Annotated in this window: 49 protein-coding genes, 1 tRNA gene and 1 riboswitch (2 of these 51 running past the window's edge); of the genes, 23 read left to right on the top strand and 27 right to left on the bottom strand. The window is 40.3% G+C overall.

What is annotated here, in order from left to right; all coding sequences use genetic code 11:
• The 4 genes from EHR06_RS16805 to EHR06_RS16790 form a co-directional block, all read left to right on the top strand.
• On the top strand, positions 1 to 202 hold the 3' portion of the coding sequence (locus EHR06_RS16805; protein ID WP_135758043.1) for an FAD-dependent oxidoreductase. Its footprint begins 1,352 nt before the window's first position; only the last 202 of its 1,554 coding nucleotides appear in the window; the start codon falls outside the window, past its left edge; its stop codon occupies positions 200 to 202.
• Between the two features lie 81 nt (positions 203 to 283).
• A tRNA-Ser gene (locus EHR06_RS16800) sits at positions 284 to 373 on the top strand.
• Between the two features lie 24 nt (positions 374 to 397).
• Positions 398 to 628 (top strand): DUF2905 domain-containing protein, encoded by a 231-nt coding sequence (locus tag EHR06_RS16795; protein WP_135758042.1) that lies wholly within the window; start codon positions 398 to 400, stop codon positions 626 to 628.
• 9 nt (positions 629 to 637) lie between these two features.
• Positions 638 to 1,819, top strand: coding sequence for a pyridoxal phosphate-dependent aminotransferase (locus tag EHR06_RS16790; protein ID WP_135758041.1), 1,182 nt, complete (start codon positions 638 to 640; stop codon positions 1,817 to 1,819).
• Here the strand turns inward: EHR06_RS16790 and EHR06_RS16785 are convergent.
• Complete coding sequence (locus tag EHR06_RS16785) at positions 1,814 to 3,412, bottom strand: 7TM diverse intracellular signaling domain-containing protein (RefSeq protein WP_135758040.1); 1,599 nt, start codon at positions 3,410 to 3,412, stop codon at positions 1,814 to 1,816. The two genes, EHR06_RS16790 and EHR06_RS16785, sit on opposite strands and share 6 nt — an antisense overlap.
• A gap of 340 nt (positions 3,413 to 3,752) precedes the next feature.
• Here EHR06_RS16785 and EHR06_RS16780 point away from each other — a divergent pair, with 340 nt between their 5' ends.
• Entirely contained in the window at positions 3,753 to 4,235 is a 483-nt protein-coding gene (locus tag EHR06_RS16780; protein ID WP_135758039.1) for a nuclear transport factor 2 family protein, read from the top strand.
• Position 4,236: 1 nt separating this feature from the next.
• Positions 4,237 to 5,055 (top strand): RNA polymerase sigma factor, encoded by an 819-nt coding sequence (locus tag EHR06_RS16775; protein ID WP_135758038.1) that lies wholly within the window; start codon positions 4,237 to 4,239, stop codon positions 5,053 to 5,055.
• A 22-nt stretch (positions 5,056 to 5,077) separates the two neighbouring features.
• Here the strand turns inward: EHR06_RS16775 and EHR06_RS16770 are convergent, their stop codons facing one another.
• From EHR06_RS16770 to EHR06_RS16730, 9 genes are all read right to left on the bottom strand, one after another.
• Positions 5,078 to 6,073, bottom strand: a complete 996-nt coding sequence (locus EHR06_RS16770; RefSeq protein ID WP_135758037.1) for a M14 family zinc carboxypeptidase — start codon at positions 6,071 to 6,073, stop codon at positions 5,078 to 5,080.
• 81 nt (positions 6,074 to 6,154) lie between these two features.
• The gene (locus EHR06_RS16765; RefSeq protein ID WP_135758036.1) at positions 6,155 to 6,616 is read right to left on the bottom strand and encodes an LA_2478/LA_2722/LA_4182 family protein; all 462 of its coding nucleotides are present in this window, start codon (positions 6,614 to 6,616) and stop codon (positions 6,155 to 6,157) included.
• Between the two features lie 3 nt (positions 6,617 to 6,619).
• A complete protein-coding gene (locus tag EHR06_RS16760) occupies positions 6,620 to 7,348 on the bottom strand; it encodes a flagellar motor protein MotB (protein ID WP_135758035.1) in 729 nt (242 codons plus the stop codon).
• Positions 7,345 to 8,007, bottom strand: a complete 663-nt coding sequence (locus EHR06_RS16755; protein ID WP_135758034.1) for an FFLEELY motif protein — start codon at positions 8,005 to 8,007, stop codon at positions 7,345 to 7,347. The genes EHR06_RS16760 and EHR06_RS16755 overlap by 4 nt, the downstream gene beginning before the upstream one ends.
• A gap of 15 nt (positions 8,008 to 8,022) precedes the next feature.
• The gene (locus EHR06_RS16750) at positions 8,023 to 9,165 is read right to left on the bottom strand and encodes an LIC13341 family surface-exposed protein (protein ID WP_135758033.1); all 1,143 of its coding nucleotides are present in this window, start codon (positions 9,163 to 9,165) and stop codon (positions 8,023 to 8,025) included.
• A gap of 46 nt (positions 9,166 to 9,211) precedes the next feature.
• Positions 9,212 to 10,060 (bottom strand): DUF455 family protein, encoded by an 849-nt coding sequence (locus EHR06_RS16745; RefSeq protein WP_135758032.1) that lies wholly within the window; start codon positions 10,058 to 10,060, stop codon positions 9,212 to 9,214.
• Between the two features lie 2 nt (positions 10,061 to 10,062).
• Positions 10,063 to 10,644, bottom strand: a complete 582-nt coding sequence (locus EHR06_RS16740) for an ATP-binding protein (RefSeq protein ID WP_208757805.1) — start codon at positions 10,642 to 10,644, stop codon at positions 10,063 to 10,065.
• Between the two features lie 78 nt (positions 10,645 to 10,722).
• Entirely contained in the window at positions 10,723 to 12,285 is a 1,563-nt protein-coding gene (gene gltX, locus EHR06_RS16735) for a glutamate--tRNA ligase (protein ID WP_135758031.1), read from the bottom strand.
• Complete coding sequence (locus EHR06_RS16730; protein WP_135758030.1) at positions 12,272 to 13,222, bottom strand: LIC_13346 family putative lipoprotein; 951 nt, start codon at positions 13,220 to 13,222, stop codon at positions 12,272 to 12,274. Before EHR06_RS16730 ends, gltX begins: the two co-directional genes overlap by 14 nt.
• 227 nt (positions 13,223 to 13,449) lie before the next feature.
• Here EHR06_RS16730 and EHR06_RS16725 point away from each other — a divergent pair, with 227 nt between their 5' ends.
• Together EHR06_RS16725 and EHR06_RS16720 are read left to right on the top strand one after the other, a co-directional pair.
• Positions 13,450 to 14,835 (top strand): DNA gyrase subunit A, encoded by a 1,386-nt coding sequence (locus EHR06_RS16725; protein WP_135758029.1) that lies wholly within the window; start codon positions 13,450 to 13,452, stop codon positions 14,833 to 14,835.
• Positions 14,832 to 16,976 carry a toprim domain-containing protein gene (locus EHR06_RS16720; protein WP_135758028.1) on the top strand — a complete coding sequence of 715 codons (2,145 nt, stop codon included), beginning with the start codon at positions 14,832 to 14,834 and terminating at the stop codon, positions 16,974 to 16,976. Before EHR06_RS16725 ends, EHR06_RS16720 begins: the two co-directional genes overlap by 4 nt.
• A 52-nt stretch (positions 16,977 to 17,028) precedes the next feature.
• On the opposite strand, the gene EHR06_RS16715 is transcribed toward EHR06_RS16720, so the two are convergent.
• On the bottom strand, positions 17,029 to 18,369 hold the full coding sequence (locus EHR06_RS16715; RefSeq protein ID WP_135758027.1) for a flavin monoamine oxidase family protein: 1,341 nt from the start codon (positions 18,367 to 18,369) through the stop codon (positions 17,029 to 17,031).
• Between the two features lie 238 nt (positions 18,370 to 18,607).
• Positions 18,608 to 18,734: riboswitch (adenosylcobalamin (AdoCbl) riboswitch) on the top strand.
• 194 nt (positions 18,735 to 18,928) lie between these two features.
• Between EHR06_RS16715 and EHR06_RS16710 the strand changes: the two genes are divergently transcribed.
• From EHR06_RS16710 to EHR06_RS16685, 6 genes are all read left to right on the top strand, one after another.
• Positions 18,929 to 19,513: an LIC13354 family exoprotein gene (locus EHR06_RS16710; RefSeq protein ID WP_135758026.1), complete on the top strand. Its 585-nt coding sequence runs from the start codon at positions 18,929 to 18,931 to the stop codon at positions 19,511 to 19,513.
• Positions 19,514 to 19,543: 30 nt separating this feature from the next.
• Positions 19,544 to 20,413 carry an LIC_13355 family lipoprotein gene (locus EHR06_RS16705; protein WP_135758025.1) on the top strand — a complete coding sequence of 290 codons (870 nt, stop codon included), beginning with the start codon at positions 19,544 to 19,546 and terminating at the stop codon, positions 20,411 to 20,413.
• 67 nt (positions 20,414 to 20,480) lie between these two features.
• Positions 20,481 to 21,524: a nicotinate-nucleotide--dimethylbenzimidazole phosphoribosyltransferase gene (gene cobT, locus EHR06_RS16700; protein WP_135758024.1), complete on the top strand. Its 1,044-nt coding sequence runs from the start codon at positions 20,481 to 20,483 to the stop codon at positions 21,522 to 21,524.
• A gap of 55 nt (positions 21,525 to 21,579) precedes the next feature.
• Positions 21,580 to 22,392, top strand: a complete 813-nt coding sequence (locus EHR06_RS16695) for an adenosylcobinamide-GDP ribazoletransferase (protein WP_135758023.1) — start codon at positions 21,580 to 21,582, stop codon at positions 22,390 to 22,392.
• Positions 22,377 to 23,018 (top strand): alpha-ribazole phosphatase family protein, encoded by a 642-nt coding sequence (gene cobC / locus EHR06_RS16690; protein WP_135758022.1) that lies wholly within the window; start codon positions 22,377 to 22,379, stop codon positions 23,016 to 23,018. The genes EHR06_RS16695 and cobC overlap by 16 nt, the downstream gene beginning before the upstream one ends.
• Before the next feature lie 92 nt (positions 23,019 to 23,110).
• Positions 23,111 to 24,199, top strand: coding sequence for a vWA domain-containing protein (locus tag EHR06_RS16685; protein ID WP_135758021.1), 1,089 nt, complete (start codon positions 23,111 to 23,113; stop codon positions 24,197 to 24,199).
• A 4-nt stretch (positions 24,200 to 24,203) separates the two neighbouring features.
• Here the strand turns inward: EHR06_RS16685 and EHR06_RS16680 are convergent, their stop codons facing one another.
• The 7 genes from EHR06_RS16680 to EHR06_RS16650 all read right to left on the bottom strand — a co-directional run bounded on the left by EHR06_RS16680 (position 24,204) and on the right by EHR06_RS16650 (position 34,875).
• Positions 24,204 to 25,862 (bottom strand): mucoidy inhibitor MuiA family protein, encoded by a 1,659-nt coding sequence (locus EHR06_RS16680; protein WP_135758020.1) that lies wholly within the window; start codon positions 25,860 to 25,862, stop codon positions 24,204 to 24,206.
• Between the two features lie 8 nt (positions 25,863 to 25,870).
• Positions 25,871 to 27,928 carry a mucoidy inhibitor MuiA family protein gene (locus EHR06_RS16675; RefSeq protein ID WP_244288633.1) on the bottom strand — a complete coding sequence of 686 codons (2,058 nt, stop codon included), beginning with the start codon at positions 27,926 to 27,928 and terminating at the stop codon, positions 25,871 to 25,873.
• A 166-nt stretch (positions 27,929 to 28,094) separates the two neighbouring features.
• Positions 28,095 to 29,387, bottom strand: a complete 1,293-nt coding sequence (locus EHR06_RS16670) for a sterol desaturase family protein (RefSeq protein WP_135758018.1) — start codon at positions 29,385 to 29,387, stop codon at positions 28,095 to 28,097.
• Between the two features lie 137 nt (positions 29,388 to 29,524).
• On the bottom strand, positions 29,525 to 31,090 hold the full coding sequence (locus EHR06_RS16665; protein ID WP_135758017.1) for an OmpP1/FadL family transporter: 1,566 nt from the start codon (positions 31,088 to 31,090) through the stop codon (positions 29,525 to 29,527).
• Positions 31,091 to 31,360: 270 nt separating this feature from the next.
• Entirely contained in the window at positions 31,361 to 33,211 is a 1,851-nt protein-coding gene (locus EHR06_RS16660; protein WP_135758016.1) for a chloride channel protein, read from the bottom strand.
• Between the two features lie 9 nt (positions 33,212 to 33,220).
• Positions 33,221 to 34,015, bottom strand: a complete 795-nt coding sequence (locus tag EHR06_RS16655; RefSeq protein WP_135758015.1) for a hypothetical protein — start codon at positions 34,013 to 34,015, stop codon at positions 33,221 to 33,223.
• Complete coding sequence (locus EHR06_RS16650; protein WP_135758014.1) at positions 34,015 to 34,875, bottom strand: CPBP family intramembrane glutamic endopeptidase; 861 nt, start codon at positions 34,873 to 34,875, stop codon at positions 34,015 to 34,017. The genes EHR06_RS16655 and EHR06_RS16650 overlap by 1 nt, the downstream gene beginning before the upstream one ends.
• A gap of 79 nt (positions 34,876 to 34,954) precedes the next feature.
• On the opposite strand from EHR06_RS16650, the gene EHR06_RS16645 reads away from it, so the two are divergent.
• Together EHR06_RS16645 and EHR06_RS16640 are read left to right on the top strand one after the other, a co-directional pair.
• Positions 34,955 to 35,866, top strand: coding sequence for a LysM peptidoglycan-binding domain-containing M23 family metallopeptidase (locus tag EHR06_RS16645; protein WP_135758013.1), 912 nt, complete (start codon positions 34,955 to 34,957; stop codon positions 35,864 to 35,866).
• Entirely contained in the window at positions 35,866 to 36,966 is a 1,101-nt protein-coding gene (locus tag EHR06_RS16640; protein ID WP_135758012.1) for an SMP-30/gluconolactonase/LRE family protein, read from the top strand. Before EHR06_RS16645 ends, EHR06_RS16640 begins: the two co-directional genes overlap by 1 nt.
• Before the next feature lie 43 nt (positions 36,967 to 37,009).
• Here the strand turns inward: EHR06_RS16640 and EHR06_RS16635 are convergent, their stop codons facing one another.
• From EHR06_RS16635 to EHR06_RS16610, 6 genes are read right to left on the bottom strand one after another with little or no spacing between them, the layout of a single operon-like run.
• Positions 37,010 to 38,695: an NADPH-dependent assimilatory sulfite reductase hemoprotein subunit gene (locus EHR06_RS16635; protein ID WP_135758011.1), complete on the bottom strand. Its 1,686-nt coding sequence runs from the start codon at positions 38,693 to 38,695 to the stop codon at positions 37,010 to 37,012.
• Between the two features lie 30 nt (positions 38,696 to 38,725).
• Positions 38,726 to 39,325: a precorrin-2 dehydrogenase/sirohydrochlorin ferrochelatase family protein gene (locus EHR06_RS16630; RefSeq protein WP_135758010.1), complete on the bottom strand. Its 600-nt coding sequence runs from the start codon at positions 39,323 to 39,325 to the stop codon at positions 38,726 to 38,728.
• On the bottom strand, positions 39,322 to 40,098 hold the full coding sequence (gene cobA / locus EHR06_RS16625; RefSeq protein ID WP_135758080.1) for a uroporphyrinogen-III C-methyltransferase: 777 nt from the start codon (positions 40,096 to 40,098) through the stop codon (positions 39,322 to 39,324). The genes EHR06_RS16630 and cobA overlap by 4 nt, the downstream gene beginning before the upstream one ends.
• 9 nt (positions 40,099 to 40,107) lie before the next feature.
• Positions 40,108 to 41,349: a sulfate adenylyltransferase subunit 1 gene (locus tag EHR06_RS16620; protein ID WP_135758009.1), complete on the bottom strand. Its 1,242-nt coding sequence runs from the start codon at positions 41,347 to 41,349 to the stop codon at positions 40,108 to 40,110.
• Entirely contained in the window at positions 41,349 to 42,257 is a 909-nt protein-coding gene (gene cysD, locus EHR06_RS16615) for a sulfate adenylyltransferase subunit CysD (protein ID WP_100704992.1), read from the bottom strand. The genes EHR06_RS16620 and cysD overlap by 1 nt, the downstream gene beginning before the upstream one ends.
• A complete protein-coding gene (locus tag EHR06_RS16610) occupies positions 42,254 to 42,985 on the bottom strand; it encodes a phosphoadenylyl-sulfate reductase (RefSeq protein ID WP_135758008.1) in 732 nt (243 codons plus the stop codon). Before EHR06_RS16610 ends, cysD begins: the two co-directional genes overlap by 4 nt.
• 603 nt (positions 42,986 to 43,588) lie before the next feature.
• Between EHR06_RS16610 and EHR06_RS16605 the strand changes: the two genes are divergently transcribed.
• The gene (locus tag EHR06_RS16605) at positions 43,589 to 45,556 is read left to right on the top strand and encodes a phosphoethanolamine transferase (RefSeq protein ID WP_135758007.1); all 1,968 of its coding nucleotides are present in this window, start codon (positions 43,589 to 43,591) and stop codon (positions 45,554 to 45,556) included.
• On the opposite strand, the gene EHR06_RS16600 is transcribed toward EHR06_RS16605, so the two are convergent.
• Complete coding sequence (locus EHR06_RS16600; RefSeq protein ID WP_135758006.1) at positions 45,557 to 46,540, bottom strand: lysophospholipid acyltransferase family protein; 984 nt, start codon at positions 46,538 to 46,540, stop codon at positions 45,557 to 45,559. It lies immediately after the preceding gene.
• A 178-nt stretch (positions 46,541 to 46,718) separates the two neighbouring features.
• Between EHR06_RS16600 and EHR06_RS16595 the strand changes: the two genes are divergently transcribed.
• From EHR06_RS16595 to EHR06_RS16570, 6 genes are all read left to right on the top strand, one after another.
• Positions 46,719 to 47,849: a lipocalin-like domain-containing protein gene (locus EHR06_RS16595; protein ID WP_135758005.1), complete on the top strand. Its 1,131-nt coding sequence runs from the start codon at positions 46,719 to 46,721 to the stop codon at positions 47,847 to 47,849.
• Between the two features lie 103 nt (positions 47,850 to 47,952).
• Entirely contained in the window at positions 47,953 to 48,966 is a 1,014-nt protein-coding gene (locus EHR06_RS16590; RefSeq protein WP_135758004.1) for an ABC transporter permease subunit, read from the top strand.
• Positions 48,963 to 50,003 carry an ABC transporter permease subunit gene (locus EHR06_RS16585; protein ID WP_135758003.1) on the top strand — a complete coding sequence of 347 codons (1,041 nt, stop codon included), beginning with the start codon at positions 48,963 to 48,965 and terminating at the stop codon, positions 50,001 to 50,003. Before EHR06_RS16590 ends, EHR06_RS16585 begins: the two co-directional genes overlap by 4 nt.
• Positions 50,000 to 50,992 carry an ABC transporter ATP-binding protein gene (locus tag EHR06_RS16580; RefSeq protein ID WP_135758002.1) on the top strand — a complete coding sequence of 331 codons (993 nt, stop codon included), beginning with the start codon at positions 50,000 to 50,002 and terminating at the stop codon, positions 50,990 to 50,992. The genes EHR06_RS16585 and EHR06_RS16580 overlap by 4 nt, the downstream gene beginning before the upstream one ends.
• Positions 50,989 to 51,951: an ABC transporter ATP-binding protein gene (locus tag EHR06_RS16575; protein ID WP_135758001.1), complete on the top strand. Its 963-nt coding sequence runs from the start codon at positions 50,989 to 50,991 to the stop codon at positions 51,949 to 51,951. Before EHR06_RS16580 ends, EHR06_RS16575 begins: the two co-directional genes overlap by 4 nt.
• A 1-nt stretch (position 51,952) precedes the next feature.
• Positions 51,953 to 54,013 carry an AsmA family protein gene (locus tag EHR06_RS16570; RefSeq protein ID WP_135758000.1) on the top strand — a complete coding sequence of 687 codons (2,061 nt, stop codon included), beginning with the start codon at positions 51,953 to 51,955 and terminating at the stop codon, positions 54,011 to 54,013.
• On the opposite strand, the gene EHR06_RS16565 is transcribed toward EHR06_RS16570, so the two are convergent.
• Together EHR06_RS16565 and EHR06_RS16560 are read right to left on the bottom strand one after the other, a co-directional pair.
• Positions 54,014 to 55,984, bottom strand: a complete 1,971-nt coding sequence (locus EHR06_RS16565; RefSeq protein ID WP_135757999.1) for an LTA synthase family protein — start codon at positions 55,982 to 55,984, stop codon at positions 54,014 to 54,016. It abuts the gene before it with no gap.
• Positions 55,985 to 56,066: 82 nt separating this feature from the next.
• Positions 56,067 to 57,671: the 3' portion of a MutS-related protein gene (locus EHR06_RS16560; protein WP_135757998.1), read on the bottom strand. The gene runs 306 nt beyond the window's last position; the window shows 1,605 of its 1,911 coding nt (coding positions 307–1,911); the start codon falls outside the window, past its right edge; the stop codon is at positions 56,067 to 56,069.

Raw genomic sequence — 57,671 nt, 5'->3', positions numbered from 1 at the left:
TCCTCATCCTGCGGGGGGATGTAGAATGGGACTGGATCCTAAAACTTCAGTCGTGGATTGGAAACATAAGGTTCATGGAATTTCGAATTTATATGTGAGCGATTCCAGCGTATTTCCCACTGCTGTTTCCGTGGATCCAAGCTATACGATTATGGCATTCTCCAAAAGAGCGGCCCAATTTATTTCAGAGAAAAAGTCCTAAGGACTCCGCTCGGAACTTTTGGGTCGAATCTCCTTGACCGGACCGCTCCTTGGAAAAACATCGTAATCGCAACCAAGAACCGGAGAGGTGTCCGAGCGGTTTATGGTACTTGCTTGGAAAGCAAGCGTAGGGTAACACCTACCGGGGGTTCGAATCCCCCCCTCTCCGCCAGTTCTTGTTTCCAGTGGATCTAACATGGAACCGCTAGGTAAAACATTTCTTTGGATCGGGGCATTCTTCCTGATTATCGGAGCCATTATAATCTTCGGCTCCAAACTCCCGTTTATCTCTTCTCTTGGTAATTTACCCGGGGACTTCAAGATAGAAAGAGAAAATTTCAGATTCTATTTTCCTTTCGCAACTTCCATTTTGATCAGCATCGGACTTTCACTTCTTCTGTATCTTTGGAACAGATTGATACATTAAGAAAAACGTATGGATTCGGAAAACTCTCCTCGCTTTAGCGATCGATTCGAATTCATTCCAGGGGAGAATGATCTATATTCTCTTTTAGAGTCTTTTAAGAGATCAGGACAAGACTGGATCGATCTTACAATTTCTAATCCAACAAAAGTAGGACTTGTTTATCCTAGAGAAGCAATATTACATTCTCTGGAAAAACAGGAAAGTATGGAATATGATCCGGATCCTAAAGGTACGCTTGAGGCCAGAAAATCGATCGTAAGTTATTATAAAGAAAAAGGCCATACAATCTCGGAAGAAGATCTGTTTCTGACATCCTCTTCCTCCGAAGCATATTCCTATTTAATAAAGTTATTATGCAACCCGGGGGAAGAAGTTCTTATCCCTTCTCCCGGGTACCCGCTCTTCGAATTTTTATCCTTACTGGATGGTGTAGAATTTAATTCTTATCAACTGGACCAAAGCTCCGGTTGGAAAATAGATTTTGAAAATTTAAACTCTAAGATCACTAATAAAACTAAGATCTTGTTCTTAGTTTCTCCGAATAATCCGACCGGTAACATACTTAGCTTGGAAGAATTCGAAAAACTGAAAACTTTAGCCAAGACTAAAAGGATAGCGTTGGTCTTGGATGAAGTATTCTCAGATTATCTTCATGAAGAAAACCGGGACCAAATCGATTTCTTTCATACGGATTTTCCTGTGTTTGTGGTGAATGGGATCTCTAAGATACTTGCACTTCCCCAAATGAAACTCTCTTGGATCCATGTTGGAGGTCCTACAAGTTGGAAAAAAGAATGTAAGGAAAGATTAGAGATAATCGCAGATACTTACTTGTCTGTCGGAACTCCAATACAGCTGGCTCTTCCTGAATTATTCCAATGGAGAAATATGATCCAAAGCCAGGTGCTTAGAAGAATACGCAGAAATCTTCAGGTCTTGGAAAGTTCCTATTCTTCTCATCCTTCTATCGTTTACGCATCTCCAAAAGGAGGATGGTACGCCGTACTACAATCCGATTCTTTCTTAAACGATGAAGAATTCTGCTTTAGATTATTAGAAAAAGAGAAAGTACTCGTTCACCCGGGTTCCATGTTCGGGTTTGAAGAAGATCAGGGAAATATCGTGATTAGTTTAATCGTTGAAACTGAATCGTTCCAGTCCGGTTTGGAAAAAATCTCAACTTTCCTATAAAACCGCTTTCTGAACGAAACTTTTGTATTGTTTAGGAGTAAGACCCGTCGCCTTCTTAAACTCCACATTAAAAGAAGTTTTAGAACCGAAACCGACTGCAAATGCAATATTCAAAATATTGTCTTCAGTATCGTTTTTCAGGAGAAGTTTAGCTTCTTCTATCCTTTTAGAATTCAAATAAGCGGCAAATCCCATTCCAAGCCTAGAATTCAAGAGTTCCGACAATTGGTGAGTGCTTAATCCGATCTTAGAAGCGAGCATTTGGATCGTAACTTCTTCCTCTGCGAATAATTTCTCTGTGCTCATCAGATGTTCCAAAGCATTCAGGGATTCGTCCACGTCCAAACCGGATATTTTAGAACGAGCATATCTAGGTTTATTTATAAAACCCCTAAGAGTCTCCAAAAGGCTGTTCTTCTCCTCCAGATTTTGAGAATACTTTTGTATAATATTATAGAGAAGAATGAGAAGGTCCGCTGGAAAGAAAAGTGGCACTGAATAAACGGTAAAAAACCCGTATTCCAAAAATCCCATATAGTAAAAAATACTAATATATCCCAGGGTCATATACATACCCCAAGAGACCAAAAACAGGTTTAATTTGCGGTTTCCCCTTCCTCGCAGATAGATCCCTGAGATCAAAATTAAAGGAATAGAAATGGAATATATGATCTCATTGGTCAGAGTCAAATACGCAATGGTTTCCATCGTAAAAATGAGTGGAAGTGTAAGGCCTAGAATAACGGAAAAAAAGAATAAGATCCGATCCACCCAAGGCAGAAATTTCTCCGTTTCCAAAAATTTTCGAATAAACTGGAATCCGAATAACCCTCCTAAATTAAAGAAAAAGTAATTCACTTTTTCGGCCCCAAGAGGGGAATCTTCCCAGAAAAGCTCTATCGCATTTCCGTAATTTACATCGTAAGAAGCTCCCATACAGAAAGCATAGCAGGTATATAGTAGGAATTCCTTATATTCCGTCGCCCTATAGTATAATAAAGCGACCAGGATCAGCATCCCGTATAAGCATGCGGAAAGTGAAAATACTCCAGTTTCAACCGCAAGATTGGCTCTTAGGCCGGCCTCATCCATGATCTCGATCGGAAATGACATAATGGATTCCGATTTGATCCGAACGATAAATTCTTTTTCTTCGCCTGGTTCTCCTTGTAAGAGTAAGGTTGGATAGAGAATATTTTTTACAGGCCAATTACTTTTTGATAATGTATCTCCTACTCTCTGGATTGGAGTTACCCCATTTGGGGTATACAATTCAGCTAAATCGTGAGCCTTCCATCGAATTACGAAGTAAAGATTTTCACGAATTTCTTCGCGAAATTGAATTCTGAATTTTAACCAATACGATCTTTTAGAAAAATTGAAATTTAAGGCGTTTGATCTAGTTTTTTTCCAACCGTCGTTTTGATTTATAGGTGGAGGAATATTTTCAGTATCGGTTTTTTCCCAAAGATAAAGTTCGGGCGTAATGTTTTTATTATGTTCATTTGCTTTTAGAATGAACGGAAGTTCTTTTGCGAAGATGGAACCGAAACTCGAAATAAGAACGAGAAAAAAAAACGAAATTCGGATCATGCGTTAAAAAACATTTTTTCGTAATTCAATTAGGTGCAAACAAAAAACGTTCATGTATATAATTCCGAACGATTTCCGGATCTATTTAGTATATTATTGAAACGTTACTCTCCAGTAGGAGTTATCACTTAACTCATACGTTAACTGGAGTTAACACCAACGCCAACACGGCGTTTTCTATTCGCCTTGCCTCGGACGAGTTTAATCCGCTTGTCCGAATGATTTTCAGGCCCGCATCCGCGGGCCTTTTTTTATCTTTTTCTAAAAATTCTTCCGAAATCCAGTCACACTAAATCCGCAAATTCGATCCTATTATGCGAAATCAAAAAAGGATATTCAAATGCATCCAAACGAAGCCAAAATCAGAGACTTTTATAAAAGTTTTCATTCAAGAAACTCTGCAAGTATTGCAGACTTCTATTCACAAGACGTCGAATTTTCAGATCCTGTATTTCCGAAGTTAAAAGGCGGGGCAGTACCAGGAATGTGGTCCATGCTTTTAGAAAGAATGGACCCGAATGCAACAATAGAACTAGTCGAAGCGAACGCTAGTGCTGAAACAGGGACCGCGTACTGGGTGGCAACTTATCTATTCTCAAAAACAGGAAGGCAAGTCCAGAACCATATCAGATCCGAATTCCAATTTAAAAACGGAAAAGTGATTAAACAAAAGGATAGATTTCCACTCTGGAAATGGACCAGAATGGCTTTAGGCGCTCCCGGAGTTCTTTTGGGATGGTCACCTTTAGTCCAAGGAAAGGTAAGATCGGAAGCCGCCAGAAATTTGGAACATTATCTTAGGAAAAAAGGGATCAAAGCTTAGAATGGAAAAATCCGTAACGATACAAGACGAGTTTACGGATACGATCCGAATCGCTCTAGAGGGAAGACCTAGAGCGATGGAAACCCTTTTGGAAAAGATCCAAGACTATATCTTCAATCTTTCCTTAAGAATGTTATGGGATCCTCAGGAAGCGGAAGATGCCACCCAAGAGATCTTATTCAAAATTTCTAATAAACTTTCCGGATTTAGATTCGAGAGTAAGTTCACTACTTGGGTATATTCTATCGCAAGCAATCATCTTCTCACCGTCAAAAGACCTAAGAATATCGTTTATTTGAGCAGGATCCGCCAAGAATATTTGGCAAAACCTAACTCGATCTCTTTAGAAGACCAAGTAGAAGATAAAATTTTAGAAGAAGAGATCCGATTCGGCTGCGTACATGCAGTTTTATTAAAATTGAATTCGGCGGATAGGATAGTATTCGTTCTGTCCTCGGTTTACGGTATGAGCAGCGAAGAAGGAGCCGAAATTTTAAGTATCAGTTCCGAAAACTTCCGCCAAAAACTTTCTAGATCCAAAAAGAAACTTTCCGAGTTTTTATCCAAAGAATGCGGGATGTGGATCGATAATAATAAGGCTTGCCCTTGTATAGGATTGTCGGGGCATCTTTTAAATCGGAACAGAGACAATGTTTCTTTCTTTACCGAGCTTAAAAAACTAAAAAAGAAAAGCCCGAATTTAGAAGATTCTAAAGTATTAGAACATTTAAAAGAACTGGATCGACTTGCCTGGATCTATAAAAGCCAAGGGATTTACGAAACTCCCAAAGAAATTTTAGAAAAGCTGGGACCTTCTTAATATTCCTTAAACACCGAGAAAATTACTGGGCGTCTGTCCAATCTTTCGGTTTTGTTAAACCCAATCGTACGAAGTCCCTTAAAAATCCTCTGTATCTAGTTAGAACCTCGCTCTTATTATGCTCGGCCGGTCTAAAAATCCCTTTTTTAGAAAACAACTTCATAGGTTCTTCTTTGATATCGGACCAAGTCCCTACTTCCAATGTTAAAGGAAGAAATTTAGAATTCCAATTCTCTTGTTCTGAATACAATTCTTGGTAATGATCGTAAAATTTATCCCAAAGATCTCCATGAGTAGTATAACTCGCACTCTGAGGACCGTAAGCAAAATTGATATGACCGCAATGATCCTTAAAGTGAGAAGCGATCTTTTCGTATAAAACGGTATCCGTGCAAGGTCTATGAGTATAAGCATAAGGCCACCATACATTATCCACCGTTCCAAAGCCGGAATGAAGATCTAAAACAGGCAATATAGAATCCTGTACATGGAAGAATTTTTCGAAAACGGTTCTGGAGAGTGTTCGGGATTCAGGTTCTAATCCATGTCCTCTAAAATAAGGAAGTTTATTGGAGAACTTTTGGCCCCCAAAAAAAGGAAGAGGTTTTTCCGCATCTATGCCTGAGTTTCTCATTAGATCCACTCCTCCGGGATTCGCTCTGGTCTTTCCGGCAACTCCTCCGGGATTCACGATTGGAATAACAACTAATCCTAATTTACCTTTTTTTAATTCAGGAAGAAAGCCCGTGGATTTGGGGCTAATGATATATTCCAAAAAATCGATCAGGATCTGGATCCCTATAGTTTCCAATCCATGAACACCTGCAGTAATTCCCACAGGATGTTTTTCCAGACCTTCTTTGGTCCCTATTTCCAAACTATAGATCGGAAAACGAAAACCCTCATCCGTCCGTCTAGAAAAACCTGCTTGGTTGATTTTTACGAGTTTGCCGCCCAGTTTTGCGATCCTGAGCAATCTTTTCTCGTATCGATTCAGTCTTTTGATACCTCTGAGCAAGGTTCGCCTCCGAAAATTCAGATCGTATCTTTAGTCCACGGTTGGGTTTATAACCCGGGTCTTTTATAGACCTTTATATTTTTACTCTTTAGAGTTTTGAAGAGTTTGTAACCACTTACAATCTTCCGAAAGTTCAGAAACTCCTTTTTTGATCAAAGAGCAGTCCGCTTCCGTTGCCGACTTCAAACAGGAAATAGTCCTATCAATAACCAATTTAGGTTCTTGAGCAGCTAATGTATACACTTTGGATTCTTTAAATTTTTCTAAACAAAAATCCTTTCTTAGTCTTTTCTCTAGAATCGCTTCCGAGTCCGGATTTAAGGTTTTCATGTCGCCATCCGCACATTGTCTGACCTTCTCACAATACTTGGAAACCCATGCAAAGCCGTTGGAATTCTCGACTCCATTCTGATCCGCTTTCCATACCGATTCTACAGCGGCCGGAACTTTCCTTTTTTTGGAACAGCCGAATGAAAAGACCGCTCCTAATAATACGAGGACCAATCCTAAAGGAATTACAGTTTTATTTATTTTAGAGATCATTCCTTATTCTTCCTTACCCCGTTTACGAATGATAATTTCTATTCTTTCTTGGGAAGCTTTTACTTCCGGGCTGGGACCTTCCTCCGGTCCTAACTTTCTAAATCCGTGATATGCTTGGACGGAAAGCCTTTCTCTAGAGATCCCATATTTTTCCGCCAATGTCTCTGCGATCAATCCTGCGCGATGGGCATTATATTCCCAAATATTTCTGAAACCTTGTCCTGCTTGTTCCGCATAAGGCACTTGGACTCTCAACGTGATATCCACATCCATACCTTGTGCTACTTCGGCCACTTTTTTAAAAGTGAAGTCGGTATCCTCATCAGGATGGAATTCACCCTCTCCCAAGGATGGTGCGAACACTTGGATACGGATCTCTTCCGTTTCGTTGATACCGATGAATAATTTCGTTTTCTCTTTCAGTTTCTTTAATGCGTAAGAGATCCTTTCCCAGAAGCGATACATTTGGGTCCTTGGTTGTAATAAAGGATCTTCTTCTAATGTGATATTGGAACCTTCAAAAAAAGATTCCCCTAAACCGAATCCGCCTCTGACCAAATCGGCAACTTGTTTTAGTTTGTTTTGGTCTACTTGGGAAATAGAATATAAAATTATAAAAAGTCCAAGAAGAAGTGTGATCATATCCGCATACGTCAAAAGCCATCTGTCCCGGTTCTCATCTCCGGCTTCGACAGACTTTTTGTATCTGGAAAAACGTGATCTTCCGTTCAAGCAGACGGCTCCTTAGGCTGCTTTCCATTTAAGAAAGCCGACTCTAGATATTCCGACTCTCTTCTCTCCACTTGCTCGATAAAAGAAACAAAAATTTCAGGAGATACAGGTAAAACTGCGTTGTACGCCTTCTCCACTGATTCGAATAAAAGAGAAACTCCTAACAAAGATGCCATAAATCTAGCGGGCCGGATCAGATAAGCAGAGATGGGCTTATGAGCTAGCTCGTAGAATGTCCTAAGGTTATGAAGTACTATCTCTAACTGTTTTTCTCTTTCTTCTTTATGACCGTATGCTTTGTATAGATCGTCGTATTCTTCTCTAGAAAGTTTTTTACCATCCCAATCTCTTTGGATGAGTAGCTGCGCCATTTCGGAATCCAAATGATCTGTTAGATTATTCAATTCGATCAGAGTTTCTAGATTGGCCCTAGTGGTTTCTTTCATCATACCTTTTACTTTTTGGTATGTGTCCAAGGCAAGATGCATCCAAGCTTCCTTGCCGTCTAAATTGTAAATGGTTTCGAAAAAATACTCCACCATAGAGATCGTTTCTTCTAGATGAAAATAGTCCGCATAAAATTTGCGGAATCTTTCCACCTGGGCTCTAACGACCTCTACCTTGGCATGTTTAAGTTTATGTTCTTCGAAACCACTCACGATATTATCCGATTATTATTTGGACTTTCCTCTTGAAACCAAAGGTAGAGGATAACTTTTGAAACCTTGCTGGTCTATCTCCGTTTTTACGGAACTGTAATCAGTCGGAAGATTGATCGTATCCCTATAAGACTTAGAACTAGAACGTACTAGTAAATTAGGAACACCATCAGCCTCGGGAGTGTATTTGAAACGAACTCCGTACTTATGATTTCTTGCCCAGCCTTCTTTCGTAATTTCTAATAGAGGAACCTTAGAGTTTATATATTTTTTTTCGAAAGAATATACGGAAGATCCGGGAGAATAATATCTCAATCCTTCTTTGCCTTGGTCTATCTCTACTTTTCCTCCTTGAGGAAAAGAAAGACTGATATAAGTAGTTCCTGAATAAGATCCTCTGTTCTTGAACCAGATCACGACCTCGGATGTTACGTCCTTTTTCCATTCTGCGGGAGCTTCTACACTTAATAAACCCGGAGCGGCAACACTCGGAACATCAGGGACTAATTCCCATCCGTTGAAGTTAAAATTCTGAGCGTAAGTACGATTATTCGGAAAGATGGTAAGATTTTTCTCTTCTTTATTATAAGAGAAATCGATCCTCTTTGATTTTGCTAAAAACTGATGGTCTTTTAAAGAAGCTAAACCATCTAAAACTTTTTCACCCTTACGAATTACGTATGGAACTGAAAAAAGTCCTAAAGGAGGTTCTTCACTTAAAACTTCTAAAAATAGAGAATTGAAAGAATCTCCGGGAAGTTCTTCCATTAGGATTCTTTTAACTACATAGCCGGATTCTTTCGCATTCTCATCTTCTCCCGCTTTCCAAGAAGAAGTTTTAGGATCATGAATAAAAGGTCCGATGTTCAGAAGATTAAATCCTATCTTGGATTTGAGCGTCCATTCTCCGTTTTGTTTTTTGAAAACTGCAAGGATCTCTTCCGTCCCGTTACGGACCAAGGAAAAGACTTCCAGGTCGGGATCCTCGTCCAGGTTTCCCAATTTTTTCAGGACCACGTCGGGACTTTTTTCTTCGGACTCCGGAATGGTTAAGGAAATGATCTTGGAATCGGATGGTGTTTTTGAATTACAAGCGATGAGTAGAATGAATACTGAAAAAAGGATCAATACTCGGGAAAAAGAAACGAAACGAAACATATTCTGAACTACAGCTTCTTTCCAAGAAAAGCGGATGTCCATCGATTTATGGTAGCAAATTTGCAACCGTACCTAACACATTTTTTACGATCCTGGCATTTGTAGTGCCATCGTATTCGTCCGAATAAGCTCCTAAAGCCTCCGCAAACTCAGGCGATAATCCTGCCTTAGTCCTAAGCTCCGGAAAGTATAAAAATCCCTTTGCTCTTCTGGGAGTGAATGGATGGGTCAAATATTCCAGATACTTTTCCCATTGTTGTTCTTGCAAAACCCCATCGGAGAATACTACCTTGACTCCCCTTTTAACATGACTGATCTCGTCCTCATGAACGATCTGCATGATATCGGCTCGTTTTTGATCCCCGAATTTTTCGAATGCCTTTTGGTAGATCATAGAAAAATCCAAATTGGCTCCTTCGAAAGTTAAGGCCATGATCGCAAAAAACTTTTGGAGAGATTGCATATTAGGAATTTGTTTCCAGAAGATATAATTGAGAGGGCGATCTCCTAGATCCATTCCCCATTCTCTGATGGATCCCAAATAAAGTTTGAGATGTTTTTGTTCTTCCAAAATCGTTTTGTATAAACTTTTACGAACGGAAGAAGGAGCATTCTGAAATTTTAATATAGCCCAGGCAAATATCTCCACAGCCATGAGTTCATGATTCGCAAAATGATGGAGAGAAAGTATCCTATTCTCCTCGGAATTCAAATGTTCCACCCGAGGCATTTTTGATCTTTTATCCGAGAAAAGGATTTTAGAAGATCGTTCCGGTCTGTCCTTAGGAAAAAAGTCCGGCCATAAAATATCTTCCGGCATTTTTTCCGGAGAATATAGTTTATCTTCTAAATTGGGAGAACTTAAAAGAAATTGAGCGTACTCGTTTAAAGTCAAGGTCAGTGTTTTTTAGAATCGAATGCTAATTCGATAATGGACCCGCGGATACTGGAATCGGTAGGGTCCGAGGAAATTCTTCCTTCTTTGCAGTGATACATGATCTTCACCGAATCCATTAAGGATTGCATGATCAGTAAACCTTTACCCAAATTCCTGTGTTGAGTGAGCTTTCCTCTGTTAGGAAGAACTTCACATTTACCTTCTTGGTAAGTTTTTACTCTTTTTAAGAAGTCTTGGAGAGAAGAAGGTTTAGCTTCCGTTATCTGCTCTTCTATCTTTTCTTTTTTAAGACCGGAACCATAGTCCACGATCCATAGAGTAAATTTGGAATTGTTTACGATCCATCTGCAGATGATCGTTTCTTCGGAACTGGAATTATAATTTGCGGAGATTGAGTTGGTGAGTGCCTCGTCTGCAGCGAGCTCAATCTGCTGTATATCTTTAGAGATAAAAGTATTCTCTTCTAAGGATTGACGAAGTGCTCTTCTGAACTCCCGAATGCTAGCTAAGTCAGGAGGTAGGAACATAACGTACGAACCCGAATGATGCCTAACCAAAAGTGAATCGGCCGTATCCCTCATTTCTTGCCTGAGAAGTCCTCTTGTATATTAATACAGACCGAAAGGGGGGTTTTGCAACAAAAATCCCCCGAAAAAATCCTAAGGTAAAGAAATTCCTACTTGTACCGAGATTTTCTCTATTCGTTTGAGTAGCTTTTCCTTCCCTAAGAGGGGAAATAGGATAGGTAACTCCAGTCCGTGAGCTTTTCCTGTAGCGGAGACTCGGATCGGCATAAATAGGGTCTTTCCCTTTTGGCCGGTCTGTTCTCCCGCTTGGGTCATTAAAGCCTTATAATCTTCATCGGTTTTAGGATCCGACTTTTTTAATAATTCGTAAAATGTAGTGACCACTTTTGGAGAAAATTCTTGGGAAAGAATTTCTTTCGCTTCTCCATCCTCTACTTTCAGGTCGGATACGAAAAATTCTGCGATATAGTCGGGTGCCTGGCGCAAATTATCCAAATAAACTCTAACGCTATCCACTAGAGAATGTAATTCCTTGTTTTTCGGATCTCTGTATTCCGCCGGAATATCCGTTCTGTTTTCCAAGAATGGAGCCAGACTATCGGCTACCTTTTGGATAGGAAGTTCTCTGATGTATTTATTAGAAAGCCAATTCAATTTGGACTTAGGATTCATCGCCTCTGCAATTTGATCCAAACTGGAGAAGTTAGTCGCAACTTCCTCATCCCCGCCTTTCGGTTTTTTGAATACGTCAAAGGTAGAAGGTGATTTGGAACAACGATGTACATCGAATGTTTTTGGAAGAATGTCCCCCGGCAGATATTCCTGACCGTCTGGAGAAGTCCAACCGAGTAGAGCCATATAATTCAAGAATGTCTCAGGCAAATATCCTAAATCACGAAATGCTAATATAGAAGTAGCTCCCGCACGTTTGGATAATTTTTTACCGTCCATTCCCACGATCTCGGATGCGTGAGCGAACTCAGGAACCGGAAATCCCAGAGCCTCATAGATCAGGATCTGGCGGGGTGTATTGGAAAGGTGCCCCACTCCTCGGATCACATGAGAAATTTTCATGAGCCCGTCATCCACAACCACAGCGTAGTTATAAGAAGGAAAACCGTCCGATTTTACTATGATGAAGTCACCGATCAATTTTGTTTCGAACTTCACTTTCCCTTGGATGATATCATCGAAGATCAAAGTTTTAGAAGGAGTTTTGAAACGAACGGAATAAGGAGTTCCTGCTTTCAATTTTTCCTGAACTTCCGATTCGCTCATGTTCGCATGAAGTCCGTCGTAAACGTAAGGGACTCCCATCGCCTCGGCCTGTTTTTTTTTGGCTTCTAATTCTTCTTGGGTGCAGAAGCAGCGATAGGCTTTTCCTTCGGAGATCAACTTTTCGGTATATTCTTTATAAATAGAGATCCTTTCGGATTGTACATAAGGACCGTAAGGACCTCCTACATGAGGACCTTCATCCCATTCTATCCCTAACCATTTTAAGGATTCAAGGATGGTTTTAAAAGATTCTTCGGTGGATCTGGCTTGATCCGTATCTTCTACCCTTAATAAAAATTTTCCGCCTTGGGATTTGGCGTATAAGTAATTGAATAAAGCGGTTCTAGCTCCGCCCACATGAAGGAAACCGGTAGGTGATGGTGCGAACCTGGTTCTAACTTCCTTATTTTCTGGCATTGTCGTAATCTTTTAAGAGGATGATTGGATAGTTCTTCAAATCGGCCGAGGCAGTAAACGGAATATTATTGGCAGCATCATAAAAATGTATCGATACGAATTCATCCTTTTTCTTCTGTTTCCATTGGGATACGTTCTTAGAAGATAATAGATCTTCCGGAAGAATTCCCCAGGCCCAACGATATTCACCTTCTTCCCTGAAAGTCCAAACCGGAAGTCTAGCTTCTATCAAATTTACATACTGGAAGATTTGGTTCTTATAATCGTAGTCCGCATAAGGAAAACTTCTGCCGCCAGGGCTTGTATAATCCGTACTCAAACTAGTCCGGCTATTACGAACATTCTCCCAATGTAATTCTACATTCTTACCTAAACTTCTGTATTCTTTGGCGATCCATACTATATTTGATTGGGAAAAATTATATAAAATCCCCCAATCGGAAACATTGAGTTGTTTAGGAGAAGAGATATGAATCCCCGATCTGAAACCTTCTCCTTCCCAATTCCAAGAAAGAACACCTTGCGGATGAAATGAAATAAATTTAGGATTAGAAAATTCGCCTTCTTCTAATCTAGCCGAACCTGAGAATAAGGAAGCCTTAAAACTTAATTTAGGAAAAACGACCCCTTTAGGAAGAGTAGTATGAAAATCTTCTTTGGTTTCCCAAAGATCCACTTCTCCGGTCCAAATTTTTTCCTTAGAAGATTGGGTCTGCAGTACTAAATATCTAAGATGACCGGGTTGGTTCCGGAAAGATTCGGAACTTGCAGGGATCGAACTGATATTAGTATAGATCCGAATACCGGGAAGATCGGAGACTAAAGGTTTTTCTTCCGTCCATTCCGTCAAAAGAGAACAGGACATTAAAAAAAACAAATAGGTCAAACCTAGTGAGAAGAATGTTGCTGTGAGATAAGATCGAGACTTCGGTTCCAAAAAAATACAGCCGGAAAAAGAGGATTTCTTGAAAAACTTCCCGTTTTCATCCGAATCTTCAAGGAAAAACCGGGAAATTTTCTTTCCTTATCGGTGTTTCCCAACGAGAAAGTAAGAATTACTGTAACTTAAGTCGATTTCTTCCTAAAAAGTATGTACGAATTCGGGTAGTACGTTAAAAGGTTGACAGTAAAACCGTCCTAAAATCCTTTGGCAATAAAAGTCCCATGAAAGATTCCAATAAACCAGGCAAAGAAAGCTTCCCAAAAATACCATTTGAGGACCAAGTTAACGACGATCAGAGAAAATATTCTCGATATGTCTGCGATTCCAGGGCAATTCCTCACGAAATCGATGGTTTAAAGCCCGTCCAGAGAAGAATTCTTTGGGCAATGTGGAATTCAGACGCACGTAACCGTTTCACTAAGACCGTAAAAGTAGCGGGACTCGCGATGGGATATCACCCTCACGGAGACAGATCCATCCAAGATGCTCTTTCTCAGATGGCTCAGGACTTTACGTTCGCAAACAATCATCCATTAGTTGCTGGAGAAGGTACTTTCGGAGACGTATTGGATCCGAGCGCGATCGCTTCTCCTCGATACACTGAGGTAAAACTTTCCGACTTCGTAAAAGACCTGGGATTTTTCGAAAGTTTACCCGATATAGATTACGTTAAAAATTACGACGAAACGGAAGACGAACCGATCCACTTCGTAGGAAAAGTTCCGATCGTTCTTCTGAACAATATTATGGGAATTGCAACCGGTTTCCGTTGTTTTATCCCGGGCCATAAACTTTCTGCGATCATCAACTCGCAGATGAATTATCTAAAAACCAAAAAGCCTCTTCCTTTAAAACCTTGGTACAAGGATTACAAGGGAGAAGTGAAAATGGCTAAGACCGAAGCTGGCAATATCACAATGACCACTACATTCGGTTTTACTTGGGAAGGAGACACTCTCTATCTTACGGACGCTCCTATGAACTGGAATAGAGAGAAGGTGATCAATCTTCTAGATGATATTCTGGAAAGAAAAGATTCCTGGCTCAAAGACTATGTGGATCATTCCAGCCAAACGTTCCGTATAGAATTGAATTATAAGAAGGGAGAAAAACCTAGCGCGAAAGAGATCGCTGCGGTAATCTCCAAAGAAGATACGCAAACTTTAGCGAATAACGTGATCACTTACGACGGTCGTCTGAAAAACTTCGGACCGGAAGAGATCATCAAACGTTTCTGCGATTTCAGAAAGACCCACTTGATCCGCAGATTCAAACGTTTGGCAGGTTTGGAACAAGAGAAGATCGAAAGAAACTCGGAGTTGATCCGCTTTATCAAAGAAAAGTGGAACGAAAAAGTGATCGGTATTAAATCCAAAAAGGATTTCGAGGATAAACTCCAAAAAGCGAAATTCGTGTACTATGAATGGTTAGCATCTATTCCAATTTACAGAATGACTTTGGAAGAAGTTCGCAAATGTGAAGAAGCCATCGTAGAAGCAAAAACCGCCCTTTCCAGATACCAAGGGCTTGTGAAAGAAGATAAAAAATTAACAGAATTCATGATCGGAGAATTATCCGAGCTGAAAGATAAATGGGACAAGGAATGAGCACTGCTAAAACCAAAACCGAAAAGAAGCCCGCGACCGGAGGGGAACGGAACTTCAAAAAACTCTCCAACGTTGAACACGTAAGGATGAGGACCGGAATGTGGTTGGGGCAAAACTCTGCTTCCACATTCGAGCAGCATTTTTTCCGTAAGAACAGCGGCAATTTATACGAGATCGTACACGAGGAATTGGAAGATGTTCCTGCGAAATTAAAATGTTTGGACGAGGCTTGTATGAACGCGGTGGACGAATACCGCAAAAACCAAAAGGACAAGTCTATTCCTGAAAAGGACAAGATGTCCAAACTGATCATCCAACTTTCTTCCGACAAAAAGACCGTAACAGTTGCCGACAACGGAAGAGGGATCCCTGCAAAGAATGCGGAAGGTGTATATCTGCATTTGATGTATGGAGAGAACTTTGACGACCATGTAAAACAAGACCATGTGGCCGGTCAGAATGGTGTGGGTATTTCTTTGGTAAGAATGGTCTCTTCTTACTTTAAAGTAAAAACTACCAATGACGGCAGTACTTTCAAAAAGCTGTTCACTATTCACGAAGACGCAAAGAAACAGATCCGTTCTTATAAACTTTCCAAAGAAGATACTGAAAGAGCTTTCTTATACTTTGATGAGCACGGAAAATTTGACGACTGCCCTCTTCTTACAAAAGATCAGATCGAAAAATTAGTTCCGATCAGTAAAAAAACGAATATGATAGAAGCGATCGAAAAGGCTTCTAAAGAAGATCATGGAACTGCTGTCGAATTCGAACTGAATCCGAAATATTTCAATAACCTGGACACTTCCTTCAATGTGGATCTGATGAAACAGTATCTGCAGGACATCGCAATGACTAATCCAGGATTGGAAGTGCAGTTCGTTCATAAAGGTAAGAAGGAAAAGTATAAATTCAAAAAAGGTTTGGATGAGATATTCTCCCATTCGGATCTGACTTACTATAAAATGGATTATAATGCTCCAGCTACCGGATCCCAATTACATCTGGAAGCATACTTAGTGATCGGTCAGAACAAAAACCTGACTTGGGTGAACTCGATCTTCGCTCCCCAAGGCGGTTCCGCTATCGAGTATCTGGAAAACAGGCTTTGCGACGAGGTCCGTAAAAAAAGCCAGATCGTTTCCTTAGAGAAAAAACTCAAAACGAGCTGTACTCGTAACGACGTAAGGAACTGCTTCCACATGTATGTGAACATGAGGTTATTGAATCCTCGTTTTAAGTCTCAGGATAAGTCTTATCTGATCAATGACTTGAACGAAGATATTCGTAATGCGGTAGATAAACACTTAGATAAGTTCATTAAAAAAACCGGCTTATTGGAAGAAGTTAAACTCCAGATGGAGAAAAGGACTCAGTTGAAAGCTTTCGAAGACGCACAACGCGGACTTAAAAAAGCAAGTAAGATGAATATTCCTAAACTCATGCCTCCAACAGGTAAGCCGAATGATCCGGGTCGGGTTTTATTCGTAGCGGAAGGAGACTCGGCAATCGCTGGTCTTCGTCCCGCAAGAAATCCTAAACTTCACGGTTTGTTCCCTTTGAGAGGAAAACCTATGAACTGTAAGGGAGTTTCTCTTGCAAAAGCGATCGCAAACGAAGAATTAAAGAACATAGTAGCGATCCTGGGACTTCCTCTGGACCAAAAAGTAAAGTCCATAGAAGAACTAAATTACGATAAAGTAAGTATCATCACTGATGCGGACTTTGACGGATACGCGATCCGTTCCTTGATGCTTTCTTTCTTTTATGAGTATTGGCCCGAACTTTTTGAATTAGGACTTATCCATATATCCAGCGCTCCTCTTTACGAGGTGGATATTAAAGGTGGAGATTCTAAAAAAGCAGAGACTGTATTCTGTATCGATGATAAGGATTATGATGCTCTAGTCAAACGAGTCGAAAAATCAGGCGGCCAGATCGTCCGCAAAAAACGGAATAAAGGACTTGGAGAGACAGGAAAAGAAGCAATGAAATTTGCAGTAGATGAGTGTATGACCAAGATCACCATCGGAAACAAAAAAGAAGCTTCTAAGATCCAGAACCTTTGGTTCCATAAAGACTTTGCGGAACAAAGAAGGGATGCGATCTCCGAATACGCAATGAGCGTAATCGAAGATTAAAATTCTATTTTTGCAAAATGGAAAAAGCCCGGAGTTTCCGGGCTTTTTTGTTTTATACTAAGTTCACAGCCTTGATCGCCGAACTCAATGCAGCCTCTACTGTTCCGGTAATTTCTCCGGTATGTTCACCCGCGAAGAAGATACGATCAAACGGTTTTCTTAGAATGATCTCCGACCCAAAACTTCCCGGTGGAAACTCGGCAATTCCGTTCGGAACGTAATCTTTTTTAGGTTCCGTAAAATAGAATCTTTGGATCTGTAGATCTTTTTTCAGACCTAGACGATCCAGAGTCAGACGAATATATTCTACCTTTTGGTCTTGGTTGGCAGTATCAAATACGGAAAATCTGTCACCATTAGCGATCACTCCTAAAACCTTGTCCGAAGTATCGGACTTGGTACCGGCGTCGTATAAAAATTGAGCTGCCGCATCCGAATGAACCGCAAATGGAGAAGATTCCCAAGGAGATTCTTTTAATACCAAAAATAATTTATAAATTTGAGAATAACGAACTCTTAGTGCCGCTAAAAGTTTTTCCTTATCTAATCCCGGGTTCCATTTCACATTAGAGATTTGATTTGCAGGTAAAGTGCAGATACAAGTAGAACCGCTGAATTTTCTTCCGGAAGCGGTGGTAACCGTAACCCCTGTGGGATCCTGATCCACTGAAAGAACAGGATCCGAAAAAACGAATTCTGTGTTTTCTATATTCATCACCAGAGTTTTGGCGATACTTTCCATTCCACCTTCTATCTTGCTATTCCTTTGAGGGAATTGTGCAAGATCACTCAAAACTTTTTCAGCGGATAGAACTCGAATACTATCTCCATAATGAAGAGAAAGTTTATGACCAAGTAAGGTCAGATCTTCCGGACTGACTCCTTGGTATACTAGATAATTATAAATGCTGATACGATCTAACGCTTGTTGTTGTGCAGTATCTAATTTAGAATTTTGTGATACTAATTTGTTCAGGATCTCTTGGGATTTAGTAGAAAGTTCCCAGGCACCTGCCTTCTTATAAGTTCCCAAAAATAGATCCGGGACCAATGGAGAAGATTGTAATTTTAATCCTAACTCTCTAACTAAACTGCGAACAGTTTTATCTTCGGATGAAACCCATTCTGCTCCTAGATCCACGACGTGACCGGAAGGATCTTGTATCGATCTTACTCTTCCTCCCACTCTATCTGTGGCTTCGATCAGAGTTACTTTACTTCCTGTTTTTCCTAAGATGTATGCCGAATAAAGTCCTGAAAGTCCTCCGCCAAGTACGATTACTTTTTTCCCTGAGTTCGTATTCTGAGCGGATAAATTTCCCTTACGACTTCCCAAGAAAGCTGCGGCAGTTAAAATTCCGGCTTTTAGAAAAGTGGATCGGGTAATTTTCATCGTATTCCTCTTGGAAGTTTTATTAGAACTCTCTCTTTTATTTTCGGTCTATGAAAGATCTTTCCCGAATTTTTTGTGGATTAGAATGTCTTATCGATCTGAAATTATGTACCGAATCCTTCCTAATCGTTCTTATGTTTAGAATATCGTCGATTTATCCGGATATTGCAAGGAATACACTGCTTTTATATCCCAATAGTTTTTCCCTTGCCAGGGGAAGTGCTAAACCAAAATCTGGAATTACGCTTTCAGGGAGGAAGTCGGGTGAAAATCCCGCGCTGACCCGCAACTGTGATGTCCGTTTTAAACGGAATAAGCCAGATCTTCCCCGCGATACTTTAACCTCGAGGTTGGGGGGTATCGTAAATCTCGCTCTTTAGCGCATCCGCGCTTTCTGCGATGGGGCCCCGAAAGCTAAAATGTCGGGGCTCTCGAACGGAAAAAGAAAACCACCGCAAATACAAAATCGTTCTGATCTTTCTACGGTCAATGATCGACTAACGTTATTTTGCTTTTATTTTCTTTTTCTGCGATATCCGGCAGAAATCAGGAGAGGAAAATGAGAAAATTCACAAAGTTGGCGGCGATAACGTTTGCCGTTTGTTCATTATTCGTGTTCGCGAATTGTTTCGATCTAGGAGAAACCAAAAAATCGGACAATGAAAACGTACTTGCCTTAGTTGCCGTAGCCGGATTAAACCCGATCGCAGGTAACTATAATTATTATAACGGAACTACTGATTATGCGGGCGGAACTTATACTGCACCGGGAAATGAGATCGTAGGAACATATAATATCTCTCTTTCCCTAATCGCACAAACTATGTTCGACGCGACTTACGGCAATAGCTATTTATACGGTGATATCCAAGAGATCGACACGAATAAAAAAGTGATCTATGTACGCTTCCGTGGAGATTCCTCTTTTTCCCAAGGGAATTATTCTTGGTATCGATGGACCGTTAAAGACGGCAAAACTTATGTCTGCCCGGACCTCTCCGGTGTTTCATCTCAAACAACTCTAGCATCGGCTAAAGCGGATGATTTGGATTATTATTCCGACCCGAGCGATATCAATGCCGGCTGCGGTTTGAATAGCGGCTTTGATCCTGCTCCTTGGAGTAGGCTCGAATCTCAAAACTGATCTAAATCGGATAACGGAAGGAAAATGTAAATGTTCAAGTTTAAAAAAGTTATTCAAATTTACGTAATATTTACTTGTTTTTCTTCAAGTTTCATCGGCTGCGAAGATCCCAAAAGTTCTTCAGGTGCTGAGGCCCTTCTTGCCCTTGGGTTGGGAGGGTCCGGATACTTAAGTTCCTGCGATCAAAGAACACCGGAATCAGGCAGGGGAATTTTTGTGGCTGATGAGATCGTTTCGGCTCCTACGAGTACCGGTATTGGATTCAAAGATTCAGATTGTTCTATCGACGGAATTCGTGGTGCAGGAAAGTTTAACGGTTCTCTCGACGTGTATACTTTAGATGCTTCCGGAGTCGGATCTTCTATTATACTACGATGGTCAGGAGTAAAAGTGCTCCCTGCTAGCGGTATCGACTTTATAGTTTATGAAAACCCTTTCTTTGTAGGAGTTCAAAATAACTCAAACTCCTTCGACAACGTTTTTATGGAGCCTCTAATAGTAGAAGTAGGCAACGATCTAACGAATTGGTGTGGATGGAATCCAACCTATACGAACTCGGATCCGAATACTTTTGTAGGAAATCCTATATACTGGAATAAATTCGCAGGGATCACACCTTTCATATATAACCAAGACTCGAATCCAATGACCGTGTCCGAAGTTTTCGATACGGATATTATAAACGGAGGCGGGGGTGGAGACGGTTTCGATCTAGCTGATCCTAATTTTGGAAACTCCGGTTCCGGTTGTAATAGTACCTTAAAAAGCGAAATCCAAACGAATGGATTCACTTATATCAAAATATCCGCAGCTAAAACGATTTTGACCTCACTACCTATAGATGCAGCTCACGCAAATCCTGATATAGACGGAGTTATTGCAAAATCCGTAACTCCTTAACCTAAAACTGAAAAAGATCTTCTGACCTTTTCCAGTTTCATATTAAAATTTTAACAAGTGAAAACATATGATCCGCCCTAAAGACGTGTACCAATTGGACTTAGATAAACATTTACGCAATAAAATCGATACCAAGACCAAACCATTAGGAGCTTTGGGAAAATTAGAAGATCTTGCCTACCGTATCGGCACTATCCAAAATACGGTAGATCCTGTATTATCGAATCCCCATTTATTAGTATTCGCAGGAGACCATGGACTCGCAGACTCGGGAGTTTCCGCCTTTCCGAAAGAAGTTACTTACCAAATGGTATTCAACTTTTTGAATGGAGGAGCGGCGATCAATGTATTCTGCAAACAACATGGGATCAAACTGTTGGTTGTGGATTCAGGAGTTTCCGGCGACTTCGAACAATCTCATCCAGATTTTATATCTGCAAAGATAGCAGCCGGGACCAGAAACATTCTGAACGAACCAGCAATGACAAGGGAAGAATGTGAAGAGGCAATCCGTATCGGTGAAGAGATCGCAACCACCAAAGTACCAAAAGATTGTAATGTGATCGGCTTTGGAGAGATGGGGATCGGAAATACTTCCAGCGCTTCTTTACTCGCTTCCGTATTTTTAGATCGTTCAGCAGAGGATCTTACTGGAAGAGGAACAGGCCTGGACGATCTGTCCTTAGAACGTAAAAAAAAGATCCTATCCGAATGCAGGGCAAAACACCAAGTAAATCCAAAAGATCCGATTGAAGTTCTCTCCAAGTTCGGCGGTTTCGAGATCGCAATGATCTGTGGAGCAATGCTTTCTTCCTATAAAGAAAATCGTTTGATCTTAGTGGACGGTTTTATTGCAAGTTCCGCATTCTTAACCGCTTCCAGAATCGAACCTAAGATCGTTCGTAACGCAGTATTTGCTCATAAGTCTTCCGAACAAGGCCATAGACTGATCTTAGAATTTTTTGACGCTGATCCTGTCTTGGATCTTGGGCTTCGCTTGGGAGAAGGAACAGGATGTGCACTCGCCTATCCTATCTTAGAATCCTCATTGGCATTCTTAAGAGAAATGGCAAGCTTCGAATCCGCCGGTGTTTCCGAAAAAAAAGACTGATCGAGGATCAAATTCTCGCTGCCCGAATCGGAGGAATGAATAAGTTCGTCTTTGCATGTTTGGATTTATCCGCAAAGAGCTGATCATTTTTCTTTCCTCCGTTCGTTATAATACTCGTATCATTGTTCCTTCTTGGGTGGAACATTCCGACGAATATCTAAACTCATCTTCCAGATATTTTCCCTTAGTAGGATGGATTGTTGGAACTGCAACATGGTTCGTTCTATGGGTTGCGGATCTTTCCTTAACCTGGGAGATCAGTATCGTTTTAGCGATGTCGGTTTCCGTTTTGGTTACAGGTGCTTTTCACGAGGACGGATTTACCGATGTATGCGACGGATTCGGCGGAGGATGGACTAAGGAGAAGATCCTAGAGATCATGAAGGACAGTAGGATCGGTGCCTTCGGAACGATCGGGATCATACTTGTTCTTCTTCTTAAATTTGTATGTTATAAATCTTTGGAAGAATTTTCCATCGAAGTATTATTTATCACCATAGTTTCCTCCCATTCTTCCAGTAGGTTTTGGGCATTATTCACTGCAAAAACACTTCCTTATGTGAGAGAAGATCAATTATCCAAAGCGAAACCGATCATCCAAACTTTAAGAAATTCTAATGTATTTATTGCGGGGATCTGGGGATTAGCTCCTTGGTTTGCATTCTTACATAATGAATATCTGCCTTCGGATAGAGTTTTCGGATTCTTATTATATCCGTTCCTTTTACAAACATTCGGATATTTGTATCTCAGAAGTTTTTATAAAAAATGGCTGGGTGGGTATACTGGAGATTGTTTAGGCGCAGTCCAACAAGTCACTGAACTATTATACCTGATCGGGATTATTGCCGCATGGAAATCTTTTTAGTCAGACATACTACTCCTGAAGTAGAACCGGGAACCTGTTACGGTAAATCGGATCTAGGACTTCCTGCCAGTTTTGAAAAAGAAGCGGAGAATATTTTGAAACTTCTTCCCGAAAAAGTACATTCTATCCGCACCAGTCCTTTATTCAGATGTTATAGTTTAGCGGAGTATATCAGCAAACATTTAGAATCAAAATCGATCACTCCCACTTGGAAAGTGGATCCGAATATCCAAGAACTGGATTTCGGCGATTGGGAAGGACGTTTATGGGAAGACCTGCCTAGATCGGAAACGGATCCTTGGATGGAAGATTATGTAAACAGAAGGCCACCAGGCGGAGAAACTTATTCCGAATTAAAAACCAGGATCTTAAGGTCATGGGAAGAAGGTCTACAAGAAGCAAGAACTTGGGAAAACCTTAAAAAAGAAGAAGAGGAGACATCCGAATACAGAACAATCTGGGTCAGCCACGGAGGACCAATCCGATGTTTGTCTTCTATCGTATTAGGTTTTCCTTTGGAGAATTCGTTTAGATTGGTTTTAGAATACGGGTCCGTTTCTTGTTTTAAGATCCGATTCGGAGAAATGGGATCTTATCCACAGTTCGTTTATTGGAATAAGAAATAACCTGCTCAGGATCAATAAGACATAAATAGAAAACCGGATCTCTAAGGTGTTTTTATTTTTATCCGATAAGGAATATAGTATTCGAATCTCCCATGTTTTCTTTCCGAATGTTCAGATCCAGATCCTTTATTCATTATAAAAATTTAAAATATCTTCTTTTTATAATATTATTTCTTGGTCCTTCTTTTATCATTTCGGATACATCTCCTGAACTCGCAGTACCGGGACAACCTGAAACTGCAAAATTATTCATCTTAGATGCAAGCGGTTCCATGAATGAATATCTTGGGATCTACCAAAAGGTACATCTCGCAAAAAAATATGTTCGTCATTATGTGGATAAACTTCCGGAAGAAACCGAAGTAGGTTTTATCGCTTACGGAAATCGTCTGCCCGGTTGTCAATCTTCCAGACTTTATCAGCCATTAGAAAAAGGAAATCGTCCCGGTTTTCAAAATAAACTTTTTGGCCTCACTCCTTCCGGAGCCACTCCACTCGCAGAGTCCATTCGGATCGCAGGAGATTATATCGTCCGCAGAAAATCTCCGACTGATTTGATCTTAGTAACCGACGGAATTGAAAGCTGCTATGGAAATCCGGAAAAAGAACTGCAGGTCCTGCAACAAAAAGGTATAAATTTCAAAATGCATATCTTCGGTCTAGGATTGAAACCTGAAGAAAAAAGAGTCATGCAATCTCTGGCAAAAACAGGAAACGGAAAGTATTATAATGTGGGAGAAGACAGCGATTTCTTTCTCGCAATGGAAGATCTTTTAAAACAAGAATCTCTACCTAAAAGAACGGAATTAGAAACTGAAAAGCGCAAACCTAAGATCAGAATTGCGGGTATTGAAAAAACTCAAACCGATTCGGAAGAGAATTTTTATAGAGTGAAATTCAATTTTGAGAATTCCGATTCTGATAGTCAATGTGTACTTTTAAATTTGAAAAGAAGAAGTTCCACTTCTTCCAAAATACAAAACTGGAATCCACAAAGAACTTCTGAACCTGAAAGAGTTTTGAGAACGGAACAGATCTGTTTCCAAACTAGAAAAGGAGAAGGAGAATTTCAAGTCTCCGCTCCGGCACATCTTCCTTTAAATTTGGAATTGGAACTTTGGGACACGAAAGGTATCCCAAGTTCCGTGGACAAAAGTGGAGAAAAAAATCTGACTGAGTAAGATCTTAGAAGGATCTTAAAAAATCCAAGTTTTGGTGATTCGGATAAGTTACCTTATACTCCAACTTGATCTCTTTTTTTCCGGAAGGAGGGATCACCAAACTCCATTCTATAATTCCTGAGTTAGCCCGATATTCCTTGGAACCCGGAGTGCTTGTCTCTTGATTTACTTCTACCTTAACACTTGCAGATTCGGAAATAGGGATCTGTTCTCTTACGATCACAGTTTTACTTTCTTTGCCGAAATTTTCCAGGCTCAGATAAACCTTTTTTTCCATTACCTTTTGAGTGGAGATAAGTCCTTCTTTTGTTTGGTTCCAATCCTTTCTATAAGAAAGTCTTAAACTACCTTCCGTGCCCAAAGATACGGAAAGATTTTCTTTAGGAGAAACATAGGAAACTTTTGTTCTTCCTACAAGTCCTGAACTTCTGAATAAAGAAACTTCTCCAGGAAGGATCGAAAATTCCCCCATGTTTTGAAATTCAGCTTCCAATAAAGGAAACGGTTTATACCTGGGAGAAGCCACGGTTTTTACTTGGATAGGCGCACTAAAGGATAACATTTCGAATTTTCTGGATTCTTTTTGAGAAGCTAAAGTGATCGTTTTAGGAAGCCTGAACAAAAATCCGCTTCCTCTTTCGCTGGAAGGAGAGGGCTCTTCCGTAGAAGGAATATTAGATTCTTCATTCGGCATTTGAGCAGCACCGACCGCCTGAGTTTGATTCGTAAGGATTTCCTGCTTGGAATCCACTTCTACATCAAATAATCTTAATGGACGAAGTCTGTCCCTTCTGAGAGATAGATCCGGTCTGGTGGTAGAAAGCAAAAGTTGCACTCCTTTCCAATCTTCTCCGGATTCTTGTCGGATCTCCACTATATATTCCAACTTTGCTTTACTCAAAGAATCATCCGCAGTTAGAATATAAGTAGGTTTCCAATCTGCACTTGGAACCAAATAACTCAAACGAAGCTCCACACTTTTTGCCTCGGAACTTGTGTTTACGATCTGGACCCAAGTGGTGCGTGTACTTTTTTCCGCCTGGGATAATAAAAGGGAAAGTTGTGCTCGAGCTTCTTCCAGCTCGGTTTGGACCTTACGTTTGGACTTTTCTAACTTCTCCCAAGAAGCAAAAATGGAAACAGCCTCATCCCTGGTTTTTTTAAGGTAAGTTCCCCAGTTTTTTCCATCTCCTTCCACCCTACCATACAAAAGATTACGGCCCACAACATCCGAAACTTTTTTGCGCATCTCGGATAATAGGTCCTTTTCGGCTTTCAGATCATTCTCTTTTGCTAATATACTTTCTTGATCCTTCTCCAGTTGTTGCACTTTTTTCTGAAGAAGGGCAACTTCCGGATTTGAAGCTGCAGTACCTTCTTCTTTCCAAGTCCTGGAACCTGTGACCTCCACTTGAGGAGAAGTTATGGCAGCCGTTAAGGTTTCTTCTAAAAGGGAGACCGGGAGATAAGAAATTTCTATCTTATTGGTTCCCGGTTCCAATTGTACTCTCCCGGATCTTAAGATCTGGGCTGTTCCCTGATGAACAGTCACCTCTTTGATAGGAAGACTGAATTCCTTTCCAAATATAGGAAAAGAAACCAAGGCGAAGATGAATGTGAATTTCGTGATTGATGAATACATTAAATTTTTATAATTTTTCATGATAAGCCTCAATAAGAATCCGAACCGGGAGTTTCTCTTAGAATATTATCCGCAGGATAAGAGACCGTATATTCGAACTGAACTGTTTTACGTGAGTTTGCACCGATCTCAAATTCGTAAGTCAAAATTCCGTCTTCCGTTTTGGACTTAGGGGTATCCGTGCCTGCGGACCATTCCACTTTTACACTATCATCATTCGTATAAGGAATACGATCGATCAATCGCACCGGAACAGCTCTACGTTTGTTATTTTTGATGGAGATAGTAACTCTATAACGGATATTCTTTTTACGAGAGATGATCCCGGACTTATCATCCAGTTTTTCCTGCTTTCTTTCCACCTTGATATCCCTATCAGGCCCGAGTTCCATTTTGATCTCTTGGCCGGGCTTTAATGTGGATACAGTAGTCGTTCCGAGTAGATTTTCGCCCGAATAAATTTCCAAGGGACCCGCAAGCAAAGGTTCTCTTTCCGTATTCGAAGAGACCACGTTTAAAAAGACTCCATCATTCGTAAGTGGAGAAGTTTCATAACCGGGACGAACAGTGATATTTCTTTTACGAAGAAAGACCCGATTCAATGTGCGATCGGAAGGAATTTTTTCTCTAGACTGAGCAATATATCTGAAATCAAATCCTTCGGAAGAAATTCCTGGAGCGATCAATTGGTTAGAATATTTTTTATCCGAACTCAATTGAGAAGATCTATTTAAAAGATTTTGTACTTCATTCTCCAGATCTTTCAGTTCCTTTCTGGAACTTTCTCTTAAACCTGAAAATCTGCGGAGAGCTTCTTTTCCATATCGAATGGATTCTTCATAAGATCCTTGGTCGAAAGAATATTTTTGGTTCGCAAGTTCTCCTTGCAGCCTATTCATATTCTCTTCTACACGAAGTGAATTGGATCTATCTTTATAATTTCCTTCTATTAATGCACGGGATTGCATCAAAGGACTGTCGTTCTTTTCCTGGTAATAGGCATCGTCGATCCTCTCTTCTGCCTTACTTCTTTGAGAGACTTTAGGAGCCGGTGCTTTTTTCTTGGATTCCTTTTTGGTCTGGATCATACTTCCTGCATTTGCAGAAGGTTTAGAAGGAGCGTCATACTCCTTATCAGCCGGAGAATAATCTTCGTCACCTGAATACACGGCTACTTCTTTAGAAGCGATCCTATATTCTCTATATTCAGGTAAGTCTATATCTTGGTTCGGATTTGCAGTAGAAAATTCCAATCGAACGTTTTTCCAATCTTCTCCGGTTTCGTTGCGAACTAATGCATGCCAACCTAACTCTGCTTCTTGTCCGTTTGAATTTAATTCCAAAGTGTAACGAGGGAACCAGTTTGCTCCGCGGATCAGATATTTATATTCAAACGGAAATACATTTGCCGAGTCGGATTCCACATCCAATCGGATCTCTTTTCTGCGAAGAGTATCTCCTTCCGCAAGATGAGAGATCTTAGTACTCACTATATAAAATTCTTCTCGGATACGATCTAGTTCTTCTAGTTTTGCTAATCTAAGTTTTGTATTATCTTCCGCTAGTTCAGCGTATGTTTTTCGGAAGGAAGAAAAATTTTCCGAGTCGATCTTCTCCACTACTCCGTCTTGTTCTCGGATCGCAGGTTTAATCGATTTGATAGAAGTTTCCCAATCCAAAAGGTCTTGTACCTCTCTGGACTTTGTACTTAAAGCCAAGAGTAGACCTTCTTTCCTTTTTTCTAACTCTTCCGCTTCTTGGGATTTTTTTCTTCTAGAAGCTTTTTCCGAAACTCGTATCCCTTTGATCTTAAATTTTTTATTCGGATCTGTAAATGTAATGATCACACTCTTATCCAGAGAAGCGATTGGAACTTCTCCCAATAGTACTTCCGAAACTCCCGCAGGAAGTTTTACCTCGGATTGTCTTGTGACGTAGACTAAATCGGAATACAATAGAACAGAATCAATTCTTGCGTAAGAAACGGAGACTGGGGACTTGGAAGCCTTCTCCTCTTCCGTAATGGCAGTAGGAGTATCGCTTGTAGAAGGGACCGATTCTTGGGCGTAAAAATTAGTCCCTAGCAAAATCAGAAAAGATGCCGCAAGAACCGAGGAAGAAAAACGAGAAATCATAGGTTCTATGTGGATACTTGCCGAAACATTGTTCGTCAATTTATTTTCAGAGTGATAAAAAAAGCGCCTTCGTTGAAAAGGCGCCTTTAACTCTAAAAACTAGCTCAAAAATACCGAACTAAACTGTTTTAGGCGTGTATCCTTTGATGCTGAAAAACCTTTTTTGAGAAACCAAAAAGCCCCCCAGCACAAAGAATGAGATCAATGCGACCTGCTTCATAAGTTCAGGAAGATATTGCAAAGTTTCTATCGGAAGAACTGCAGTTAATTTTTCCACATGAGTGAAATCAAACGGATATACATAGGTTAGTGCGGCAATAGATGCCAGACGGATCAGCTCGGAAACGATACCCGAAGTTTTTAGTTCGAAGATCGCTCCTATATTCCAAAGAGTCCAAAGCACATAAAAACCTAAGACGCACATTTCAAACAAAGGTAATTCTTTTTTGAACTCTAGATAGACCATAGAAGCGCCCAGCCCGAAGAAGAACTGAGTGATAGAATACGCTAATAATGTATAAGGAATAGATGTATTAAATTTTTGATAAGTAGAACGATCGATCTCCGGAGGAACCACCGATTCTCCCAAGTCTTTCGGCTTCCAACCCGGAGGTTTGATCCAAACTAAAAATTTATCCTTCCAAGATTTGGTTTTCCAAGAAAGAAGGAATAACTCCTCGAAATAATGGAACTGTGTCCAAATAGGACTCCAGGTTTGCATAGGTTTTACGATCCCAAAAATAGGCTCTTCTTCTTCCTCTTTATAAGATCCGAACATTCTGTCCCAGATCGCAAGCGTTCCCGCGTAATTTTTATCTATATATTTAGGATCTCTTCCGTGGTGCACTCTATGTTGAGAAGGAGTGTTGAACACCCACTCAAAAATCCCTAACTTAGGAATTGCTCTAGTATGCAGCCAAAATTGATAAGCAAAATTGATCTGGATACAAAGAAGGAACATGATAGGCGGAAACCCCATCAGGGCCAACGGAAGATAAAAAGGAAGAGAGAATGTATTCTGAGTGACCCCTTGTCTTAAGGCCACCGTAAAGTTATAATCTTCACTTTGATGATGAGCCACGTGAGAAGCCCAGAAAATATTGATCTCATGCCCGAATCTATGGTACCAATAATAAAAGAAATCGGCTAGAACGAAACAGAACACCCAGCCTATCCAAGAATCGTTTGAAATATTCAATATTCCAAATTTTGCATATACCCAGGAATACACTGCCATCAATGCCAGAGTGATAAACACCGTAAAGATCTGCATGAAGATCCCGGCGGAAAGATTATTGATGGAGTCCTTAAAACGATAGAAGGGTTTGTCTCCAAACAAGGAGTAAAGCAGCTCTACAACGATCAAAACGAAAAATACGGGAGTGATCAGTTCAATTATATTCTTTTCCATCTCTATTACCGAGTTTCGACTATCTCTGTAGCGATCATTCGGTCAAGAAAAAGAACCGAGGCGGTTTTCGAATTCCGCCTCAGATGGAGCTATTAGATAACAGATGTTATTTCATTTCCCCAGAAAGGGGAAAAAGGTTAGAAGAATAAGCTTACGGAGAAGTTTACGGACCAGATATATCCGCCGTAATTATAGCTAGGATTCCTTTCGGAAGGGAGAGTTTTATTGATCTCCACATTTTTCAACTGTTGGTTCGTGATCGCTAAATCGAAAATCACCGGGTTTTTCAATCTATCTTTCAAGAACGCAAAGTTCCTTCCGTTGAATATATAGGAAACACCAATGGAGTAGATCATACGATCATTATCCATCCAGTTGTTTGCGCCCGCATAATGAGGAACCGGACTAGGTCTTTTTCCGATACCACCTCTGAACTTCAAGAAAGGACGGAAAGCATACTCTGCTCCCATACGAACGTTTGTAGTATCATGGAAATCAAGAGGTTCCGAATATTTTTCTTTAATTCTAGAAAGTTTATATAAACTCCAGATCTCTCTGTTCACATCTACGTTTAATAAAAGTTTTTCCGTAGGTCTGAATCCTATACCGTAAGACCAAACTCTCGGGTTATACTGATCCAATAAAGCCAGGTCGAAATCCAATTGGATCCCTAAAAGAGTAGTCTGGGCACGAGCAGGAATCGGATCCGCAGACAGATAAGTTTCTCTTTTATACGAAACCCCCGCACTCCATTTACCGTAAGTGAATTGGAGTCCATAAGTCGGGTTGATGATCGGTTTTAAAGTAAGAACTACTTGTGAGTTTGCTTGTACAGGATCCGGAGAGATCGGAACGTCTTTTAATAAGATCGCACCGGAACCGCCTGCAAGTGCAGTGATACCAACCCCTGCAAAAAGACGGTCTTTCCAAAGTTCCACACCTACCCCGGCCATAATGGTAGGACGTTCATTACTTTTTCCTGATTGAAGGTATCTAGGAACAGTAGGGTTTTGATCGTTCACCACCATCAAGTTTCCGGAAGCAGGAACGATAGCGTTCAATCCGAAACGAATGGTTCTACCTATATCGAAAATTTCGTTTAGGTTCATTGTAAAACCCAAACCGACATAGCTGTCGTCAGGGTTCTTAGTGTTCTCGTTCTTAGGTGCGTTGTTCTTTAATGTAGGATTCGCATAAGTTCCTAAGAAAGACACTTCATGATAAGGACGGTTCGGGCGGAGAAGAGGCTGATAAGTGAACATCCCCTTTCCCATATTCGCAAAGCCGTCTCTAAAATTAAACCAAGCTTTTTTATACCATTTGTCCGGAGGTGCACCGGCTTCGGTTTGAGGCTCGGTGTTTAGTAAAGGACCTTCTTGAGGAATTGGATTCCCATTCGCATCCTTAGGAACTTCTCCATTCGCTGCTGCTTCTTTCTCTTTTTCTTTCTGTTCCCATTGAGAGATGAACAAATCCGCTTCGTTCAATCTTCCCAAACCGGCAACATTATAGAAAACCGCAGATGAGTTGTTCACCGTAGCGGTAACTGCACCCGCCATACCGGCTGCACCCGCATGGGCACCGTAGATATCCCCGTAACTACCGGCAGTCAGCTCGGATGTGCCGACTCCCAATATCCCCAAAACTGCGAGGATAATCCTCGACCCGGAGATAATTTTTTGACTAGAAACTCTGTTTCGCATTTTCCTTCCTGCTTTGAACCAATTCCATAACTTACCCTAACCCATCTAGAATTGGCTGATCTCTTTATTACACATCAGTTATTTTTTAAAAATTTTCCGTATCTTAGCGGAAAGGTCAAAATTGTCCACCAAAATCAGAAAATGAGCCCTTGGTCATTTTTATCCATAAAACAATAAAAATACCTAAAAATAAGAGATAAATACCTATTATTGTAAAAGAATGAACGCTACATATATTTTTAGGTTTTAAAGAAGGACTAAAAATTCAATTTAAGCGCCTGAAATTGGCTTCGAAGATCGGGTCTTCTCAAAATATATCGAAATAATGTCAGCATAACGTAAATATCCCAAATATTTTCCATTCTCTCCCACTGGAATCTTATCCATCCCCATATCCAAGAGAGTTTTAAATGCAGTCGCCAGGTTTGTTTGGACGGAAATCGGCAAAATTGATGTGTCAGTCACATCTTTCACGAGGATCAGGTTCTGAGTGAGATCTCTTCCTTCTAAAAATAAGCGGCTTGTACGTAGAGAGATCATACCGAAATAGTTTCCGTTCTCTTCCAAGACGATATAGTCGCTTGCATTAATTTTTAGTGCTTCTTCTTCCAACTGAGAAAGAAGGACGGAAGTTTTAACCTCTGCAATATTTCTAAGCCTATCTTTGATGTCTTCGATCCGAATTCCTTCCAGCAAGTCTCGATTCATGTCCCAATCATGAGCGGGAGATTGGAAGCGGGTGTTCTTCTGGCTCTTATACAAATTCAATTTATGAGAAAGAACAAAAGTGATAATAGAAACGATCATCAAAGGGGGAAGAAGAGAATAACTTCCTATGATCTCGCAGATCATCACCATTCCTGCAATGGGAGCACTCGCGATGCCTGCGTAAAAAGCTCCCATCCCAACAAGTACGAAAGAAGCTACGGACACTTGGTAACCTAAAACTAATTTTGCAAATGTCCCAAGAGCTCCTCCTAACATTCCACCTATGAATAAAGAGGGCCCGAACATTCCTGCGGATCCGCCGCTTCCGATCGTAAACGAAGTAGTGATAATTTTTAAGAACGCGAGAAGTAAGAAGAAGAGTATGATCTGCAGATCTTGAGTCAGATAAGGAGTGTAATTAGGAAATTGAAAGCTGCCTTCTAATACATCTTGTAAGACACCGGAGCCTGTTCCTATAACTTCCGGTAAAAAATAACCGATGATCCCTACAGGAATTCCGCCTAACGCAGGTTTGATCCACATAGGAAATTTCCAGCCCTTGGACCATCCTTGTATGAATTGAAATACCTTGATCAAAAAGGCTCCGTTCAAATAACAAACTATCCCTAAAAATAAATAAAAGATAAGTTCCTTATACTCTATAAATCCTATCTCAGGAACCTTATACACGGAACCGAATCCGTTAAAGGAAGAGTAAGTTAAGAATGCAGTCACGGAAGAAATGATACAAGGAACCAATGTATCACTTTCTATATCTTCTCTGTACACCATCTCAACCGAGGTCAATGCACCGCCTAAAGGAGCATGAAAGATCGCACCGAGTCCGCCTGCGGTCCCCGCGAGTAATAATGTACGTCTTGCTCTTGCACCTGCCTTGGTTAAGTTTGCGACTAAGGAGCCGAATCCTGCACCAATTAGAGAGATAGGACCTTCTTTACCTCCACTTCCTCCTGAGGATAAAGTAAATACTGTTGCGATCGATTTGATCAGAGGAACTTTCGGATCTACCTTACCTTCTTTATTATGAAAAGAATCTATTAAGGAATCTGTTCCGGTACCTGCGGAATCAGGGGAAAATTTCCAGATAACCAAACCTGCAATCACCCCCCCTAATATGGGAATAAATAAAAGAGCCCATCTTCCTAAATAAATGGAAGCGATAGGTCCCAGAGAAACGAAATATTCTCCGCCTGAATGTGTATTATGTAAACCTGATATAGATTCTAAGGAAATATATTCCGCCCAGGCGAGCGCTCTGGAAAAAAGAAGAGCACCCAAACCGGAAACAATCCCTGTCAGAACACAATATAGGTATAAAGACCTTCTGCCCTTAATCGTAAAATAAGAAGAGATCGGTCTTTGTCGGAATTCCGCGTAGATATTTCCGAACATAAAGGATCCTTAAAATGATTTGGAAACCGAAATCTCCATGATCCGATTATGGGTATACGTATCCTGCCAACCGCCGATCATTCTATACAATCTAGGAAGTACTAGTAAACCGATAAACACGGGAGCACCGGGAGAATCCAAAACGTTTCCGGAAGCAGTAGGCTTTAAGAAATAAGATTCAAGAGCGCTGTTTTTTTCCATCGTAGTGGTAGCGTAATAATATCCTATCCCTGCGAGTAAAAGATCTAGACCGATATAACCGAACATACTTTTGAGCCTATCCGAACCCCCATATACCGGAGATTTGTAAGAGTTATAAAAAACGGAAGCAGCAGGTTGGACCAATGCCAAAGACTCACTCCAAAAATAACTTTTACGATAAGGTTCGAACTTTGCGTCTTCCGAAACATCGGTATAATTCGTAAGCCCTCCGGTTAATTCTTTTTTAGTAAGTTCTTCCTGTAGAAAATTCCTAAAAACCCTTTCGGCTCCCTTTTTAGAAGATTCAATTCGGATCAAACTCATCTTCTCTCTTTTTGCCAATCCCAAAACGAATACATCCAACTGTAGGGGAGAATACCATTTAGAAGTATATCTAAACGCAAAACCTTTCGTGTTTTGGTTGGATAATACTCTATCATAAGTCAATCGATTCAATGCGGAAAGAAGTCTGGTATCGTTCTCACCGGGCTCGCCTTCTAGTTCGAAAACTTCACCCGCATAAACATGGGAGAAGGAAGATAGAAAGAAAAATACGAATAATGTCTTTAGGATTTTATGTTTAAATCTTTTTTGCATGTTCATTAAGAGATCCGATCCCCAAGCAGAAATCCGGCCAAAAGCATGGATGCATTATAAGTGATATGTGCAGTCACAGGCACCCATATATTACCGGTTTTTAAATAAGAAATTCCGAATGAAAGTCCCACGAATATAAGAAGGATCGGAGCCACATAAGATCCCCCGTTAAAATGGACCACTCCGAAAATTACCGAAGTTATAATGAGTCCTATGGAACCTAGGTTCTTTTCCTCGAAGTATTTTAGTAAAAATCCTCTAAAGAAAAATTCCTCAAAGATCCCCGCTCCAAATGCGATAGCAAGTAAGGTCCATCCTAATAATTTCCAATTTAAGAAAAGATTTTTAGTAAGGATGATCTCCAAATAATTGGATTGGGGTTTGCCTATGATAAAAAAGATCAGACTGCTAGCTACATTCACAAAACAGAATGTAGCAAAGCCGGTTGCAACTCCTGCTAAAATATCTCTGCCGTTTGCAGAATCCGTGAATTCCGCAGTTTCTATTCTAGCGATCTTTCGGATAAAAAAGTAGGAAGGGACCAGAAAGCATAATCCCCAAATAATCCTGTCCAAAGACAATAGCCAAGGACGTTTAGTGACTACGAATTCGGTATATTCTCTAACTGCTTTTTCGGCGGAGGCAGGTTCATTCCAAGCCACTTCCGAAGATACCGTGTTTACTACTTCTTTTGTTTTAACGAAGTTTTGTTTAGGAGCCTTGAGAGATAAGGTGCTCTCCACTTGGAATCTGGTGACCCTCATATAGGAATACATACCGATGAACAGTATGAAAACCTGGATCAGACCCATGAGCAGAACGTCTCTGCCGGGAGCGAGTTTTTGATCTTCCTTTTCTAAATCCATTCCAAAGGGCCCTTCCAATCATTTATGGGGGATTTTTTGCGTCATTGTTTTTTTATAATCTGCCGACTAGAGAAAAGATATGCCTTCCTTCAAAAGACATCTCATTTTATTATCCGCACTCATACTAATCTCTCTAAACGAGGTCCACGCGGTTTACGATCGCCTTCCCTTAAAAAGTTTAGAATATTCGGATACTAAGATCATCCGAGTCAGAGAAGAGATAAAATATAACCTTCAAATTTCGGTTTCCAACTTAGCCCAAAAAGATCTGGTCCATCTTAGATTCCTAGTCTACAAAGTAGGACCCAAGGATACTTTTTTTAAGATCATGGCCAGGACCGGAATGGACTTGGACACTCTTTCCTCCGTAAACGAATTAGCCTCTCCCCAAGACATCTATTCCGGGATGGAACTTTTGATCCCGAATATGAGAGGAGTTTACGACTCGGAAGAACATTCTCCCGACGAATCCGGACGCAAAAAAGTCGCGGCCCGTTTTCGGATCTCTCCCAAATTCTTATACTATGATGACCTCAGAAAATCCTGGTTCGTTCCAGGAAGAGGATTACCTAAAGAAGAGAAAAACTTTTTTTACGGATTAGTATTCTCGGATCCGTTAGCGGAAGAAGGAAGAGTCAGTTCAAAGTTCGGAAGAAGAAAGGATCCTTTCACTAAAAAGGATACCTTTCACGGCGGCATTGATCTAGCGGCGGAGGAAGGAACTCCGGTATATGCATCAGCAGATGGAGAAGTTTCCTTTTCCGGAACAAGAGGCGGTTACGGAAGTCTGATCGTTTTAAAACATGGATTGGGTTACGAAACCAAGTACGGACATTTAAGCAAGCTGTTGGTTTCTCCGGGCGCAAGGGTCAAAAAAGGACAATTGATCGGAGAAGTCGGAATGAGCGGAAGAGCCACCGGATTTCATTTACATTTTGAGGTGTTGAGAAATAGTTTGAGACAGAGGCCCATATTTAAGGGTCATGTCTGATGTTCCGTAGATCCCTTTCCAATACAACTGTCAGGATACTTATTCCTTCTACTTTTCTATTCCTAATTTTCGGGACCTTTATTCTATTCGGTTGGAGCAAAACCGATCCGACAGATTACGATCCCGACGATATTATCCGCCAAGAAGAAAGAGATATATTATTTATTTCTAATGTAGTAAACGAAAAATCCCCTATAGAAAAACCGTTCGGTCTTGCAATTGATTCTAGAGGATCTATTTATACAGGCTCCTACGACGGAAATATTTATAAGATCAAAACCGACGGACAAACCGAATTATTCGCTAAAACTTCCGGAAGAGTATTGGGGATCGTATTCGATGGAAAAGAAAATTTAGTCGCCTGCGTCTCCGGACTAGGACTTGCATTTTATGACTCTAAAGGAAATGAGAACGTCCTTCTTAGAGAAGATTCGGAAGGAAATCCGTTAACAAATCTATATGGTTTAGATATTGGATCCGATGGAACCGTTTATTTTACGGAAGTAAGTCGAAAGTTTTCTTACGACGATTCTTATTTGGAAGAATTAGAATCCAAACCAAACGGTAGAATTCTTTCTTATGATCCGAGAACCCAAGAAGTAAAAACGGTTTTAGAGGATCTATATCATCCGACCGGCATCAGTTTATCTTCTTCCGAAGACTTTTTGGTCTTTGGAGAAAAGTACAGGCATCGTGTTTCTCGTTTTTGGTTAAAAGGGAAGAAGGCAGGCAAAGATCAGTTCCTTATCACACATCTTCCCGGAAGCCCTGCACTGATCAGTTCCGACTCTCAGAAAAATTTCTGGATCGCTTTATCTTCTCCCAGACATATCGCAATCGATAAGATACAAAACTTTCCACTTTTAAAAAAGGCAATTGCCGCACTTCCGTTCTTCTTTAAACCCTTAGAAGGAGAATTAGCTTATATCCTTTCCATAAATGAAGAAGGAGATATTAGCCTTTCTTTGATGGATAACACTTCGGATAAATTGGGATCGATTACTTCTGCTTTGCAGTACGGATCCGGGGTTTTACTTGCAGGATTTTCTTCTCAAAAAATTTGGAAGTGGAAGTTTGAAACTCTGGAGATGTTTTTTTAAACAAAAAAGCGCCCCGATCGGAGCGCTTTTAACAAGAGTCGGTTTACATCGCCCCTAACAATTCCCTGAACTTATCTAAGGAATATCGAGCAGCAAAGTCCCCGAATCTTTCGTTCGGGTTTCCTTCTTTTTTCCAAACCTCGAATGCTTTCTCTAGTTGGACGGGAATATCCGCGAATGGAACCTTCTTAGCAACATAGTCGCCCACTTTGGTTCCTTCCGGATTTCCTCCAAAGAATAAGGAATATTTTCCACCTGCTTGCTGGCCGACGATACCAACTTCTGCGGAATAAGGTCTTGCACAACCGTTAGGACATCCTGTCATTCTCACGATAGGAGCTCTGTCGTTCAGATCCAGTTTATCGATCACTTTTTGGATGGATTCCAATAGCTGAGGGAAAGTTCTCTCGGATTCGGTCAATGCTAATCCGCAGGTAGGAAGTGCAGGACAAGCAAGTGCACGATCATATAAAGGTTTTGGAGAAGCCGGATTAATATTATATTCTTTTAATTTAGCTTCTAATTTCTCTTTATCTTCTTTTTTGATCCCCATCAGAACTAAGTCCTGATCCGCAGTTACCTGCACATTCAGTTTGAAAGTGGAAATAATATCTTTTAAAGCGGTCTTTAAAGGTTTTTCAGGGAAGTCTTTGATCCTTCCGGAAAGAGTATGGAATCCTAATGCAAGAGTTCCGTCCGCTCTTTCTGTCCAACCTAGATAGTTTGGAGTTTCCCATTTAGGAAGTTTACGATCTATATCGAATTTTGCACCGGATCTACGTTCTACTTCGGAGCGGAACCATTCCACACCCTTCTCCGCTAAAACATATTTCAAACGAGCATGTTTACGATTCGTACGATCTCCGAAATCCCTATGTGAAGTTACTATACCTTCCGCAACGGAGATCAGATCGTTTTCAGGGATCCAACCGAGTAAGTCCGCAGCTCTAGGATAAGTCTCAGCCTTATTATGGGTCATTCCTAGTCCGCCGCCTGCGAAAGCGAAATAACCGTCTATCTTACCATTCGCATCCAATGTAGCTGCAAATCCCATATCATTCGTATAAATATCGACTGAGTTATTTCCTGCGAGTGTAACCGCTATTTTGAACTTTCTAGGAAGATAAGTGGTTCCGTAAATCGGATCAGGTTCATCTTCTTTATTAAGCTGGCTTTCACCTAACCAAAGTTCAGCGTATGCATTACTCTTATATTTAAAATGATCGGATAATAATTGAGCGATCGGATCTAATTGGGTAAGTTCTTTGTTTCCCCAAGGGTTCAAAGCTTGAGTCACGTTACGCACAACGTCACCGCATGCTCCCATAGTGGAAAGATTCACCTTATGGACCGCCTGCATGATCGGTTTCAGATCTTTTAAAAGGATCGTGTGCATTTGGATGGACTGTCTAGTAGTTAAACGTAAAGCCCCACCGCCGAATTTATCCGCTAGATCGTCCCATACCATGTATTGGTCAGAAGTAAGTCTACCTCCAGGGATCCTGCCTCGGATCATAAAGGAGGTTGGGTTCTCTATGAATTCTCCGGCATCGTCTTTTCTACGGTCCCTGTCCTTTTGCTGGTACATTCCGTGGAATTTGATCAATTGTTTGTCATCTTCCTCGAATCCATCTGCACCTGTTTCGATAGCAGTACCGATCTTTCCTCTTAGTCCCCTAGAGGCGGTTTTAATATGCTCGACTTCGCTAAGTTCTTTTTGTTCTGACATCGATCGTATTCGTCCTTTTGGAATAGCTTTCTATGATTTCTTATCCGCGGAGAGATATTTCTCTTTGAACTCTCCAAGCAGGAATTTGAGAGCCGCTTTTCTTTTTTCGGGATCTCCCAGTTTACTCTTACTTAAATTACGGATTTCTAATAAATTTTCCAATTCCGGGTCATGATCCTCGGGCAGGATCTCCTCTAGAATGGTGCGGATGGTCCCTGCAAGTCCAGCGAACCCTCCTTGAGTGGAAACCGCTACACGGATCGGCCCCCTGTCAAAATATGCGGAAGAATAAAAATCACAAAGTGAAGGATCGTCCGCACAATTGATCCAGATCTTTTTTAGTTTGGCGTATTCAACCAAGTCACGATTGGTCTGTCTATCGTTCGTAGCGGAATATACCAGATCGAAACCGTCCAGATCGGAAATCCGGACTTCTCTTGTTTCTATCTTTGCATCTTTCACGGAAGAAAGCATACGAACGGTTTCCGATTTGAATTCTTTAGAGATAACCGTTAGAGCACAGCCTGTATCTTTCAGATGTTGTAATTTTTCGAGGGCGACATTTCCCCCTCCTACTACTAACACCTTTTTATTTTCTAATTTTATAAAAACAGGAAGAAGTTGGTTCATACTTCTTCTCCTTGAGAAGCATATCCTTGAAAGTCCAGCTCTGGATTTTCTCCGATAAGATGTACAACAGGCCCTATATAAATAATTCCAGGCCCCGAACTTTGTTTGGATAGACCTTCTTCTATAATTCTACCCAAACTAGTGACGGTTGTCTTCTGGTTTTTTAAACTCGCGTTCTCTACCAAAGCTACGGGAACAAGAGGAGAAGCTCCGTTATCGATCAAATTTTTAGAGATCTGTACAATGGAAGAAGTTCCCATAAATAGAGCGATCGTTCCCTTAAACTCCGCAAACCATTTCCAATCGGTATCTTCCTGCAAAACGGTATGACCATCCATGATCAGTACCTGTCTGGACAATCCTCTATGTGTAAGAGGGAAACCAGCTCCGGAAGATCCTGCGCTTAATGCGCTTACACCCGGAACGATCTCGTAAGGAATTTTATGTTTTCTTAATGTGAGTAATTCTTCTCCGCCGCGGCCGAATACGAAAGGATCTCCTCCTTTTAAACGTACAACCGTTTTACCTTGGAGAGAATACCGAACGATCAGTTCCTGGATCTCCTCTTGGGTTGCTGAATGCTGCCCTGCCCTTTTACCCACATAATGAACGATAGAAGAAGAAGGAAAATATTCCAAAAAGGAAGAATCTAATAAAGCATCGTAAAGAATTACTTCCGCTTTTTCTAATATTCTTAGGGCTTTTAAGGTCATTAGTTCCGGATTTCCGGGACCTGCTCCGACCAAATATACTTTTCCAATACCGGTATTCATCAAATTAGATCAGTAGGCTCCTACGATCATTCCGGCGCCCACAGTATTATTGGTACCCTCGTCCACCAAAACGAAACTTCCTGTTCCGCGATTTTCGGAATAACTATCGAACGCAATAGGTTTCGCAGTTCTGATCTTGATCCTTCCGATCTCATTCAAAGCAAGCTGGGAAGATTCTAATTTTTCGTGGGTTTGGATATCTATCCTAAAGGAAATTTCCTTAACTGCGGATTTTACGGAACCAGTGGTTTGTCTTAAAAGATATTTATTTCCCGGGACCAAAGACTTGGCATCCATCCAACAAACCTCAGCTTCCAGATCCTGAGAGACGGTAGGCTGGTGTTTGTCTACCACGAGCATGTCACCGCGGCTAATATCAATTTCGTCTTCCAGAAGAATAGTAACAGACATTGGAGCGAAAGCTTCTTCTACTTCGCTTTCATAAGTATTGATCGATTTGATCTTAGAGCGTAATCCGCTGGGAAGAACTGCAATATCGTCTCCCTTTTTGAAAACGCCGCTTCTGACCTGACCGGCATATCCCCTGTAATCATGGTGCTCTTCCGTCTGAGGACGGATCACATATTGAACCGGGAATCTAGGCTCGTGTTTTGTTTCATCCACTTCGATCTCTAGATCTTCCAAATAACCCAGAAGAGTTTTACCTTTCCACCATGTCATGTTCGGAGAAGTATCCACAACATTATCCCCATTCAGGGCGGAAATCGGTATGAACTCCAAACCTTTAAAATCCAGATCGGAGGCGAAGTTTTTATAATCTTCCACGATCTCTTCGAAACGTTCTTTGGAAAAATCCACTAAGTCCATCTTATTCACGCAAATAACTACATGAGGGATTTTTAATAAAGAAGCTATATAAGAATGTCTATAAGTCTGTTCGATCACTCCCTTACGAGAATCGATCAGAATGATCGCTAATTCGGAGTTAGAAGCACCGGTCACCATGTTTCGAGTGTACTGTATATGCCCAGGAGCATCCGCGATGATGAATTTTCTTTTAGGAGTAGAGAAGTATTTATAAGCCACATCAATTGTGATCCCTTGCTCTCTCTCCGCTTTTAATCCATCCGTTAGAAGAGCTAAATTGATCTGACCATTCACTTGACCCGTTTTTTCGATCGCTTCTAATTGGTCTTGGAATACCGATTTGCTATCGTACAAAAGACGACCGATCAAAGTGGATTTTCCGTCGTCTACACTTCCTGCAGTAATAAAACGTAATAAGTCCATCAGAAGTAACCGCCTCTTTTACGTTCTTCCATCGCAGCTTCGGAACGTTTATCGTCCAATCTGGATCCTCTTTCAGTAGTTCTGGAAGTTTGGATCTCACGAATAATATCATCTAAGGAATTTGCTTCGGATTCCACTGCCGCAGTGCAAGTCATGTCCCCCACTGTTCTAAAGCGGACCGTTTTTTCTTCTACCTTATCGGAAGAATCCAAGGTCACAAATTCGGAAACGGGGAATACTACATTCTCTCTCCAGACAATCTGCCTTCTATGAGAAAAATATAATGAAGGAAGCGGGATATTCTCGGACTTGATATATTCCCAAACATCCAGCTCGGTCCAGTTACTGATCGGGAAAACTCTTACGTTCTCTCCCACATGGATCTTTCCGTTATAAATATTCCAAAGTTCCGGTCTTTGCAATTTAGGGTCCCAGCTTCCAAACTCGTCGCGCACCGAGAATACTCTTTCTTTAGCGCGGGCTTTTTCTTCGTCCCTTCTGGCTCCGCCGATACAAGCATCAAATTTGAATTCTTCGATAGTATCTAATAACGTAACCGTTTGGATTGCGTTCCTGCTTGGGAATTTTCCTTTTTCTTCCACAGCTTTTCCTTGGTCTATGGAATCCTGAACGTATCTAACGATCAGTTTTTCTCCGATACGATTCGCAAGATCATCACGAAATTGTAATGCTTCCGGAAAGTTATGACCTGTATCGATATGTACCAAAGGAAACGGGAACTTTCCCGGACGGAATGCTTTCAGTGCAAGATGGACCAAAGTGATCGAGTCCTTCCCCCCTGAAAATAAAAGCGCAGGCCTTTCAAATTGGGCGGCAACTTCCCTAAGTATATAAATGGATTCCGCCTCTAGTTGTTGGAGATGCGACAATCGAGTTCTAGTCGTCATACTTCTGATCCTTTTTTTCTTACCAGTTTTCCGTCCACCCAATGCAGTCCGCATTCTTTCGTGGATTCATTCTCCCACCACCAACGGCCGGCCCTAAAATCTTCGCCCGCCATAACCGCCCTCGTACATGGAGCGCATCCGATACTGGGATATCCCTTATCATGAAGAGGATTGTATGGAATATTTTTGTCTTGGACGTACTGTTGCACCTTCTCCCAAGACCAATCCAGAATAGGATGGAATTTCAAAATATCCCTTCCTGTATCCAACTCCACTTTGGTTAAATTTTCTCTGGAACCGGATTGATCGTTACGAATTCCGGTGATCCAAATTTTTGCTCCCTCTAAAGCTCTGTTCAAAGGGACAACTTTGCGAATATGACAACATTCTTTTCTATTTTCTATAGAATCGTAGAAGGAATCGGGTCCCTTCTCATTGATTAGATCTTCTACAGCTTGTGCATCCGGGAAGAATGTTTGGATACGTTTACCATACATTCCATTCGTTCGCTTATGAAGTTCGTAAGTTTCGGTGAATAATCTTCCGGTATCCAATGTAAAGATACGGATGTCCAAATTTTGGGAATAGATTGCGTGAGTGATTACCTGATCTTCCAAACCGAAGCTAGTGGAGAAGACTGCTTGTCCCGGAAAATCCTGGGAGATTTTCGCCAAAGAATCTTCTAAGCTCAGGCCTTTTAATTTTGCTTCCAGATCGGATGGACTCATCGAAATCGAACCTTTTACTATTGGACTGACCCAAATTGAGGGTGACCAATATAATGTACCAAAGTTTTATATATTGGACTATTTGTAAAGTATAGTTGATGCTATATTACAAGGTTCCCACCGGAGTCGGTACAGAATAGAGAATTTTTATAGAATATAGAAAATCTCCGATTTACTTCGAGAATCTTAGTTCTCTGCCGAATTTACTGCCTATTTCAAATTTCATTTAATGTAACTTTCATTTATGTCGCGAAAATTGTGAGTAAGCGTAACGAACCCAATTTGTTTCGAATCGTAGGATAAAATAATTTATTTCAAATAATCTCCAAAACTTATAATCGAATATTGTATACTCTTTCAAAAAACGTAACGATCCATTTTCTAATCACGTCTAACTCCTCGTATTCGATTCAGACAGGATCGTTTATTTTTTTATAGGATTTGTTCAATTTAAACTTAGAAGAATAAATTAGGATCAATCTTGATCACGACTGAACATCGGTCTAATATTCATTTTTTATAACTTTCTTTTTAGTCGTTGAGAAGGTATCATATATTTGGTGTAATTGACGAATTACATATCCTTAGGAATTTTGGATAAAGATGGGAACTATAAATAAAAAAATTATACTAGAGACATTCTCCCGTTATTCCGTTTGGGTTCTACCAGCAATAATACTAATTTCAGACATCATTGTCAGAGATGAAATATTACCTACATTCAAACCCTTACAGTGGATGTTTTATTTTCTCTCATTCATCTATTCCGTAATTTTATATTCCGCAGTGATCATTCTTCTCAGAATATTATATCTGCAAAAATCTAAGATAGCGTACTATATCGTATTCTTTCTTATCCTGTCTTTTTACACAGGAACATTATTAGGCTCTTACGGATACTATGCGTATACCGGGATCATGCCTAACTTCTTCGTATTCTCTTTTATATTTCATGAACCTTTGAACAGTTGGACAATCGTAGAAGGTGGATTTACTAAATCCTCTTTGGTTTTCGGACTTCTTTCCTTTAGTATATTAGGAGTTTCTCTTTGGTTCACTACAATTAAGGAACCTTTAAAGTACAAATTCCAAACTCCGGTAAGGATCGGAGTAGTGATCGTGTTTTTAGCGATCAGCGGGTTCTTACATAATAATACCAGATTTAATGACCAAGTATATGTTTCAGATACGAACACCATCGCATTCGTTTGGAGGAACTTATACAATCATCTAACAGGAGATAGTTTAGGTTCCGCAGGATTACAATCCAGGAACAAACCTAGACTTCCTCAGATTAGCTCCAATCCCGGGTTCAATGTTCTATTCGTAGTAACGGAAAGTTTGAGAAAAGGAAGTTTAGGAGTTTACGGTTACGAAAGGAACACAACTCCTTTCATGTCTAAGTTCGCTCAAACTGCGGACCGCAGCCAGTACTTCTTATTCAAAAGGGCATATTCAAATTCAAGTTCCACTCTCCTTTCTTTTCCTAGTATATTGACTGGAGTTTCTCCTTCTCAACCTGTTCCGATGACTCATACGTATCCGTTATTCTGGGAGTATGGAAAATCTGCAGGACTTTCTACATTCTATATCACTAGCCATAATTTGCAGTGGAATAACTTCGAAGGATTTTTCAAAAACTCAGGGATCGATTTCCTTTGGGATAAAGAAAAAAGCGGTCTAAAAGTATTCAATGATATAGGTATCGATGATAGGGAAACCGTAAAAGAATTCAAAAGGTATCTTACTGGATTTAAGTCCTCCGGCAAAAGATTCGCAGGAGTTTTACACTTCAATACGAATCATTTCCCATACATAGTCCCTGAAGAGTCCAAGTTCTTTGCAGTTGATTCCGTTCCGGACCAATATGATAACTCTGTTCGCCATATGGATTCCCTTTTGGAAGAAGTTTACACTTATCTGAAAAAAGAGGGTTTCTTAGAGAATACCGTAGTGATCTTCACCTCTGATCACGGAGAATCTCTTTTCGAACATGATTACCTGGGACATATAGACAGTAACTATGTGGAAACTGTCGCCATCCCTATGTTGGTATACATTCCGAATTCTCTTAAAGAATCCGTGAACCTGCAAGCACTCAGAAGGAACACTGATAAACCCGTTGCAAATACGGATCTAATTCCTACGTTTATAGATATTTTAAATTTAGAAAACAACCCTTCGATCAAAAAATATTCTACAAATCTGGAAGGTAAATCCTTGCTCAGAGATATTTACGGAGATCGTAGGATCATCATTACTAATAATAATGAGATCTCTTTGTATAAAGTAGGGATCAGTTATATTAAGGGTAATTATCATTATATAATGAATATGAACTCTAATCCTTCCAAAGAACGCCTATTCGATCTTTCTAAAGATCCGAAAGAGTTAAAAGATCTTTGGGCGGAAGCAAGTGAAGAAAATAAGATCCATTTTAGAGAAGTAGTAAAAGATTGCGGGGTTTGTGTGGAATTATTCACATCCCAAGGTTTGCCTTACCAGGTATCTGAAAAAAATCTGGAAACTGCTGAACTAAAAAGAAACTCTATAAAACCGGCAGCATTCTGATCAAACATTAGATTTCTCGGAAGAAGATTTAAATTCTTTCCAGAATTTATCTAGCTCTTCTTTGTTTTCAGGTTTAGTATGCCAGCGTCTATGCAGCCAGAAATAATCGCCTGGATGTTTATAGACTTCTTCTTCTAAACGTTTTACCCATTTGTAAGTGAATTCTCTCTCCCATAGTTCCGGGTCCTTTCTAGGATCCAGATCCGGTTTTTCGAATTCTTCTACATGAAAATATAATTTTCCGGTTTTATCGTACCAACTGCTGCAGAACAAGATAGGAACGTCTGTCATTCTGGAGAATGTTGCGGGCCCTAAGAATGTAGAAGCCATATTTCCTAAAAAAGGGAAGAAGGACCCGGTCTTGCCTGCGTCCTGGTCGGATATAAATGCGACTAACTTTCCTTGTTTCAATAAGGTCAGCGCCTTTCTAGGACTTTCATCAGTGTAAACTAATTTAATTCTTTGAGAGGCTCTGTTCTTTTCGATCCAGGCATTGGACCAAGGATTGGATTGTCTTTTTGCGAATACGTATAGATCATTTTTAGGAGCGGTATAACAGATAGAAACTCCCATAGTTTCCCAGTTTCCCAAATGGCCTAAAACCAAGATCCCACCCTTCTCAAATAAACGAGTATGAGTTTCTTTATCCGGTAAGAAGGTCACCCATTTATCTATGAACTTTTGGTCCATCCTAGGCTCTTCGCAGAACTCATTAGCCATATGAGAAAGATTTCTGAGGTTATGAAAAATGTACTCTTGTATCTTAGATTCAGATATTTGAGGGAATGCAGTTCGTATATGTCTTTCGATCCTTTTTTTAGTGGCACCTGTCGTTTTGGCCAGGAATCGAATAATATAAAATAGGATCTTTCCCCTTAGAACATAAGGGAAAATAGAAAGTGTGCCTACCAACATTCTTGCGAATACATATTGTAGGAATTTTTTGACTTTTTGTCTTTCGCTTCTGGGTTTAGGATTCGCCATAAAATCAATCCAGTGTTTAGAAAAGATCCAGGGTCACACGACTGATTCTCAAATTTTAGGACCTTCTCCAAATCTAAAAATAAAAAAAACGAATCGATTGAATACTTAAAAAGAAAAAGAAACCATGGTCGGGTCTAATTTCTCAGGACTTTGTCCGACAGAATAAAAAGGACGATATATGCCCTTCCAATTTTTAAAAAATAGAGTCGTAAGACCAAATAGAACTCCCGGGATCCTAGTTTTAGTTCTGTTCTCATCTATGTTCTTAATTTCGAGCGGAAACGGATTCGCTGCTCCTAAAACCGATCTAAAAGAAACCCAAGGCAAAAGTTTTAAATTTCCCCAGGACCATTTTTTCCATAAAGGATATAGAGTAGAATGGTGTTATTTCATCGGTATCTTGGATACGGAAGAAGGTAAAGAATTAGGATATGAATTAAGCTTCTTCCGAGCTTATCTCGGACCGAAAGTGGCATTGTATCCTGTTCACTTTGCGATCTCCGATCTGGAAGAGGAAAAGCATAAGATCTCTCAAACCATCGAAAGAGAATTAGGCGGAGTCGCCGGCCAAGACAAGAGCAACCTATGGAGTGGGGACTATCGTATGGAAGTTACCGGCCCCGCAGACTTTAGGATCTCCGCTTTTCCAAGAACGGACTCAGGATTCGGTTTAGAATTGGAATTAAGTACCAAACCGAAAAATATTCTTACTCACGGTAAAAACGGAAAATCATTCAAGAGCAGAAAGAATCCTAAATTTTTCTCCTATTATTATAGTATTCCTCGTTTGGAAACTAAAGGCTCTCTTTATCTAGAAGGGAAAGAATATCATGTCAAATCCGGCACAAGTTGGATGGACCATGAATGGAGCAGTCCGGAAGGAACCGAGGCTACATTCGATCTTTCCTCCAAGGATATTTCCTGGGACTGGATCTGTATCCAAATGGAAGACGGTTCCGATATCATGGCATTCAATTTTAAGAACAGATCTGGAGATGTGGAAACTTTCGGGACGTATCGTTCTCCTGATGGAAAAGTAATCTCTTTAGAGAACGAGAATGATCTGAAATTTGTTCCGGAAGATAAGACCTGGAAAAGCGACCAAACAGGAAATTCCTATAAATTACGATGGAAATTAATTTCCGAACGATTTAATTTGAATATCTCGCCCAAATTCGAGGAGCAGGAGTTCGACGCGAGATCCAGCACCGGACTAATTTATTGGGAAGGTGCAATTAAAGTCGGCGGAGATATCGAAGGAAAATCCGTAAAAGGAAAAGGTTACCTGGAACTAAAACCTTTCCGTTAATTGCTGATTTAGGCCGGAGAAAAAACCTTTATCCCAGGCAAACGGTATGGAAAGTTGTTCGATGTCCGAAGCGGATCGCGATTTATAACGGACTTTAATCGGAATGAGAAATTATTTTTTAAAAAGGATCCTTCTGATCGTTCCCACAATCCTCGGAATCACTTTCCTGGTATTTATTTTATCCCACCTGGCTCCAGGCGGGCCCTTGGAAAGAGAGATCGCAAAGTTAAGAGGATATGGCAACGAGGATGGAGCCAGATCTTCTTTGATCAATAACGAAGAGATCGAGATCTTAAAACAAAAACTTCGTTTGGACAAACCTCTTCCGGTCGCTTATCTGTATTGGCTTTGGGATGTGGCAAGTTTGGATCTGGGAGAATCCAGATTACATTCCCGGCCAGTGAACGAACTCATCTTTGAAAAGATTCCGGTCTCTCTCACGTTCGGTCTTTCCGGATTTTTACTTTCTTATTTGATCTGTATTCCATTAGGAATTCGTAAAGCGATCCAAAGCGGACAAGCATTCGATAGTGGAACAAGTATCATCATTCTGATCGCGTATTCAATCCCAGTATTCGCACTTTCTATGCTGCTATTATATTTGTTCTCTTCCGGAGAAGTGTTTTCCGTATTTCCTCTAGGCCACGAATATTCAGATAATTACGATGATCTGGACTTTTTCGAAAAGATCATAGATAGAGCGGAGCATATGTTCTTACCTGTGCTTTGTTATGTTTCCGGATCTTTTGCAATGCTCACTCTTTTAATGAAAAACTCCCTATTAGACCAGATCTCTAAAGAGTATGTGAGGACTGCGATCTCCAAAGGTTTATCTTTTAAGGATGCGATTTACAAACACGCATTTAGGAACAGCCTAATCCCGATCGCTACAGGTTTCGGTTCTAATCTAAGTTTGGTATTAGCTGGTTCTTTGATTATCGAATTAGTATTCAGTATTGATGGGATCGGCCTACTCGGTTTCCAAGCGGTTACCGAAAGAGATACCAATCTGATGATGGGACTACTCTTGATCCAAAGTTTTCTTTCACTGATCGGAAATATTCTTTCGGATCTATGTTATGTTATCATTGACCCTAGGATCAATTTCGAAGCATGAACTCTTTAGCCAAAAGAAGATTCGAAAAATTCAGATCCAATACAAAAGCTTGGATCTCTCTTTGGATTTTAGGGACTTCTTATATTATTTCTTTATTTGCACCTATACTTGCGAATAACCAGCCTTGGATCGTTTCTTACGACGACTCTTGGAAGTTCCCTATCTTCTTCCGTTATACGGACAAAGATTTCGGTGGATCCGAATATTCCCCCATAAATTATAAAAAACTAAAATTAAGGGAAGATTTCGAAGAAGACGATGATAACTGGATCTTATTTCCTCCGGTTCCGTACGGATACAATGAGGACAATTTAGAAACGATCGATGATGACGAAAATCCTCCTTCTTCTCCCAGCCTAAAACATTGGTTAGGAACGGATGATAGAGGGAGAGATGTATTCACTCGTATCTTCTATGCATATAGGAACTCGATGAGTTTCGGGCTCATCTTAGTAATTATAGAATTTATCTTTGGAACGATCGTAGGCGGTATCCAAGGATATTACGGAAAAAGAACGGATATAATCCTGCAAAGGATCATAGAAATTTTATCCGCTATTCCTTTCTTATACTTAATTCTCATCATGGGTTCTTTTTTCGGAAGAGGATTTATAGTTTTAGGGATCACTTACTCCGCATTGAGCTGGATAGGGATCAGCATGTATATGAGGGGAGAATTTTATAGATCCAAGGCACTCACTTATGTGGATGCGGCAAAAGCGTTAGGCGCCAGCTCTTGGAGCATTATGAAAAATCATATTCTACCGAATGCGATCACACCTCTTGTGACCTTCTTACCTTTTGCACTTATTAGTTCTATTTCCATATTAAGCGCTCTGGACTTTTTAGGTTACGGAATTCCTGCACCAAATCCTTCTTGGGGAGAAATGATCAGCCAAGGAAGAGATAATCTTAGAGCTTGGTGGTTGATCGCATTTCCTTCTTTGTCTTTAGCGGCGACCATTCTTCTTTCTTCTTTTATAGGAGAAGGGATACGTGATTCTTTTGATTCTAAGGAGAAGGTAACGTACGAATGAATTCGGAAGCTATTCTCCAAGTATCTAACTTAAATTTAGAACTTTCTAAAGAAGGAAAGTTCGTGCCATTATTAGAAGATATTAATTTCGAGATCCGCAAAGGAGAAGTTCTCGCGCTCGTAGGCGAATCAGGTTGCGGAAAATCGGTATGCTCCGCTGCTATCACAAAATTACTTCCTCATGAATCTTTCAGATATTCGGATGGAAAGGTATTATTCGATGGAACGGACCTTCTCCAAACCGACTCCGAAACTTTAAGAAAGATCCGAGGAAAAAAAATCTCATACGTATTCCAGGAACCCTTCTCCGCTTTAAATCCTTTAAGCAAAATTAAAGACCAAATGACGGAAGGATTTTTAGAACATGGACTCGGAACCCGTAAAGAAGCGGAAGATAAAGCCGAATATCTTCTTGGAGCGGTAGGAATTACCGACATAAAGTTAAGGATGAATTGTTATCCTCATCAGTTGAGCGGCGGGATCTTACAAAGAGTCGGGATCGGGATGGCATTGATGTGCGATCCTGAACTTCTGATCGCGGATGAGCCTACTTCCGCTTTGGATGTTACTGTCCAGGCTCAATTGGTGGAACTCCTACTAAGGCTCAAAGAAAAGATGAACTTATCCGTATTATTCATCTCCCATGATTTCGGTTTGGTCAGTCATATCGCGGACCGCATATGCGTATTATATGCAGGACGAATTGCCGAACTAGGGACAGTCGACCAAGTTTTGGATGAGCCGAATCATCCTTATACAAAAGATCTTTTGGATTCTCTACCTTCTCATTTTTCTCAGACCGGCGTTTTTAAACCGATAGAAGGAAGATTACCTTCTCCGGGAAATTATCCTAAAGGCTGCCATTATTCGGACAGATGCGATTTCGTATTCTCTCATTGCAACACAGTGAAACCTATATTAAAAAATACGAATGGATCCGGGCATTTTTCCGCATGCTTCTTAAATGAGAAGAAGGAGCTTGCAGGATGAAACTTTTAGAGATCAAAGATCTGAACGTAAGTTACGGAAAAGAAGGTTTTTTCGGCGGCAGAAAATCAGTCATCAAAGCCGTAGAAAATGTAAACCTAGAAATGGAAGAAGGAGAAACATTCAGCCTAGTAGGAGAATCCGGCTGCGGAAAATCCACATTGGGCAGAGCGATACTCAGACTCCTAAAATCGGATTCAGGTTCCATATTTTTCAAGGGAAAAGAGATCTTAGATCTAAAAGAGAAAGAATTTTTACCTCTTAGAAAGCAGATACAGATCGTATTCCAAGATCCTTATTCTTCCTTAAATCCAAGAAGAAATATTAAAGATATTTTAACGGAAGGGCTGTTTATCCACGAAAATTATACGGATGAGCAAGCAGAGAAAGAAGCTTCCGATATTCTGGAAAAAGTTGGGCTGTCTCCGGAAATACTGAACAGATATCCACATGAGTTTTCAGGAGGACAAAGACAGAGGATAGCGATCGCAAGAGCGCTTATCCTAAAGCCTGAATTTATACTTTTTGATGAAGCTGTCTCCGCCTTAGACGTTTCCAATCAGGCTCAGGTACTTCTTCTATTACAAAAACTAAAAGCTGATTTTGGACTTTCTTATTTGTTCATTTCTCATGATCTAGGGATCGTAAAATCTATCTCCGATAAGATAGCAGTTATGTATCTGGGAAAGATCGTAGAGATAGGAACCAAGTCACAAATTGCAGAAAAACCTTCTCATCCATATACAAAGGCTTTATTCGGAGCTATATTCGAAGTAGAAAATCGAAAGATCCGAAAGACCCCTCTGCAGGGAGAAGTGCCAAGTATATTAAAAAAACCGAAAGGTTGTCACTTCCATACTCGTTGTCCTATTGCAAAAGAGATCTGCTCCGAAAAAACTCCGGAATGGAAAGATCTAGGCGAAGGTCATAAGTCCTATTGTCATTTTCCGGACGGAAAATAAGATGCGCTCCTGGGATGTACTCAATCGGTATTTAGAAGAGAATAAGATCCGTTATATCTCCGCTTTCGGATTTTTTGTATTATTATTCGTACTGATCGTTTATATTCCCTTCGTTCAAAAGAAAGACGTATATAAAGAATTCATACTAGATCGTCTCCGAAGTTCCACCGACCTGGACATCAAAGTAGCAGATTCGGATCTGTATCTTCTCCCTTTTCCCGGGATCGAATTGAATCAAATTGAGATCCGAAAAGATAACGTTCTTATCGCTGTCAGCGATAAAGTAGATATCGATATTTCTTGGTTCGGTTTAATCAAAAGAATGATAGAGATCCGAGACATTTCCATCAATGGAGGAGCTCTTCATTTAGAAAGAAGGAAGGACGGATCTTTCGATATAGTAGAATATTTGAACGGAAAGAAGAAGGAGACGGAACAGAAGAGTAACGTAAAAGAACTTCTGGATGATGTAAATTCTAGGATCGGATTTTCTACCGAGGACTTCTTTGCAGTCAGTTTAAAGAATATTGAAATAGATAATTTCACATTAGTATATAACGAACAGAATCACGATAAAAAATACGTAGTATATTTTAAAAAGTCCCAGGTCTCAGTTTCATTTTATGGGAAGGACGTGGATCTTTTATTCCAAGGAAGAATAGACGATCAGCCTATCGACTTGGAAATGACGGGCGGCTTACAGAACTTCCCGGTCGATTGGGAAAAATTGCAATTTAGCGCAGTCCTAAAAACGGAAGAACTTTCTCTTTCATTACTTAGAGAAATATTTAATATTTTCCCGGTAGGAGACTTCTCCAAAACAAAACTTTCCGGAAGAACGGAGGTAGTAAAGGAAGAAGGCACCATCTTTAAGTTCAAAGTCCGAAATCAAATTAAGGATCTTGCATATAAAGGCGGACTCCCTTTCGGGAATATCAGATTGAATGTGGACTTCGATCTGGACCTGATCAATAAAAAGGTGGCCTTTCCCTTTATAGAAGCCGTCTGGGAAGGAGTAGCAAAAGCAACTGCAAAAGGAAGTGTGAATTGGAAGAACAGGAGTTTAGGCCAGTTCGATATCAAAGCGGATTATGGGGACTACCATAATCTTTTAAAATTAGGAAAACTATTCCAAGTAAGAGAAGATCTTTTCGATCCGAATTCTCCTCCTGGTATCTTCTATTTTACCGGGGAATTGAATAATATTTTTGCATTCAAACATAGATTCGCCCACATCAACATGGAGGCCAAATACGTATCTCCGCTGCTTTCTATCCCGAATTTCCATGCATATATCTATAACGGAGAAATATTAGGAAAAGCTAAAATATATCCCGATATACCTAAGATAGAAGTAGAAGGAGATGCGCACAGACTTCAGGTGGATAAAGTCCTTCTTCCTTATGTATCCGAAAAAATTATGGAAGGTGAACTTTCTAGTTGGTTCTCTTTCGAAACACAGATCAGAAACCATTCCAGGGATTCTGTGACCGAACTTTTTGCAAATATGAAAGGGATCGGGAATATCACCATCAAAAACGGAGAACTGGTGGGTTACGCAAACTTCATGGTCCCGGTCTTGAATACGGTCGGCAAGATCATCACATTCAAAGGAGTCGATGGAAGGCAGTTAAAATTCGAAACTCTTAGATCCGACGTGAAAATTTCTGGAAACGAAATGTACTTCCCCAATATGAAACTGGAAATTGAAAACAGTGGAATGGATGTGGATGGAAAAGGTACTGTAGGATTTGACCAAAAGATAGATATGAGATTACATCTGCGTTTAGGTGGAAAGTACATCGGTAAAGGTTTACAGATCCCGATTATCTATGCGGGAACTTTCGGAAAAAGTATACCTTATGTAGATCCTATCTGGCTTGGAAGTGTGTATACCGGCATGACCTTATTGGGGCCCTATCTTATTCCTTTAGGCGGACCTTACGCGGGTGGTGTCGCAGGGTCCGTGATAGGCGAATATGTACGAGATCTTTGGGACGGAGTTACCGGTCTATTCGGTGGAAGCAGTTCCGAGCCTGACAAAAAACAAAAAGAGAAATAATTAATACTCTTTTCTTTCCAATTCTTCCTTAGTTGGAAATACCAAATTCTGATTCATTAATTCGTGGCTCAAATTTAAGAACGCTCTCGCCTTATTAAAATGAGAGTCGCAAATCTTAGGTTGAGTATCACAAAGATCCACTTCTTCTCTAGGACCTTTTGCGGAATATTTTAAGTTACGATTTCCATCCACGAAATGGATATAAAATAGATCCGACTCTATCCAACCGATCAGATTTCCATAAGCAAAATACGCGGACTCAGTCTTTTTAGGAGCGAGCAAGTTTCTTCCCATAGCGGAGAAGTACGCTTCTTTACCTACAAGACTTAAAATAGTAGGGATCACATCCAATTGAGAAGCGTCTCTATCATCGATTGCAGGTAAAATTTTTCCCGGCGAATATATTAAAAACGGAATATTCCTGTCTTCATAATAATCTAAATATCGGTGGTGAGTATGATCCGCCACAAATACAAAGATCGTATTATCAAAGTATTTGGATTTTTCCGCACGATCCATAAAATCTTTAAGGGCCCAATCCGCATAATGATACACGTTTAGATATTCAAAGTCTCTCTCATCTTCTTTAAAGATCCTAAACTTAGGATCCGGAGCACGATAAGGATAATGTGTGGATAATGTTAGAGAAACACCTAAAAAAGGTTTTTTGGATTCTGAAATTTTTTCATGCAGTACCTGAAGTACATCCGCATCATCATAACCCCAGGCTCCGATCTTAAATCTGTTCAACTTAGCGATCTCTTTTTCACCCAGAACGGAATCGAATCCCCAATGAGGCATTAAAGTAGCTTTATTATCAAAACTTAAATCTCCACCGGTTACGAAGAATGTATCGTATCCTAAACCTTTGAAAATATTTCCGATTCCGGAAAAATTCCCAAGCACTTGGTGAGTTCTAACTACTGTCAACCCTGGACGATCCGGCAACCCGGTCAGGATGGACATCATACCGTTCGTTGTTCTTCCCCCAGAGGCAAAAAACCTGGTATAAAATCTTCCTTTTCTTAAAAGTTTATTAAAATTAGGAGTGAGTTCTTTTCCGAAAACTTTTCCATCACTGATCGGATCTATAAATTTTCCGGTCCAGTTTTCCAGAAGGATCAAAACTATATTCGGAGGTTTTCCGTTGTTAGTTTGTTTCTGTTTTCTTAATAAAGGGTACTTTTTACCGATGAATTCCGCGCCATCATAAGAGATCTCTTCCCTAACGATACGAACCGATTCTTTGGTTTCTAATTTTAGATAATTCGGAATGGACTGGCTTTTCAAATCCATGATAGAAGTGAATACGCCATTCAGCGCGATATTATTCACGAAAGAATGTCCTGAAACAATTGCATTACTCGCTCTTAAAGGAGTTTCCTGAACTCCTCCTCGGATCGCAAAAACAACTAGTACTAAGACAACGAAAGAAAGAATGGAGTCCCTTTTCCAAGATTCAGGCTCGTGTTTGTATGGATTAAATTTTAAGAAAAGATAAGTGGATAAAGGTAAAAATACCAAAACCAAAAGAGAAGCAACTACAGCTAAGAAAGGATTCTGTTCAAAGGCGGACTTTAAGATCACACCCATATCCTTTCCGATAAATACGAAACCTTCGTAACCTATATGTTTGTTCGCATTCTCGAAATAGACTATATCGGCAATCAAATGAGAGAGCATCCAAACGCTGATCAGGATCGGAAAGTATCCCCAGAAAAAATTAAAAAACTTAAAACGATTTATATATGGAAGACAAGATAGAAAAGCGAACGGTCCTAAGATCATCCCGATCACTGAAATATCGAATCTAAGACCAACCAAGATGGCCAACAAAACATCCTTGGTTTCCGCACCTTCTAATCTATAGGAATAGACCCAAAGAAAAGCTGCCTTATAAAAAATTAGAATGAGAACAAAGTAGATGGCGTATCCGCCGATCAATTTAAGATTGCTTGGTAAACGTTTCATCTTTTCCAATTGATTAGAATTTTAGAGAGCTTGTCGGGCAAGACAAAAAAGAGAGATACCGGCTACCAACCAAAGTCCGGTTTTAGTCCAGATCCAAACCTTCTAATCTCAAAACTTCCAGAGCATTACTGGACTGGACTATACCGGATCTGATCTTATAATCGAAAGTCATTTTGCCGTTCTCTATCTCTTCTCTGAAATGAAACAAAGAAAGCTCCGGTAAGTCTGCCAATTCCAGATCATGGGTCGTAATGATCCCGAATACTCCGTACTGTCTTAACTTCTTCAATATCCCTTTGCATGCGATTGTTCTTTCTCTGGAATTCGTACCTTTTAGGATCTCGTCTAACAGTACCAATCTGCCCTTTTGGGAATTTTTCACTTCTTGTAATATTTTTCCCAGTCGTCTTACTTCCGCATAAAAGAATGAGATCCCTTCTTCTACTGAGTCTTCGTTCCTGATACTGGAATGTACTTCTAAGATAGGAGTTATAAATTCGGTGGCAGGAACAGGACCTCCAGCCATCGCAAAAATTCCGGAGATGCCCAGCGCTCTTAAGTAAGTGGTTTTTCCCGACATATTCGATCCGGTTAAAAGAAGAAGTTTCCCTGGCTGCATAGGTTCCAGTTCATTCGGTACTCTTTTGTCGGAAGGGATCAACGGATGCACAAGATCTTTTGCATGGATCCTAACATTTGATTTTTCTAATTTAGGAAACGTAAAGCCAGGCTCAATCCAGCTCAAATTTGCAAGTGGAAGTAAAGAATCCAACTCCGCAAGATCGGACATGGAAACCTTAAGAGAAGATCCGTCTTTTTCCCACCATTTAGTGTACCTTCTCCAGATCCAAAGATCGAAGAAAAATAGAATATTCAATAATGCATGAGCAAGAGGAGACTGAGTATAAGCGGCCAGATTGGAAATTTTAAGGAATTGTTTCCAAGAAATTTTTAGTTCTTTCTTCTTCCAATTGGATAGAAAGATCTCTCCTTTACTTCCGGAAAGATTTGAAGAACGAATATAGAGCAGAAGTTTTCCTAATTCTTCCAATGTTTCCGAATCTTCTGCAATTGGTTGTAACATCTTTAGAGATCTATTTCTATAAGATCCGAAAAACGCAGAATGAAGAATGAAAATCCCGAATCCCCAGGTTTGTCCGAATAGAAAACTTCCTAATACTAAAAGCCAAACAAGAACTAACCAGATCGGAAATAAAACTCTAAGAGCACCTGCCGCCTTCCCGAAGGAAGATCTCCAGAAATCATTCGGCTCTTCTTCAAATAGATTAAATGGAAAATTTATCTTATTCTTTTCGGAACGTTCCGGTTGTAAATTACCGATCTTAGGAATATAAGAAGGGAGTTTTTCATCTTCTCCTTCTCTTCTAGCCGGAAACGAAGCTTCGTACAATCTAAATTGTCTGAGCAGCTTTTGGAGAACCTTTTCTCTTTTGGAAAGACCTATTACCGCTGCTTGTCTTGCAATAACCTTAGACTCTTCGGGAGTTTCCAAAAAGTATTCTAAAAATCTAGAGGTTCCTTTTGGGATAACAGTGGTGTCTATTCTGGAAAAGATCCCCTTCTCCCCTAAAAAATCCAAATCTTTGGTCCAAGAAGGAAGCCCGGTCTCTAATACAAGATTTTTATAATATTCTCTTTTAGACTTCGGATAATGTTTTCCATCCAA

It is taken from the genome of Leptospira dzoumogneensis (assembly GCF_004770895.1).
GTDB lineage: Bacteria > Spirochaetota > Leptospiria > Leptospirales > Leptospiraceae > Leptospira_B > Leptospira_B dzoumogneensis.
The sequence above is the reverse complement of the archived record's forward strand: the minus strand, read 5'-3'. Positions and strand labels throughout refer to the sequence as shown.

Bases quoted from the DNA above. Each gene is read 5' to 3' on its own strand.
- EHR06_RS16795 (WP_135758042.1), top strand. From the start codon at position 398: ATGGAACCGCTAGGTAAAACATTTCTTTGGATCGGGGCATTCTTCCTG.
- EHR06_RS16790 (WP_135758041.1), top strand. From the start codon at position 638: ATGGATTCGGAAAACTCTCCTCGCTTTAGCGATCGATTCGAATTCATT.
- EHR06_RS16785 (WP_135758040.1), bottom strand. From the start codon at position 3,412: ATGATCCGAATTTCGTTTTTTTTTCTCGTTCTTATTTCGAGTTTCGGT.
- EHR06_RS16780 (WP_135758039.1), top strand. From the start codon at position 3,753: ATGCATCCAAACGAAGCCAAAATCAGAGACTTTTATAAAAGTTTTCAT.
- EHR06_RS16775 (WP_135758038.1), top strand. From the start codon at position 4,237: ATGGAAAAATCCGTAACGATACAAGACGAGTTTACGGATACGATCCGA.
- EHR06_RS16765 (WP_135758036.1), bottom strand. From the start codon at position 6,616: ATGATCTCTAAAATAAATAAAACTGTAATTCCTTTAGGATTGGTCCTC.
- EHR06_RS16750 (WP_135758033.1), bottom strand. From the start codon at position 9,165: ATGTTTCGTTTCGTTTCTTTTTCCCGAGTATTGATCCTTTTTTCAGTA.
- EHR06_RS16740 (WP_208757805.1), bottom strand. From the start codon at position 10,644: ATGAGGGATACGGCCGATTCACTTTTGGTTAGGCATCATTCGGGTTCG.
- gltX (WP_135758031.1), bottom strand. From the start codon at position 12,285: ATGCCAGAAAATAAGGAAGTTAGAACCAGGTTCGCACCATCACCTACC.
- EHR06_RS16725 (WP_135758029.1), top strand. From the start codon at position 13,450: ATGAAAGATTCCAATAAACCAGGCAAAGAAAGCTTCCCAAAAATACCA.
- EHR06_RS16720 (WP_135758028.1), top strand. From the start codon at position 14,832: ATGAGCACTGCTAAAACCAAAACCGAAAAGAAGCCCGCGACCGGAGGG.
- EHR06_RS16715 (WP_135758027.1), bottom strand. From the start codon at position 18,369: ATGAAAATTACCCGATCCACTTTTCTAAAAGCCGGAATTTTAACTGCC.
- EHR06_RS16710 (WP_135758026.1), top strand. From the start codon at position 18,929: ATGAGAAAATTCACAAAGTTGGCGGCGATAACGTTTGCCGTTTGTTCA.
- EHR06_RS16705 (WP_135758025.1), top strand. From the start codon at position 19,544: ATGTTCAAGTTTAAAAAAGTTATTCAAATTTACGTAATATTTACTTGT.
- cobT (WP_135758024.1), top strand. From the start codon at position 20,481: ATGATCCGCCCTAAAGACGTGTACCAATTGGACTTAGATAAACATTTA.
- EHR06_RS16695 (WP_135758023.1), top strand. From the start codon at position 21,580: ATGTTTGGATTTATCCGCAAAGAGCTGATCATTTTTCTTTCCTCCGTT.
- cobC (WP_135758022.1), top strand. From the start codon at position 22,377: ATGGAAATCTTTTTAGTCAGACATACTACTCCTGAAGTAGAACCGGGA.
- EHR06_RS16685 (WP_135758021.1), top strand. From the start codon at position 23,111: ATGTTTTCTTTCCGAATGTTCAGATCCAGATCCTTTATTCATTATAAA.
- EHR06_RS16680 (WP_135758020.1), bottom strand. From the start codon at position 25,862: ATGAAAAATTATAAAAATTTAATGTATTCATCAATCACGAAATTCACA.
- EHR06_RS16670 (WP_135758018.1), bottom strand. From the start codon at position 29,387: ATGGAAAAGAATATAATTGAACTGATCACTCCCGTATTTTTCGTTTTG.
- EHR06_RS16665 (WP_135758017.1), bottom strand. From the start codon at position 31,090: ATGCGAAACAGAGTTTCTAGTCAAAAAATTATCTCCGGGTCGAGGATT.
- EHR06_RS16660 (WP_135758016.1), bottom strand. From the start codon at position 33,211: ATGTTCGGAAATATCTACGCGGAATTCCGACAAAGACCGATCTCTTCT.
- EHR06_RS16655 (WP_135758015.1), bottom strand. From the start codon at position 34,015: ATGAACATGCAAAAAAGATTTAAACATAAAATCCTAAAGACATTATTC.
- EHR06_RS16650 (WP_135758014.1), bottom strand. From the start codon at position 34,875: ATGGATTTAGAAAAGGAAGATCAAAAACTCGCTCCCGGCAGAGACGTT.
- EHR06_RS16645 (WP_135758013.1), top strand. From the start codon at position 34,955: ATGCCTTCCTTCAAAAGACATCTCATTTTATTATCCGCACTCATACTA.
- EHR06_RS16640 (WP_135758012.1), top strand. From the start codon at position 35,866: ATGTTCCGTAGATCCCTTTCCAATACAACTGTCAGGATACTTATTCCT.
- EHR06_RS16635 (WP_135758011.1), bottom strand. From the start codon at position 38,695: ATGTCAGAACAAAAAGAACTTAGCGAAGTCGAGCATATTAAAACCGCC.
- EHR06_RS16630 (WP_135758010.1), bottom strand. From the start codon at position 39,325: ATGAACCAACTTCTTCCTGTTTTTATAAAATTAGAAAATAAAAAGGTG.
- cobA (WP_135758080.1), bottom strand. From the start codon at position 40,098: ATGAATACCGGTATTGGAAAAGTATATTTGGTCGGAGCAGGTCCCGGA.
- EHR06_RS16620 (WP_135758009.1), bottom strand. From the start codon at position 41,349: ATGGACTTATTACGTTTTATTACTGCAGGAAGTGTAGACGACGGAAAA.
- cysD (WP_100704992.1), bottom strand. From the start codon at position 42,257: ATGACGACTAGAACTCGATTGTCGCATCTCCAACAACTAGAGGCGGAA.
- EHR06_RS16610 (WP_135758008.1), bottom strand. From the start codon at position 42,985: ATGAGTCCATCCGATCTGGAAGCAAAATTAAAAGGCCTGAGCTTAGAA.
- EHR06_RS16605 (WP_135758007.1), top strand. From the start codon at position 43,589: ATGGGAACTATAAATAAAAAAATTATACTAGAGACATTCTCCCGTTAT.
- EHR06_RS16600 (WP_135758006.1), bottom strand. From the start codon at position 46,540: ATGGCGAATCCTAAACCCAGAAGCGAAAGACAAAAAGTCAAAAAATTC.
- EHR06_RS16595 (WP_135758005.1), top strand. From the start codon at position 46,719: ATGCCCTTCCAATTTTTAAAAAATAGAGTCGTAAGACCAAATAGAACT.
- EHR06_RS16590 (WP_135758004.1), top strand. From the start codon at position 47,953: ATGAGAAATTATTTTTTAAAAAGGATCCTTCTGATCGTTCCCACAATC.
- EHR06_RS16585 (WP_135758003.1), top strand. From the start codon at position 48,963: ATGAACTCTTTAGCCAAAAGAAGATTCGAAAAATTCAGATCCAATACA.
- EHR06_RS16580 (WP_135758002.1), top strand. From the start codon at position 50,000: ATGAATTCGGAAGCTATTCTCCAAGTATCTAACTTAAATTTAGAACTT.
- EHR06_RS16575 (WP_135758001.1), top strand. From the start codon at position 50,989: ATGAAACTTTTAGAGATCAAAGATCTGAACGTAAGTTACGGAAAAGAA.
- EHR06_RS16570 (WP_135758000.1), top strand. From the start codon at position 51,953: ATGCGCTCCTGGGATGTACTCAATCGGTATTTAGAAGAGAATAAGATC.
- EHR06_RS16565 (WP_135757999.1), bottom strand. From the start codon at position 55,984: ATGAAACGTTTACCAAGCAATCTTAAATTGATCGGCGGATACGCCATC.